The following is a 57,671-nucleotide window of genomic DNA, read 5'->3' as shown; positions in this document are numbered from 1 at the left end:
GATGCTGTGGAGGCGCGGATTGGACGAGCTAGCACTGCGGCAGCTGCTGATCGTGCCGCTGTCGCCGAAGCGCCGGCGCCGTCTTCCGGCGGACTGGTCACCGCATCCGATTTCGAATTCGCAAGTTGCGGCCGAACCGGGATGAGACCGCCGAGCATTTGGGAGCGGCGCGAAATGACCGACCGCGACCACGTTACCGCGGCCGTGGAGAAGTCGGGCTGAGTGCAGGCGGGAGGCGACTCACCTCCTCGGGCTAACCCACCCGGATGCGCGCTCAAGAAGTACGGCCTCCAGATCAAGCGTCTGTGAGCCGAGTGTCGCGGTCGCGACACGCTGTCTGGCCCAGGACATGCACAAGAGAGAAAATAGCCGAGATAAATCAGCTCGGCGTTTGGCACGAGCCTTGAAGGGAAGAAGCCGTCCCATCGCCTGCCTAAGGAACGGAGTTTATGGCCTACAAGATAATCGCCTCCCAGTGCACCGTCTGCGGCGCATGTGAGTTTGAATGCCCGAACAGAGCAATCAGCCTCAAGAACGACATATATGTAATCGATCCGAAGAAGTGCACCCAATGCGAGGAGCATTGCGACACGCCGCAATGCGCCGTTATCTGCCCGGTGCCCGGCACGTGCGTGCAGGCATAAGGAGCGGCCCATGAGCGGGTCCGCTGCGCGCAGCAAGATTGAAACACTAGCGGCCGCGTTTTTGATTAGCGGCCTGGTTGGCCGCGAGCTGCGTGTGACTTACGCGATCGTCCATGCGGTGAAGGGGGCGCGCCGCCGCCGTCGTCGGATATGGTCGGAGTCGACCTTGCGCGAGCGGCGGAGCGGGCAATGGTAGCAGCCGTAAAAGACACGGCCGACCGAGTGCGCTCGATCGACGTCGACCAATATCGATATGGTTTTGAGACGCTGATCGAGTCCGACAAGGCCCCCAAGGGTCTCTCGGAAGACACCGTCCGCTTCATTTCCGCGAAGAAGAACGAGCCGGCCTGGATGCTGGAATGGCGGCTGGAGGCCTATCGCCACTGGCTGACCATGACCGAGCCGACCTGGGCGCGCGTCAACTACCCGAAGATCGATTACCAGGACATTCACTACTACGCGGCGCCGAAGCCGAAGAAGACGCTGTCGTCGATCGACGAAATCGATCCGGAGATTCTCAAGACCTACGAGAAGCTCGGCATCCCGTTGCGGGAAGTCGCCATCCTCGAAGGCGTCGAGCCGCCGCCCGGTAGCGAGCCGTCGCCCAACCGCAAGATTGCGGTCGACGCCGTCTTCGATTCGGTTTCGGTGGCGACCACGTTCCAGAAGGAGCTGAAGGCAGCCGGCGTGATCTTCATGCCGATCTCGGAGGCGATCCGCGAACACCCCGAGCTGGTGAAGCAGTATCTCGGCACGGTGGTGCCGACCTCGGACAATTACTTCGCGACGCTGAACTCGGCGGTGTTTTCCGACGGCTCGTTCGTCTACGTGCCGCCGGGCGTGCGCTGCCCGATGGAGCTGTCGACCTATTTCCGCATCAACGAGCGCAACACCGGCCAGTTCGAGCGCACGCTGATCATCGCCGACAAGGGCTCCTACGTCAGCTATCTCGAAGGCTGCACCGCACCGCAGCGCGACGAGAACCAGCTTCACGCCGCCGTCGTTGAACTCGTCGCGCTCGATGATGCCGAGATCAAATATTCGACGGTGCAGAACTGGTATCCCGGCAATTCCGAAGGCGTCGGTGGCATCTACAATTTCGTCACCAAGCGTGGCGACTGCCGCGGCAATCATTCGAAGATTTCCTGGACCCAGGTCGAAACGGGATCGGCGATCACCTGGAAATATCCGAGCTGCATCCTGCGCGGCGACAATTCGCGCGGCGAGTTCTACTCGATCGCGATCTCGAACGGTCACCAGCAGGTGGACAGCGGCACCAAGATGATCCATCTCGGCAAGAACACGACCTCCAGGATCATCTCCAAAGGCATCGCGGCGGGCGTCTCGCAGAACACCTATCGCGGCCTCGTCACCGCGCACCGCAAGGCGACCGGCGCGCGTAACTTTACGGCCTGCGACTCGCTTCTGATCGGCGACAAGTGCGGCGCGCACACCGTGCCTTACGTCGAGGCGAAGAACTCGTCGGCGACGTTCGAGCACGAAGCGACGACGTCGAAGATTTCCGAGGACGTGCTGTTCTATTGCATCCAGCGCGGCCTCAGCCAGGAAGAAGCCGTCGGCCTCGTCGTCAACGGCTTCGTGAAGGATGTGTTGCAACAGCTGCCGATGGAGTTCGCGGTTGAGGCGCAGAAGCTGATCTCGATCTCGCTGGAAGGCAGCGTCGGATGATCGCATCTCCTGATATCAGCGAGATGCGCACTCGGTTGCCGATTTTGAACGAGATCGACGAAGCCAGTTTGTCGCGGCTCGACGGTTCAGAGTGGTTTCGCCCAAGCGTTGTGCGCCGCCTTCCGCCGCCGACAGGATGGGTGTTTATCTGATGACCTATCGGGCGAACTGCCGCGCGGGTGTCGGCGACGGACTTTGCAATTGACCGCAGCGGCGCAGCTCGATGCGGCCAAGCTTGCCGAGATCGCAAGTCTGGAGAACGCGTGCCCGGACGCCGCGATTGTCGCCTACGAGCGCCCCATCCGGCAGCGCCACTAAACGAATTTCGAGAAGGGAAAGCCATGTCATTACTCGAAGTGAAAGATCTGAAGGTCCGCGTCGAGGAGCGCGAAATTCTCCACGGGCTGACGCTGACGGTGAATCCGGGCGAGGTGCAGCGATCATGGGCCCGAACGGCTCCGGCAAATCGACGCTGAGCCACGTCATCGCGGGCAAGCCGGGCTATGAAGTCACCGACGGGCAAATCCTGTTCCGCGGCGAGGACCTCCTGGAAATGGAGCCGGACGCGAGCGCTGCCAAGGGCGTGTTCCTGGCGTTCCAGTATCCGGTCGAAATCCCCGGCGTCACCACCTGGAATTTCCTGCACACGGCATTGAACGCGCAGCGCAAGGCGCGCGGCCAGAGCCAGCTTTCGTCGCCGGAGTTTCTCAAAAAGGCCCGCGAGGTTGCCAAGTCGCTCAACATCCCGCAGGACATGCTTAAGCGCGGCGTCAATGTCGGCTTCTCCGGCGGTGAGAAAAAACGCAATGAGATCCTGCAGATGGCGCTGTTCGAGCCGGCCGTCTGCATCCTGGATGAGATGGATTCCGGCCTTGATATCGACGCGCTCCGGATCGCCGCCGACGGCGTCAATGCGCTGCGTTCGCCCGAGCGCGCTATGGTGATTATCACGCACTACCAGCGCCTTCTCAACTACATCGTGCCTGATTTCGTGCACGTGATGTCGAGGGGCAGAGTGGTGAAAAGCGGCGGCAAGGATCTGGCGCTGGAACTCGAGGCTTCCGGCTACACCCAGTTCGACGACGCGGCCTGACGCAAAGCGGATTTGTGATGAACCTGGTTTTGGCAAAGAACGAGACGGGACGCGCGCTGAGCGACAGCTTTGCCGTCGCGCGCGACCGGCTGCCCGGCGCCGGCAAGGTGGCGGAGGCGCGAAGCGCCGCCTTCGAGGCCTACGAACGCGCGGGCCTGCCGCATCGCCGGATCGAGGACTGGAAATACACCGACCTACGTGCCCTGATGCGCGAGGTGCTGCCGCTGGCCGCCACGCCGGATGCCGCTGTGCTGAAGCGGGCCGCCGCAGCCGTGAAGCTGCAGGCGATCAAAGGCGCTCGCCCGCTCGTCCTGGTGGACGGCGTGTTGGTGCCAAAACTTTCCGAAGTCGGAGGCCTCGAGAAAGGTCTTACCATCCGCTCTTTGGCCGACGTGCTGGAAACCGGCGACGCTGCGCTGCAGGCGCACCTCTTCACGCCCGATAACGCCAACCCGATGGTGGCGCTCAACAGCGCCATGATGACCGATGGCGTTGTGGTCGATATCGCCGACGGCGTCGTGCTGAAGCAACCGCTGCAAATCATCCATGTCGCCAGCGTGTCCGTGCCGGCGGCGATGCTTACGCGTTCCATGCTGCGTGTCGGCAAGGATGCCGGCGTGACGCTGGTTGAAAGCTACGTTGCGGCCGATGGGGCCAAGGCCTTCAGGCCCATGACTCCTTCGTTGTCGCGATCGGCGACAATTCGCGGCTCGATCATGTTCGATTAGTCGAAGACAGCCGGGACGCCTTCAACATTTCCTCCGCCGTGGTGACGCTGGGCGCGCATGCGCATTTCAACACCTTCGGCATGACTTCGGGCGCTGCTGTCAGCCGCTACCAGGCGACGATTGCGTTCGCCGGAGAACATTCCCGGGTCGAGACTAACGGCGTCAATCTGCTCAATGGCCGCCAGCACGCCGACACGACGCTATTCATGGATCACGCTGTGCCCCACTGCGCCGGCCGCGAGGTGTTCCGCGCTGTAGTCGATGACCGCGCCCATTCGGTGTTCCAGGACCGCATCATCGTGCGTCCCGACGCGCAGAAGACCGACGCCAAGATGATGACGCGGGCGCTGCTGCTCTCCGACGACGCCGAGGCTGACAACAAGCCGGAACTCGAAATCTTTGCCGACGACGTCACCTGCGGCCATGGCGCGACCACCGGCGCGCCGACGAGAGACTGCTGTTCTATCTGCGCGCCGGCGGCCTTTCCGAGAAAGAAGCCCAGGCCCTCTTGATCCAGGCGTTCGTCGGCGAGGCGATTGGGTCCGTCGTCAACGACGATCTGCGAGAACTCGCAATTGCAGCTACGCAGCGCTGGCTGGAGGCGCGACGATGAGCATGCATCCGGCAGTCGTCAACGGCGCCTACGATGTGAATCGCTTGCGCAAGGACGTTCCAGCGCTGGCGACGCAGGTCTATGGCAAGCCGCTGGTCTATCTCGACAATGCCGCCTCGGCGCAGAAGCCAAAGGCGGTGCTCGATCGCATGATGCAGGCTTACACGTCCGAATATGCCAACTGCATCGCGGCCTGCATTATCTGGCCAACGCCGCGACCGACGCCTATGAGGGCGCCCGCGCGAAGGTGGCGCAGTTCGTCAACGCGCGCCGCACCGAGGAGATCATCTTTACTCGTAGCGCCACCGAGGCGATCAATCTGGTCGCCCAGACTTTCGGCCGCGAGCGCATTATAGCGGGTGATGAGATCGTTCTCTCGATCATGGAGCACCACGCCAACATCGTGCCATGGCATTTTCTGAGGGAACGCTATGGCGCTGTCATCAAATGGGCGCCAGTGGACGGGGAGGGCAATTTCCTCCTCGAGGAGTTCGAGCGGCTTCTGACCGAGCGCACCAAAATGGTTGCGATCACGCAGATGTCCAACGTGCTCGGCACCGTCTTGCCGGTGAAGGAAATCGTGAGGATCGCGCATGCACGTGGCATCGCGGTGTTGGTAGACGGCTCGCAAGCCTGCGTTCATCTGGATGTTGATGTCCGCGATATTGATTGCGATTTTTACGTGATGACGAGCCACAAACTGTATGGGCCGACCGGCATCGGCGTGCTTTACGGTAAGTATGCGCATCTGGCGTCGATGCCGCCGTTCAATGGTGGTGGCGAGATGATCCGCGAGGTCTCGCGTGGCGGCGTCACCTACGGTGATCCGCCTCACCGATTCGAGGCTGGCACGCCTCCGATCGTCGAGGCGATCGGTCTGGGCGCGGCTGTGGACTATATCAATTCAATAGGAAAGGCACAGATCCACAAGCACGAGAGCGCACTGCTCGGTTATGCGCAGGAGAAGCTGCGGGGCATCAACTCCCTACGTATTATCGGAACGGCGGCTCAGAAGGGCGCGATCATCTCCTTCGAAATAAAAGTCGCGCATGCACACGATTTTGCCACCGTCATTGATCGTGCAGGCGTGGCGGTGCGCGCCGGTACCCATTGCGCGATGCCGCTGCACGAACGTTTTGGCGTGCCAGCGACCTGCCGCGCTTCGTTCGCTCTCTACAACACGCATGAAGATATCGATGTGCTGGCGGGCGCGCTTATCAAGGCGCAGGAGCTGTTCTCATGAGCGAAGGGGCTGGTCTCAGACGATGAGGCGCGTCGTGTATCGCAGGACTTCCGCCCGGGCGAGTGGGTCCGCTCCTTGACGCTGATTAAGAACGGCGCATGGACCCGCCCAAGGATGTTGCGAGCCGCTGGTCTTTGCGGGCGACACTGGAACCGTGCGGCAGATCTGTACTACGCCCTTGGGTTCATAGCGCGGGCCGTCTTCATCATCAGTCGCGCTCAGTGGATGATTCGTCTCGACGAGAGGGCGGATCTCTCGGTGAAATCGAGGTGGTAGGCCTAGAGCATGATCCGGAAAAGTGCAAACCGGTTTTCCGAAAGATCCTGCTCAAACAAAGACATGGGAGGATCATGATGCGAATTCCATCTAGTCGCATCATGATCGAGACGCCTGCCCGGCGTGCCGCCTAAATTGACCTGTATGCCACCGACCGAACCATTTCCGAACGCGCACCACCATTCACCGTGACGCGGCTTAATGCGCTGATCGAGCCCTCTCGTGCACCCGCGTGTGTGGTCTCCCGGCAACAATGGCGCGAGAGGGACAAAGATCTGGGGCAGATGCTGCAACGCTGTGCAGCAGGGGGCTCGACCTCAAATTGATCTGAGCACGGCAGCGCCCCAATTGGGCGCGGTGGCCTGCCGATCCTCGCTCGCCGTCTGCCTGTCGGGCAAAACCAAGAGCCGCGCGGCCTACACGTCCCCGTAGGCCGCCTCGACATTCTTCCTCCCGCGGGCATGCCTGCGAATGAACAGCGCGCCGATGATCGCTAGGTTCTTCAAGGGATCGACCAGCAGCGGGCGTTGCCGTGCGCCGGCTGATTCCGAAAGTCGTAGAGATAGCAGGTCGAGATCCCGACATAGAAACCAAGACAAACACAAAGAAGCGCGCACCAAAGTTCAACGCGATCATCAGCCCCGCGATGAGTTCGAGCCAATCGACCGCAACAGCCAGAAGTTGCGGCGTCGGCATTCCGGTCGCGCTCTCAAGCGGCGCGGTGTGGGGCGCGAACGCCTCGGGAATTGAAATTTGGGTCGCGATGAGATCGGCGGTCTGCTGTATGCCGGACAGCTTCGTCGCCCGCGTGTAGATGAACAGCAACGCGAACATAACACCGAAGGTAACGAACGCTGGCTGGTGGACCTGACTGCAGTGCGGACGCGGGAAGAGCGGAACGCTTATGGTCGTTCCGCTCTTCGCCATCAAATGGAATCCGTGTGCGCGGAAGGCGACCGCCTTCAATTAGCCGAGTTGCGGGCGGCCGGCGCGCTCCTGGGCCTCGACAGCGGCGACCGCCGTCATGTTGAGGACGCCGCGCGCGGTCACCCCGGGCGTTAGGATATGCGCTGGCCGCGCCGGACCGATCAGGATCGGCCCCACGGGAAGCGCATCCGCCAGGACCTTTACCGTCTGATAGGCGATGTTGGCAGCATCCAGCGTCGGCATGATCAGGATGTTGGCCTCGCCTTCCAACCTCGATTGGGGCAGCACCATCCGTCGTGCAGCTGCCGAAAGCGCGGTGTCGCCCTGCATCTCGCCGTCAGCCTCGAGCCCCGGGTGCTTCTCTTTCAGAAGCTGGGTGGCGTGGCGCATCTTGCGCGAGGAATCGGTGTCATAGCTGCCGAAGTCGGAATGCGACACGAACGCGACCTTCGGCTTGAAGTTGAAGCGCTGGACGTGGAGCGCCGCCAGCGACGCCATTTCCGCCAGTTCCTCCGCGCTTGGGCTGGGCCGCACCTGGGTATCGGCGATGAAATAGGAGCCCTTGCTGGTGATCATCAGCGCCAGCGCCGCATAATCGCTGACCCCCGGCAAGAAGCCCATGATCTCGCGCACATGCCGCAGGTGGCTCATGTACCGCCCCTCGACGCCGCACAGCATGGCGTCGGCTTCCCCGCGCACCACCGCGAGCGCCGCGATCACCGTATTGTTGGTGCGCACCACCGTGCGCGCCGCATCCGGCGTGACGCCGCGGCGCCCTGCAACGTCGATATAGGACTGCACGTAGGAGCGATAGCGCGGATCGTCCTCGGGATTGACAAGGTCAAAATCCTCGCCCGCCTTGATCGAGAGGCCAAACCGCTTGATGCGGGTTTCGACCACCGAGGGCCGCCCCACCAGGATCGGCCGCGCCAGCTTCTCCTCGAGCACCACTTGCGTGGCGCGCAGCACGCGCTCGTCCTCGCCCTCGGCGTAGATGACGCGCACCGGCTGCGTCTTGGCCTTGGCGAACATCGGCTTCATGACGAGGCCGGAGCGGAACGCAAACCGCTCGAGCAGCGCGCGATATTCGTCGAAATTCTTGATCGGCCGCGTCGCGACGCCGGAGTCCATCGCAGCCCTCGCCACCGCCGGCGCGATGCGCAGGATCAGGCGCGGGTCGAACGGGCTCGGGATCAGCGATCCCGGCCCAAAGCCCTGCGTCTCGCCGATGTCGAAACCGGAAGCCACCGCGTCCGACGGAGGATCGCGCGCAAGCTGCGCGATTGCATCGACCGCCGCGTGCTTCATCTCCTCGTTGATTTCGGTGGCGCCGACATCGAGCGCGCCGCGGAAGATGAAGGGAAAGCACAGGACGTTGTTGACTTGGTTCGCGAAGTCCGAACGTCCCGTGCAGATCATCGCGTCGGGACGGCCTTTGCGGGCGTCGTCCGGCATGATCTCCGGCACCGGGTTGGCGAGCGCCATCACCAGCGGCTTGTCGGCCATCTGCTTGACCATTTCCGGTCCCAGCACGTTTGGCGCTGATAACCCCAAGAAGATATCCGCACCGGGAATGACATCCGCAAGCACCCGCGCATCAGTGTTCTGCGCATAGACGGCCTTCCAGGGGTCCATCGAGGTATTGCGGCCTTCATGGACGACGCCATCGATGTCGCAAACCCAGATGTTCTTACGCTGCGCACCCATCGACACCAGCAGGTTGAGACAGGCGATCGCGGCCGCGCCGGCGCCGGAGCAGACGATCTTCACGTCGGGCAGCTTCTTGCCGTTGAGAAGCAGCGCGTTGACGATCGCAGCGCCCACGATGATGGCGGTGCCGTGCTGGTCGTCATGGAAGACTGGGATCTTCATGCGCTCCTTCAGCTGCGCCTCAATTGCGAAGCATTCCGGTCCGCGGATATCTTCGAGATTGATGCCCCCGAAAGTCGGCTCCAGCGCCGCCACGGTGTCGACCACCCGCTCGATGGTGTCGGCCTTGATCTCGATGTCGAACACGTCGATGCCGGCGAACTTCTTGAACAGCACCGCCTTGCCTTCCATCACGGGCTTGGACGCCAGCGGGCCGATATTGCCGAGGCCGAGCACGGCGCTGCCATTACTGACCACGGCGACCAAATTGGCACGTGCCGTCAGAGAGGCGACCTCAGCGGGGTCTTTGGCGATCTCGGTGCAGGCGGCGGCAACGCCAGGCGAATAGGCGAGCGCAAGATCGCGCTGGTTGACGAGCGGCTTGATCGCCTGGATTTCGAGCTTACCGGGTCGCGGCAGCCGGTGATAGGCCAGCGCCGCCGAAAGGAGATCTTCAGAATGGGATGACATGCTACTCTCGCGTTTCCTGACCCCAAGCTTCTAATTCTGTGCTCGTCTAACCGAGGTCAGTTGCCCGGTGGATGGAGCCGGATGTGAAGCACGCCAGGCAGCCTGGATGCAATATCGGATCGCACCCCCATCAACAGCCCCCATTGCGTCAAGGCGCATAAGCTAGGGCGGTCTGGGCGTCGACGCGCATGCAGAAGATCATAGAGTGGAAATCGCACGAGCGCTGTGGCTTGAGGTGCTCAGGCAGTCAAACAACGCCTGCGGGCCGGCCGCGACGAGCTCTCTGGCTGGTCAGCCCAATAGGATTGGGATCGGGATGCGAGGGAGGCCAGGCGCAATTTGCGCACCACCGTCCCAACGAGCTGAGCAGCGGTCGGGCTTCACGACGATGGTGATCCAGGCTGGCTGCCCAGCCTTGCAGCTGGGTCGCCTCGTCACGTGCCATTTCCGGCAGCGGGCCGGTGTCATCGCGCTCTTGTGGGGCAAATGCGGTGCAATATAACGCGCGCCCGCCCTTGTTTTTGTTTCGAACAGGATCAAACGAGCACGGTAGACACGCTCGATGTCGGGTTTGCAACAACAGTCCGGTTACCCGCGCGAAGGTGGCTATCTACTTTCAACTGCGCTGTTTTTTGCGCTCACGTCGCGGCTGGCACGGTCGTTGCAAAACTCTTGGCCGAGAGCCGCCGTCGCAACAGGAAACCTTTGAAGGATATCAGCATGAGTCTCGCCACGACCCAGAGCACCGCAGAAATCAAAGCCCGCAACAAAGAGCTGATTCAGGAGGTGCTGAAGGTCTATCCGGAGAAGACCGCAAAACGGCGCGCCAAGCACCTCAATGTTCACGAGATCGGCAAGTCGGACTGCGGAGTCAAGTCTAACATCAAATCCATCCCAGGTGTGATGACGATCCGCGGTTGCGCCTACGCGGGCTCCAAAGGTGTGGTCTGGGGACCGATCAAGGACATGATCCATATCAGCCACGGTCCGGTCGGCTGTGGACAGTACTCGTGGGGCTCGCGGCGTAACTATTACGTCGGCACGACAGGCATTGATAGTTTCGTGACCTTGCAGTTCACATCCGACTTCCAGGAAAAGGATATCGTGTTCGGCGGCGACAAGAAGCTCGTCAAAATCATTGACGAGATCCAGGAGCTGTTCCCGCTCAACAACGGCATCACCATCCAGTCGGAATGCCCGATCGGCCTGATCGGTGACGACATCGAGGCGGTCTCCAGGGCAAAATCGAAGGAATATGAGGGCAAGACCATCGTGCCGGTCCGCTGCGAGGGTTTCCGCGGCGTGTCACAGTCGCTCGGCCACCATATTGCCAACGACGCAGTGCGCGATTGGGTCTTCGACAAGGTCACGCCCGAGAGTAAGCCGACGTTCGAGCCGACGCCCTACGATGTCGCGATCATCGGCGACTACAATATCGGCGGCGACGCCTGGTCATCCCGAATTCTGCTTGAGGAAATGGGCCTGCGCGTGATCGCGCAGTGGTCCGGTGACGGGTCCCTGGCCGAGCTAGAGGCAACGCCAAGGGCGAAGCTTAACGTGCTGCATTGCTACCGCTCGATGAACTACATCTCGCGTCACATGGAGGAGAAATTTGGTATTCCCTGGTGCGAATACAACTTCTTCGGGCCCTCCAAGATCGTGGAGTCGCTGCGCAAGATAGCCGGTTATTTTGATGACAAGATCAAGGAGGGTGCCGAGCGGGTGATCGAAAAATATCAGCCGCTGGTGGACGCAGTGATCGCTAAATATCGCCCGCGCCTGGAGGGCAAGAGCGTGATGCTGTTCGTTGGCGGACTGCGTCCGCGCCATGTGATCGGCGCCTACGAGGACCTCGGCATGGAGGTCGTCGGCACCGGCTACGAGTTCGGCCACAATGACGACTACCAGCGCACTGCCCAGCATTACGTCAAGGACGGCACGTTGATCTACGACGACGTCACCGGCTACGAGTTCGAACGCTTCGTCGAGAAGATCCAGCCTGACCTGGTCGGCTCAGGCATCAAGGAAAAATATGTCTTCCAGAAGATGGGCGTGCCGTTCCGCCAAATGCACTCCTGGGACTATTCGGGTCCGTATCATGGCTATGATGGATTTGCGATCTTCGCGCGCGACATGGACATGGCCATCAACTCACCGATCTGGAAAAAGACCAAAGCGCCGTGGAAAAACGTCTCGAAGCCGAAGCTGATGGCTGCCGAATAACCCAGAGTGGCCCGGCTCTCTGCTGAGAGCGCGAAGCCAAAATTGATCACTATTTTCGAAAGGATCCTACCAATGGCGCAGAGTGCAGAACACGTGCTCGATCATTTCGAGCTGTTCCGCGGTCCGGAATACCAGCAGATGTTGGCCAACAAGAAGAAGATGTTCGAGAATCCCCGCGATCCCGCGGAGGTGGAACGCGTCAGGGAATGGTCAAAGACAGCCGAATATCGCGAAAAGAATTTTGCGCGGGAAGCGCTCACGGTAAATCCAGCCAAGGCGTGCCAGCCGCTAGGCGCGGTGTTCGCCTCAGTTGGTTTCGAGGGCACGCTGCCCTTCGTGCACGGCTCTCAAGGCTGCGTGGCCTATTACCGCAGCCATCTATCGCGGCACTTCAAGGAGCCAAGCTCCTGCGTCTCCTCGTCGATGACGGAGGACGCTGCGGTATTCGGCGGGCTGAACAACATGATCGATGGGCTCGCCAACAGCTATAATATGTATAAGCCCAAGATGATCGCGGTCTCCACCACCTGTATGGCGGAGGTGATCGGAGACGACCTCAACGCCTTCATCAAAACGTCCAAGGAAAAAGGCTCGGTGCCAGCTGATTTCGATGTACCGTTTGCGCACACGCCAGCCTTCGTGGGCAGCCACGTCACCGGGTACGACAATGCTCTCAAGGGCATTTTGGAGCATTTCTGGGACGGCAAGGCCGGGACAGCCTCGAAACCCGAGCGCGCGCCCAACAAGAAGATCAACCTCATCGGCGGCTTTGACGGCTACACGGTCGGCAACATCCGCGAGATCAAGCGCATTTTCGAATTGATGGGCATCCAGAACACCGTTCTTGCCGATAATTCCGATGTGTTCGATACACCGACCGACGGCGAGTTCCGAATGTATGACGGCGGCACGACTTTGGAAGACGCCGCCAACGCGGTTCACGCTAAGGCAACGATCTCGATGCAGCAGTGGTGCACGGAAAAGACGCTGCCGTTCATCGCCGATCATGGCCAGGAGGTCGTGGCCTTCAATTATCCGGTGGGCGTGTCCGCAACGGATGAGTTTCTCATGGCGCTGTCGCGCATCAGTGGCAAAGACATCCCGGAGGAACTGGCTCGAGAGCGCGGCCGCTTGGTCGACGCGATGGCCGACTCTAGCGCGCATATTCACGGCAAGAAATTCGCGATCTATGGCGATCCAGATCTCTGCTATGGGTTGGCTGCCTTCCTGCTCGAGCTTGGCGCCGAGCCGATCCATGTGCTGGCCACGAACGGCAACAAGGCCTGGGAGGAGAAAATGCAGGCGTTGTTTGGGAGCTCGCCGTTTGGGCAGAACTGCCATGCCTATCCGGGGCGAGACCTCTGGCATATGCGCTCGCTCTTGTTCACCGAGCCGGTCGACTTCCTGATTGGTAACACTTATGGCAAGTATCTGGAGCGCGACACCGGTACGCCGCTGATCCGGATCGGTTTTCCAATCTTCGATCGGCATCACCATCATCGCTCTCCGCTGTGGGGCTATCAGGGGGGCATGAACGTGTTGGTGAAGATTCTCGACAAGATCTTCGACGAGATCGACAAAAAGACCAACATTGCCGGCAAGACCGACTATAGCTTCGACATCATTCGTTGATGACGAACGGCGCACGCCATCGTCGGCAAACGTCGGCGATGGCCTAAGCGCAGGATGGACTGATCTTCGCGAACAAGCGCGGTTGAGAGGAGAGACGGATGAGTTCGCTATCGGCCACGATCCAGAAGATCTTCAACGAGCCGGGCTGCGCCAAGAACGCCAACAAATCGGATGCCGAGCGCAATAAGGGCTGTGCCAAGCAGCTGCAGCCGGGCGGTGCCGCAGGCGGCTGCGCCTTCGACGGTGCCAAAATTGCGCTGCAGCCTTTTACCGACGTCGCCCATCTCGTGCACGGTCCGATCGCCTGTGAGGGTAATTCCTGGGATAACCGCGGTGCGGCTTCGTCTGGCGCCAGCATCTGGCGTACCGGATTCACCACTGACATGAACGAAACCGATATAGTATTTGGGGGCGAGAAGCGTCTCTACAAAGCAATCAAAGAGATCATCAAAAAGTACAACCCGCCGGCCATTTTCGTCTATCAGACCTGCGTTCCCGCCATGATCGGCGACGACATCAATGCGGTTTGCAAGGCGGCTTCGCAAAAGCTCGGCAAACCGGTCATTCCCATAAATTCGCCGGGCTTCGTCGGCCCCAAGAACCTCGGCAACAAGCTCGCCGGCGAGGCCTTGCTCGAGCATGTCATCGGCACGGAAGAGCCGGACTACACCACGCCCTACGACATCAACCTGATTGGCGAATACAACCTCTGCGGCGAGCTTTGGCAGGTCAAGCCGCTGCTTGACGAGCTCGGGATCCGCATCCTCTCCTGCCTCTCGGGGGACGGCAAATACCGCGAAGTCGCCTCTTCGCACAGGGCCCGCGCTGCCATGATTGTATGTTCGAAGGCGATGATCAATGTCGCGCGCAAAATGGAGGGCCGTTACGGCATCCCGTTTTTCGAGGGCTCGTTCTATGGCATCCAGGATTCTAGCGATTCGCTGCGCCAGATTGCTCGTCTGTTGGTCGAGCGCGGGGCGCCTTGCGAACTGATCGAGCGCACCGAGGCGGTAATCGCGCGCGAGGAGGCACGCGCCTGGGCGACGATCGAACTGTACAAGCCCCGCTTTGCCGGAAAGAGGGCACTACTGATCACCGGTGGCGTCAAATCCTGGTCCGTCGTGGCGGCGCTGCAGGAGGCGGGGCTCGAGCTAGTCGGCACCAGCGTCAAAAAATCCACCAAGCAGGACAAAGAGCGCATCAAGGAGCTCATGGGGCAGGATGCCCTCATGATCGAGGACATGACGCCGCGCGAGATATACAAAATGCTGAAGGACGCGAAAGCAGATATCATGCTCTCCGGCGGCAAATCGCAATTTGTTGCGCTGAAAGCGGCGATGCCCTGGCTCGACATCAACCAGGAACGCTGCCACGCCTATATGGGCTACATCGGTATGGTGAAGCTGGTCGAGGAGATCGACAAGGCGCTGTTCAACCCGATGTGGGAGCAGCTGCGTCGACCAGCGCCGTGGGAGGAGGTGGCCAAGAATAGGCAGACCAACGGGATGGCGCAGATCGACGTCCAGGCTGTCGATGTCGCCGCCGATCCGGAGACGACCCGGCGCGCGAAAAAGGTCTGCTTCTGCAAGGAGGTCGATCTCGGCACCCTCGAGGATGCGATCCGCTCCCATGGCCTGACCAGCGCCGAGGCAGTCAGGCAGCACACCAGCGCGTTCGGTGGCTGCTGCAAGAGGCGTATCGAGGACATCCTGACGAAAATACCGGTGTCCTCGCCGCCTGCCATGCTGCAGGCCGCGGAATAGGACGGCGTCATGGCGATCGTCACCACGCCGAAGAAGGCCTGCGCGGTCAACCCGCTGAAGATGAGTCAGCCGATTGGCGGCGCATTCGCCTTCATGGGTTTGCGTGGAGCGATGCCGCTTCTGCACGGCTCGCAAGGGTGCACATCTTTCGGGCTCACGCTGTTCGTGCGGCATTTCAAGGAGGCGGTGCCGCTGCAGACGACTGCGATGAGCGAGGTGGCGACCGTGCTCGGCGGTTATGAAAATGTCGAGCAGGCTATCCTCAACATATACAATCGTGCCAAGCCGGAGATCATCGGGATCTGCTCGACCGGAGTGACCGAAACCAATGGCGATGACGTGGACGGCTACATCAAGCTGATCCGCGAGCAGCATCCGCAGCTCGCAAAATGTCCTTTAGTCTTTGTCTCGACGCCCGATTTCAAGGACGCGTTCCAGGATGGCTGGGAAAAGACAGTGGCATGCATGGTCGAGGTACTGGTGGGGGCGCCTCCGGTTGGGGTGGAGCGCGATCCCGCGCGGGTGAATGTCCTCCCCGGATGTCACCTGACGCCGGGTGACCTCGACGAACTTAGGACGATCCTTGAGGATTTCGGCCTGAAGCCATCCTTCCTGCCTGATCTCGCGGGATCTCTGGACGGGCATATCCCGGGCGAGTTTACGCCAACGACCATTGGTGGCATCGGGGTTGACGAAGTAGCGGGCATGGGCCGGTCCAGCTGGACCATTGCCATCGGTGAGCAGATGCGGCGGGCGGCAGAAGCCATACAGGCCAAGGCTGGGGTGCCGTTCCGCCTGTTCGAGCGGCTGTGCGGCCTCATCCCCAACGATGAATTCATCGCTTTCCTGAGCGACATCAGTGGCCGCCCTGTGCCAGCTAAATATCGGCGCCAGCGCGGCCAGCTCAGCGATGCGATGCTGGACGCGCATTTCCATGTCGGCGGCCGCAAGCTCGCGATCGGTGCCGAGCCTGACCTCCTGTTCGACCTGTCCAGCATGCTTCACGAGATGGGCGCGCAGGTGACGGCGGCCGTGACGACCACGCAGTCGCCGGTGCTGGAGCGGATCGGAACCAACGAGGTGCTGATCGGCGATCTCGAGGATCTGGAAGAGCTTGCTAGGACGAGGAATTGCGACCTGCTGATTACGCATTCGCATGGCCGCCAAGCGGCGGCGCGGCTGAAGATTCCGTTTTATCGCACGGGATTTCCGATGTTCGATCGAATCGGCGCGGGACACCAGCTATCCGTCGGCTATCGCGGCACGCGCGATGTGATCTTCAGTATCGCCAATCTCGTGATCGCCGACCGCGAGGAAAATCATCAGCCGGCGCCCGATAGCTGGCGGACCTCGAGACGGTCCTTAAAACCCGGCCGCCGCAGCTTCGTTGACGCAACAGAGGGTTCGATGGCATGAAGGTCGCATTCGCTACCCAAGACTTGAGGCGCGTCGATGCGCATTTTGGCTGGGCCAAGTACATCGCAATCTATGATGTTGGGCCGGTCGGGCACGTATTTCTGAAGGCAATTGAGTTCGACGGCGATCTCAAGGAAGACGGCAACGAGGACAAGCTCGCGCCCAAGATCGAGGCAATCAAGGATTGCGCCATCCTCTATGTCGGGGCCATCGGCGGCTCCGGTGCCGCGCGGGTAGTGGCGAACAATATACATCCGATCAAGGTGGACAAGCCCGAGAACATCCTGGTGCTGGTCGAGAAGCTTCGGCACGTGCTGAAGGGTACGCCGCCACCCTGGCTGCGCAAGGCGTTGGCAAAGGACCAGAAGCGCACGCTCGATTTCGAAGAATGAGGACGACATGACTGAAGCCGCGGATATCGTGCAGACCGATCGCGCGCTCGGTGCGCCATTCGTGAGGGAACTGATCAAGATCTGGCGCGCCCAGGATGTCCATGGCGCGTGGGACGGTAAGAGCGATCTCGATTTGCTCGAACCGTATATTCTGGACAAGGAGAAACGGCGCGCGCTGCCGATCGTCGGCGATCCGGATCCGGATACGGTCTCGCGGCTGGAGCTGTTCTTCAATGCAGTCGCGCTCTCGATCGAGAAGGCGACGGGTGTGATGATCCAGCCGATGCTGAAGATGCACCATGAAGGCTTTGGCCGCATGGTGCTGATCGGCGGCCGGCTGATCGTGATGAACAAGCAGCTGCGCGATGTGCATCGCTTTGGCTTCGACAATCTTGCACAGCTCGCCGCCGAGGGTGGCAAATACGTCGAAGGCGGCATCGAGATGACCCGGAAATTTCCCGACGTGGCTAACTATTGAGAGCAGCTCATGAGCGACCTTGAAATGCTTAAAGCGGAAATAAGAAAGCTATCGCTCAAGGCGACGAAGGCCAAGATGGATCTGCACGATTTGTCGGAGGAACTTCCCGTCAACTGGACCTCGATCATGGCGGTAGCGCAGAAAGCGCACGATGCCTTTGCCGAACTCGAGCGTAAGCGCGAGGATCTCAAGGCGCTGGAAAGGGCCTAAAGGGTATCCGATCATGTCATTTGCAACGCGCGATGGCCGCGACTGGACGCCGAACTACCTGATCTCAATCGATCCCAAGAAGTGCATCGGTTGTGGCCGCTGTTTCAAGATCTGCGGCCGCGACGTCATGACATTGAAGGGGATCAATGAGGAGGGCGATCTTGTCGACCTCGACGATGACGATGAGATCGAAAAGAAGATTATGGTGATGAATGACCAGGGCGCTTGTATCGGCTGCGGCGCCTGCGCCCGGGTTTGTCCGACCAACTGCCAGACCCACCAGCCCGCCGCAACGGAAGCCGCTTGACAGCGCCTCTGTCCGCCAGTCCCGCGGGCAAGTGCGACTTGAACGGAAAAGCCTCGCTGGGAAGGGACTCTTCCATGTGCTGCGCTCGGGATAGAGCCCCTCGGCGCCGATCCATTCCCGCCAGCTTGCGGGTGCCGAGCCGACCCCAAGTTAGAATCATGTTCTCGTCGCCCGCAGGTATCGAAATTCGTCATCCCGATCACTATGTGGATATCCCATCCACACAACTCGATGGTGATCTTATGATTGGTCTATTCGGTGAATTGCCATACGAATAGCTTAGATTGTCGCGAGCCCGAGGGAGGCTGTCTTCTTTTTCCTCTTTGACGTTCCGCCGGAATTTCCTCGCGTGAGGATCACCAGCATCGCCTTGAGGTGGACGGCGCCACTTTCGGCGATCGGCTCCGTCGTGAGGAACGCGTAGAGGTCATTGGTCGTGTGACCTTCCTTGACCTTCCGAACGGACGTCCAGTTGATCCAGATGCCGGCGAAGCGGGCGAGGGACGTGTCTCATCGAGTGCGAACCAGATATCACCTCCTTCGGCCTTGTTGAACTCGCTGAACGAGTTGAACGGCACCAAGCAGCGGTTTTCAGCTTCCAGCCATCTCGTCCGGTGCGTGCTCTTCACATTGCGGATGTTGGTAGTGCCACCATCCGGCTCTATCCGCAGCAGTTCCTTGGAATCGGCCGGCTTGTCCTGGCCTGAAGCTTTTCGGCTTGCTTCTTCGTGGCATCCATTAGCGCCTTTGACGACGATGGCGTTCGCCACCGCGCCGTAGCGAGCTCGCGGCCCTCGGCCCCGTTGCGCACAATCGCTGCATTGTATTCGGGAAAAACCCCCCGGCATCGGCGGCAGATTGCCAACGTATCGGTTCACGACGCTGCGTTATGATAGTGAGCGGTTGGTAGGATTGCCTCCGACTTGAAAATGGTAGGCCTCGACGTGCGCTCAGTACTGCACCCCGTGATCGGCCATACGACGCCGATGCACGTTCGTACAGCGATAGCTTGGAATTCGCTTTGGATGGAATGCCAATCACACGCTTATGTAGTACGATTCATCTCGGTCCTTGCATGTTACGACTACACTGGTGGTACCCCGTAGAAGAGGGTGAGTTCTCGCTAGCTCCTCTGCGAAGCGCTCGGCCGCACGGAAGGCTTGCACCTCGTTTTCGAATGCCAACCCGCAGGGGTCGTCGACATTTCGGCTTCCTGCGAGATTGAAATAAAAACGAAGCATTGCTCGCCGGCCTGGTTATACGTGAGAAAGAAAACAGATTTTCATAAACGAGATGCGGTGATCGCATGTCACCCATAACGAAGTGTGCGCTTCCGGTTACCTAGCTCGAGGCTACCACGGGGCGTCAGACGATGAGCCGAGTGGGCGCCAATCATAGGCGGCGCAATCTCGGCGAAATTGTAGCTCATGGGTTTATCCTTGGTTGTTTTCGCCTACCGCAAATGAAGAAAAGGCACAATGCCGCTTGAGAAAAACAAATCAGATAGTTGGTATGCTTCGGACAAAAGTGAAGCGTGCCGACTACAGCAACGACTTAAACGGCGCGTTCTGCACACAAGTTTAGCGATCAGGAAGGCCCTCAAGAGGTCCCGTAAAGGCCGAAGCTTCGTTCTCGCGCAGGGGTGACTCCTTCGCGGAACCAGAATCGGACGATGCTCACGACGACTCGGTCGGAGATGAATTCTCAATAGATATGACGGACGGTATGGATCGCCCTGAATCATCAGTGACGACAGACGGACAGCGCGAGCTGGAGTGCTGCAAGCAGGAGATTGCGCATCTTAAGCAGTTGGCTGTGCGGCTTTCGGAGATTGCTATGCGCAAGGTCGTACGGCGCACCGAAGGCCGAACATCGGAAACTTGTGAATTCTGAGCCTGCGGGCGGTGAAGCTTAACCGTATCCCTCCGCCAAAGGCCGCCTTGTTCGACGAACGCGATCGCTGCAGGTCCTAGGGGTAATCCTAGGAGAAGCGCTATGACGATTTCGCGTGCGGAGGTGATCACATCGGTCGAGCGGCGGCGCCGGTGGTCGCAGGATGAGAAGGAGCGGCTCGTTGCAGCATCGCTCGAGCCCGGAGCCAGCGTTTCCGAGGTGGCCCGCCTGGCCGGCCTTCATGTGAGCCAGCTGTTCAGGTGGCGCAAAGAGCTTTGCAAGCACGGTGAAACGAGTAGAGCGCCGTTCGTGCCGGTCGCGATTGGGCCGTCTGTGCCGCCGCCGGAGGTGGCCGAAGCGCCGTTGACGACGACGGCGGCGCGTCGACGGAAGAGCCAGGGCATCATCGAGATTGATCTTGGTAGCGGGCACCGGATCCGGGTCGATGGCGACGTTGATGGAGACGCACTGCGTCGCGTTCTCGATGCTTTGGTACGCCGATGATCCCGGTTCCGACGGGCGCGCGAGTGTGGCTCGCGACAGGCTACACGGACATGCGCCGAGGCTTTCCGTCGTTGGCACTCCAAGTGCAGGAGGTGCTGCGCAAGGACCCGCTCAGCGGTCATCTGTTCGTGTTCCGCGGTCGCCGAAGCGATCTTGTGAAGGTGATCTGGCACGATGGCCAGGGGGCATGCCTGTTTACCAAGAGACTCGAGAGAGGAAGGTTCATCTGGCCAACGGTTGCGGGCGAAGCAGTGACGATCTCACCGGCGCAGATGAACTACCTGTTGTCCGGAATCGATTGGCGCAACCCTCAAGATACGCTGCGACCAACGCGGGTCGGATAGCCGTTTTACGGTTTGAATCTGCAACGTGATCTGATTCAATGGCTTCATGACATCGAAGCCGGACGACCTTCCATCGGACCTCGTGAGTGCCCTGGCGGCGCTGCAGGCCGAGCGTGAGGCGCGGCTGCAAGCCGAGGCGGTAGCCGCCAGTGCGCGGGCGGAGCTGTCGGCCAACGAGGCGCTGATCGTGCATCTTGAGCTGCGGATCGAGAAGCTCAAGCGCGAACTGTACGGGCAGCGCTCCGAGCGCACGGCGCGGCTGATCGAGCAATTGGAATTGGAGCTCGAAGAACTTGTCACCACGGCGAGCGAGGACGAGCTTGCCGCTCAGGCCGCCGCGGCGAAAAGCCAGAGCGTGCGCGCCTTCACGCGTCGGCGGCCGGTGCGCAAGCCCTGGCCGGACGACATCGAACGCGAGCGCGTCGTCATCGAGGCCCCGACGAGCTGTGCATGCTGCGGCGGATCGCGCCTGGCGAAGCTGGGCGAGGATGTGACCGAGACGTTGGAGGAGATCCCGCGTCGGTTCAAGCTGATCGAGACGGTGCGGGAAAAGTTCACCTGCCGCGATTGCGAGAAGATCAGCCAGCCGCCGGCACCGTTCCATGCCACGCCGCGCGGCTTCATCGGTCCGCAACTGCTGGCGACGATCTTGTTCGACAAGTTCGGCATGCATATCCCACTCAATCGCCAGAGCGTGCGCTTTAAGGCTGAGAGGATCGATTTGCCGCTATCGACACTGGCCGACCAGGTCGGCCACGGAACCCTTGCCGTCATGCCGCTGTTCCAGCTGATCGAGCGTCATGTGCTCGCGGCTGATCGCCTTCATGGCGACGACACCACCATCCGCATCCTGGCCAAGAGCAAGTGCACGACCGGGCGAATCTGGACCTATGTACGGGATGACCGGCCCTACGGTGGGCCTGCGCCGCCGGCGGCGGCCTATTACGCCTCGAGCGACCGACGGGGCGAACATCCCCAGAAGCATCTGGCCGCCTTCGCCGGTATCCTGCAGGCGGATTGCTATAGCGGCTTCGATCCGTTGTTCGACCCACAAAGGAAAGCGATGCCGATCACGCCGGCATTTTGCCTGGCCCATGCGCGGCGGGGCTTCTTCGAGCTGGCCGACATCGAGAAAACCGCCCGGGACCCACAGAAAGGCAAACCGGTCTCCCCGATCGCGCTGGAGGCGGTCAGGCGTCTTGACGCCCTGTTCGAGATCGAGCGCGCCATCAACGGCCGCAGTGCCGACGAGCGGCGTGCCGTACGCCAGGAGCTGAGCAAGCCGCTGCTCGATGACATGCACGTCTGGCTGCTCCGCGAGCGGGAAACCCTATCGCGCTCCTCCGAGGTCCTGAAGCCCATGAACTACATGCTCAGGCGCTGGGACGACTTCGCCCGCTTCCTCGACGATGGCAGGATCTGCCTCAGCAATAACGCCGCTGAAAGAGCGTTGCGCGGCATCGCGTTGGGCAGGCGCAACTGGACCTTTGCCGGCAGCCTGCGCGGCGCCGACCGCGCCGCCATCATGCTGACCATGATCACGACCTGTCGCCTCAACGACGTCGATCCCAAGGCCTGGCTCGCCGATGTCCTCGCCCGTATCGCCGATCTTCCCGCTTCGCGTCTGCACGAACTGCTGCCCTGGGAATGGAAGCTTTTGCGGCAGGCCAGCGAGCCCACCGATCAGCAGGCCGCCTGACCTGCACGCAACGCAATCATAGTGCTCGCCGCGCTCCCGCGCATGCGTCAATCCGGCGGCCTTCGTCGTATGCGTACGCTTAACCTCGCGAGCGGCCGCTATGACCTCGAAGGCCGAAAATCGATCAGACATGATCAGGGCAGCGCGTCATTGGATTGTGGCGGTTTTTGTCCTCAGAGCTCCAGAACGGCCTTGCGAGCTTTCTCTAGACGATGCTTGAGCGCAGTAAGCCTGTTAGCAAACTCGGTCACCTCATGAATAGCGAGATCACCAAGAACAAATTCGTCGAGTGCTTCCTGTTGTGCGGCGACGCTCGCAGAATGCTTGTAAGTGAGTTTACGCTGTCAAAACTCGCGGCAAAACATCCCGACGCTAAGGGCGATACCAAAACGGCCGAAGCGATGCAGCGGCTTCTAGATGCCCGGATGTTGCGGATAGGGAAGCAAGGACAGTCTTTCGCGTGTTTAGTTAGTTATGACGTTCGGTGGCGGCGGCACTGATCGTAGTCGAGAAAAGGTCCCCCCAAGCCACGCCCCATTATGCCTATGCAAACCTCGGCCTTCGGTGCGACGACACGAGCCAGGTTCGACCGGATATGCCCGTCCCATCCGGCGATGGTTTTTGAACGCTTTGTCGATGTCAAGGTGTCAGCGCTCCGAACACTGCTTAAACATCTCCAAGCGCAAATCACGCCAATTTCCAGAATGCCAACTCATAAGATGCGGCTGCAAAACTTGCGTGACAATCAATTAAGCAATCGTTTTTCTTCCACAAGTCTACGTGGCCGTTAGCGTCTCCCACTCTCACTTTATAGATGAGCAAGCCATTCTCGCGCGGCACGTTGGTCAGGTCGATCGGACTTCCCGGATTTCGGTTCATGCCCCAGTAAGGTTCGCCAAAAAAGTTTCGCGCAAGACTCTCACCGGTCGGCACACGGACCGCGATCGAATTTCCCTCCTGGTCTTTGTGCCCTCCATCGCTCAAGGAGGCAGGAACCTTGTACCCACTTCGATTGAGCGCAACCGAGAACCGAATTGTGCAAGTATTCTTGTAGTTATCATTAGGATATAGACTAGGCCAGTTTCCGCCAAGGCTGTTGAATAAGACATCGCGGGCCTCCGTCGGCCAGTTGTTCCACAAATTATCGAAAATAGTCATCCTTGACTCCTCGATCGTCAGCCTCCCCAACAATCTAGTTCGTATACGAAGAAAAGACCGCCGTTTGTAAGCTCTACATGCACGCTGCGGATTTGCAGGTATCAAGACAACAACAATAGCACATCGGATACTCGTGACTCGCCGGCCGACGAGTACACTCTCAAGTACACTAACACAACCCTGACTTGTCCGAAGCTCGCAATCTGCTAAAGTTGGAACTTCTACAAGCCCTTGCAAATAGAGCTTCACAAGCCTCGATTAGAAGGAAATTTTTGACTTAGACCCGTAAATGGCCTGGCGCAGATGACGCTCCCTACTGATGGAGGGTATGCTTTTTTCATTTTATTAGCGACTGGACTCTTGTACTTTGTACAAATTTGCTCGAGCGAAGCAACTCCAACCTCGATCGATTCCAGTACCTACAACAACCCTACCGACTCGCTTGCCTCGGGAGACAATTCCGACGCATCCCGCCTTTGGGTACTTCCAGCGACAAGTGGTACCGTCTCGGACGTTAAACCACAGTTGTCGGTCACTCTTCCATTGTGTCGGTCGCTCGCGACGACGGCCAAGAACCTCGAACAAATCCGCGAGCAGCAAGAGACGGTCCGCGAACTTCATGGAAAACGGTGTGGTCTCAGAAGGAAATTGAATTCGGTGATTACAAGGAGGTTCACCTGCAAATTTCGACAGGACCAGACTCGGACACCGACATCATGGAGCTCACTGTACATCCGCTAAATAGTAGCGGTTGCAGATCTGCAGTTTAGCTCGTCAACGGGGCGCATCCATCGTCGAAAGGTCCCTGTATTTTTCCAGTTGTACCAGCCGCATCGAATCAGGCCGCCGAAGGCGGCTAGGCCGGCAGCATATAGAGCAGTTACGCTAAGTGCCGCTGGCTTCCCATCTTGTCGGAGCGTTGCGATGCAACGATCGCGACTCCCGCGCAGGCAAGTGCGGCGTACGTCGATGCCAGCGTCTAATAATTCAATCCGATACCATGCTGCGACCGTTGTAATGATCCAGGACAGCAATTGAGAGTGGAATCAAAAAAGGCGGCTTCCCGAATGAGCGGGCTGTCGATAGCGAGTGATGCCAAGGCGAGGTAGAGCGCTTCTGTCCAGCGGCGCGGTCCTCCTAAATGTCGAAATGCAGTCTTCCGCGATTAGTGACTAATAATCGGAACTGGCGGGGATACCGCGACGATCCGGGCCTGGGCCTCAACCATGCTCGTTAGGCCCGCAGCGGCGACATGGTCCGTCGGTTCGCCGTTGCCCGACGGAGAAAACAGCCAACCAAATTCCAGAGGGCTGATCCCCGGTTTCAGCACCCGCGGCGAATGGAGGACCGAGATGTCCGCCCAGAATTCGCTGGAGCCACCTTTTACCCCGTCGATCGAAACGAAGAAGCCGGGGGTCGCGTTTCCGGCTGCGACCAGGGGAAATTGATCCGGTTCAGCAAATTGCCCCGTCGACCCGGCCAGGGTTCCGTCGGAGTAGATGATCTGCAGGTCGTAGGTCCTGACCGATCCCGCGCCTTTGAATGCGAGCCTAAGCCCGACCGCGAACTTCGACGGCAGGTTGTTGAACTTAACCGGCAGACGAAACGGATTGGGCTCATTGCTGCGATTGCGCCAGAAGTTGAGCCGTATCTCGGTGAATTTTGCGGTCTGCGCCGGCGGGCCGACGAAGCGGAAGTGCAGTTGCGCCGTGCCGATGTTTTGCTCGAACCTGAAGCCGGTCGAGAGCAGGTCGAAATAGGCTTGCTTGTAGGTTTGCGGAACCTGGGGTCCCTCCGCGCACAGGATCGCTGCCGGGGTCTCGAATTCCACGATGCGGACCACTTCTTCCTGCGGCTTGAAGATCTTCCCATCGCTCAGCCGGAGATTACCCTCCATCGTGACCAATTGATATGCGGCGTCGGCATCGGCGGACGTGCGACAGAACACTTCCACGGGAGTGCCAAGTTCTTTCAGGAAACGCGACGAAATCAGGCCGACGTGTCGATGCACATGGATCGGGGCGGGATTGGCGAATGTCGAGGAGCACAGCCAGACCGCCTTGCTGTCCGCAGGCGATCCGGTCCGATGGAACGTAAGGAATTCGTGGTTGTCGTGATTGAGTCGCGCGGTCAGCTCGCGCACGTGAACGGGACCGGTCTTCCACTCGTTGTTGCCGAGTTCGGCAACATGAACGAAATCGAAATCGCGCCCGGTCTTGGTCCATCGGAGGAACGTCGATCCGCTCGCCATCGTCTGGAAGGCGCTTGCGGAAGTGGCTTCGAGCCACACGGAAGGCGGCCGTGCTTCCTCTTTGGTGCCGCCTCCGTCTTCCGTCACTTTCTTCTCTTGGGGCGACGACCATTCGAAGCCTGCGACCAGCAGGGGGGTATTGATCTCGCCGCGCTCGGTCTTTGCCGAACCCGTGCGGACGAAAATCGACAAGGCGTGGCGAGCGGGCGCTACCTGCTGATGCAGCGCGGAGAGCTTGCCGAACTGTTCCAGGGTAACCGTCGCGACAGCAACCCAGTCCCGCGTGGAGTTCGAAAAACCATCGATGCCCAGTTTGGAAGCGAATAGCTGGATATGCAGCCCGTCCGGGTCTGGCTTGAAAGCCAGTAGCGGCATCAGGTCCGTCGAGCCTTCGACCTCATACTGGAGCAGGGCGCTCTCTTTGTTGACCTTCGTATCCCGTTGATCGAAATCGATCCACCAGGCGTTCTCGGCCTCGAGCCGGTTCTTGTCGTTGCCTCCCGCTCCCGTCCATGCAGGATCGATGTAGCGGCGCATCGTGATGCCGGCGAAGAATTCCTCGAGCGGGGGCTTGCTGCCGAACAACACGTCCGGCTTGAGTACGAACATTGAATTGGGAAAGGCCGGCGCCGGCGCGTCCACATTGTCAAAGGTGAGGCCGATCGGCCCTTCGCCGCGCAGCATGAGGCTGAGCGCGGTTTCGCTGCCGAGCGCACGATAATCGAGCTGCGCATTGCGGCCCGCTTCCTTGTGCGCGTCTCGAATTTCGAGAGGCTCATTGGCCTTCTCAAAGCCGTAGCCGAAGCCAGTCTTGATCTCGGTGGCGATGCGATCGGCGAGGCCGCCGCGCGCATAGGGCGGCTCCTGCAGGATTGCCGCGACCGGTGGTGCCGGCCGGTCGATCCTTTCGCCTCCCGGTGCGGTCGTCAGGGGGATCAGCGCGCGCAGCTGCGGCCGCGTCAGCTGGATACGCGCGAGATCGGCCAGCATGGCCACACGCATCGTCCAGCCATGGGCCGGGGTGTCCAGCGGATGTTTCGGCTTATCGGTGCGCCAGGCATTGACCTGACGGCTGTTCCGCTCAAGCAGGGCCCCGGCATAGCGCGAACGCAGGGTAAAGCGGTGTCGGAAGTAGGTTGCCGATTCCGGATTCCAGTGATGATCCTGAAGCATGGTGCTGGCCGGCAGCGGTGCCAGCCGCTGCGTCACGGTCTGGGCATCGACATCCGAGCGATCGAAGAATGCCTCGAGTTCGAACTGCGCCAGCCTCCCGGCTGTGTCGAGGTTCAAGGGCAGTGCGGGCTGCGTTCTGGGCTCGGTGGGCGGCTTCTTGTCGATCGCGAAATCGTGCTCGCGGGGGTTGACGAGGTGATAGATTGGCCGTCCGCTCGGCCGCCAGCGCTGAGTGATCACATCGACCTCGCCGAGCAGGCGCCATTTTTCCCGCTGGTCGCCCGGCGCGGGCATGCCTGCCACGATTTCGAAGCGGCGGACGTGATCGATGCCCTTGGCGGAGATTACCGCAGCGGCAAGAGCGATCGCGCCTTCGCCGTCTCCGTCGTTGATCGGCATCGCGAGTTTCTCGATACCGTTGTACATCGTCTCAACCAGCAGCGCCGTTGCGGGGAAGATAACGTGGGTTGGCTTGACGAATGGGTCGGAGGAATCATAGACGTTGCGCGAAGCGTACTGTAGCAGGCCTCGATGGATGACCGACGGATAATGACCGTCGCTCTTGTCGAAACGCTTCGCCCTGACCATGGTGTCCATCGACAACCGAGCGACCATTCCGGCCGGCACTGACGCCGTCCGTTTCCTAGCCTTCGGCTGGTTGATCGGCGCGAGCGCCAGTGGTCCCGGTTGCACCGTGACCTCAAAGCGGAATTCGTCGTCGAGAGGCTTGAGCAGATTATCGAGGAACCACTTCGGGGACTTTTTCGTCTGTGCCTTGGCCTTAGCTGCATACGCATTTGCAACTTCTGCCAACCGGCCACCGAGTTCGTGAAGCTGCGCCCCAACGGGCGCGATCGTTGCCTGCGTAAGGTCATCGAGCGCGATCAATTCGAGTCGGATCTTTTCGACCGCCGGATCGGGCAAGCTCTCGAGGTTCCTGGCGAGGGCGGCATCGAACTTTCTCATGGCATAGGCGGTGGCCAGGCCGTTCATGAAGATGACGCCGGCGTTATTCTCCGGATCTTCTCCGCGCTCCTTGCCGAACGTTTCGAGAAACAGGCTGCCATTGGCGAACCACCGTTCGAAATCGAGATAGCTGACCCGAGGTGTCGTAACGGTGGTGGTCACCGGTCGCTCGAGGCCGCCCTTCCATGCGTCCTTGTCCGGCGCGAGGATCAGCAACGGCTGGCTGATATTGTCGCTCTTCTGCGAGCCGATATTGGCAAAGGACATCGACGCCGAATGATCGTCGTCGGTCCTGAGGGCGAGACGCAGCCAGCCGTTGAATTCATCGCCCGCCTTAAGGTCTCGCCTTTCCGGTTCGGCCCCGTCGAATTTGAACTCGAGCCACCGCTTGGGCAAATTTCCCGGGTCCTGCTCGAACACGATACGAATCGTGATGCTCGACAGGCCGGCAAATCCCGCGCCGATGACGAATGAGGCGCCCTTTGCGCCAGGCTCCTTGTCAGGTTCGTTCGCGGTCCCTTCGAAGACGTTTACGGTGAGCGACTTCGGCTGGCCGCTGATCTTGATATCGCTGATGTGCCATTCGGAGGTCTTGCTGGCGACCATCGATCCGCGGCCGTCGGAATCGCGCAGCAGGTCGCGTACGCCATCGATGCGCGCTTCGGCGTGCAGGCCCACGCGTGGGTAGGCGGCCGCAAGCGGCATTACCCCGTCGACCAATGCGCCGATACGTGCAGGCCGGCCCGCGGTCTTCTCGACGACCGACATCTGCGCAATCGCGGTGCGGCGCTGATAGTCGACATTCGCAATGACCTTCTGGTCCTCGTTGCCGGCGGTATCCTGCGGCGGCTTGATCTTCCAGTGGGGCGTCCACGGCGGCGTGCCCTCGTCCTGCAGCCGGCGCGGCAACGTGCCGGCGTTGCTGGTGATAAAGCTGAAGGTCTTGAACGCGCGGCCATAGGCAAGCCGCGGGACCCTGGGGTGGCGGTCCACCGCGTCGTGCGGATCCTGCACGTAGAACGGACGTCGCGGATCGCGCGCGACCATATCGTTGCCGACGATGCTCTCCTCGAAGGCCCGGTCGGCGAAGGGGAATCCGTGATACTCGAGGAACATCGGTCCGCGGCCATCATTGATGGCGGGGAGCATCGGGTGAATGGCCGCCGTGATATCAGGCGGGGGGTCCTGCGACTCGCCACCGGGCGGTGGCGGCGCCGGAAGCGTCCAGGTTAAATCGGCGAGATGCGTATGTGCCCAGGTATCGTCATCGGTGCCGAGATCGCCCCGCTGAATTACCAGGCCGATTCCGTTGAAATATCTGGAAAACGCGTCGATCTTGCCGCCGTCGATATTGCCCGCGACCTCAATCGCCAGCGGCTGCGGCGTGCTGTCGGGAATGAAACGGGCGTCGGGATCGTGGAACGATGCGGTCGGCGCGAGAAAGTCGTGGAGGCCATCCTCGAGATGTACATAGATCGACTCCAGCAGGGCGTCGATCTGGCCCTGCAATTCCCCTGCGGGAATTCCGTCGGGCGCGGTGGTCAACAGCAGCATGTCGGCGTCGGCGCGGACAACGGTTGCTGCATGTGCATCGAAACATCCGCCGGTCGGGGCCGCGGTCCCGGTAACCCGATTTGCGAAGAACGCGCTGCTGTTCAGATTCTTCACCAGCAACGACGTATTGCCGGCTTTTGGTTCGAGTGAGGCGAAGTCCAGCAAGCTGCGAACGAACGATGCGCTTGCGGATCTGCGGATGGCTTCGGCGCCGTTGAAGTTGCCGGCAAGCAACGTGCGATAGGCGGCCAACGCTTGTTCGAACGCGGCTTTGACCGCGGCCTCCACCGAAGGATCGAACGGCGGCGATGCTATCTGCTCAAGGTACTTCGTGGCAACCTTTGCTGACAAGGATGAGTCGGCCGTCTCGAACAATTTCAGAATCGCAGCTTCTGCACCGGCCTCGTCGACCAGCCGCTGCTCGTATTGCAGCAGCGCCGTCGACACCTTGTTTGCCAGACCACCTTTGGGGGTACTACCCTTGGTGGCGCCAGCCTTGGCGGCTTCAGCCCTTACCGTTTCCGCATAGGCGAGCACATGAGCGCGTTGCGGCTTGTCAGCCTTATCGCGTGCTTCTTCGTAACAGGCGAGCGCCAACGAGATGAATTCCAGCGCATCCTTTGGCTTTTCACTCTTTGGCGACTCGATGTCATAGATCTTGCGCAACGCCCGGACGACGTCCGGCCGGCTCGGCTTCGCGGCGGACGGGTTCGAAATCAGCGGACTGGTAAGAGAGAGGGCCTTCCTGATTGCAAGAGCGGCCTTGCCCGGATCGATAATCGAATCCGGGAGTGATTTCTCCAGGTGACCGAGCATCTCCGACACAAGCGGTGCGAGCACTTCGCCCTGGGTGCGCGAATCAAACCCGAATGTGTTGGCAGGCTGGGCGAGCGGCTTGAGCACGCCGATCACGACGTTGTCGAGCGCGGACAGCAGTCTTGCCACGACATACCAGACGATCGAGCAACAGGTCACGTCGACGGGCAGTCCGCCCTTCGTGACCTGGACGGTACTCACTCCAAAGCGGTTTTCAAACACGGGATCATTGTCCGGATTGCTGGCGCGCGAAGCAAGCGCGGCGTTCGCCGACAGCAGAGAGGCGGCACGCATCTCGAACCATGTCAGCAGCCGGTGGACCTGGGGCGCTTCGGGATCGATCTCGAAATAACCGTCCGGCGTCAGGCCGGGATAGATCGCCTTCAGATCCAGCGGCGACGCCTTGGCGACGATCGACGTGTAACAGGTGACCGCGCCGACGTCTCCCTTCGCGTTGTAGTCGAAAGTGCCGGCCGCCTCGTCGGCGAGCGGACCAGTCCCGAGCGCCTTGCCGGGCAACGTCTGCTGCTCCGGGTCATCCACGAAGAACGGCAATACGACGACACCGTCACCCGTGAGGGCGACGACCGGCAGCTGAACGATGTGGGTCAGCCTGAACTTGTGCGCAACCGGCGCATTCCACGCCTGCGCAGCCCGAAGGCGATGCGATGCACCGATGATATTGATGTCGACGGCGCTGTCGGGGTGCCATTCCGTCGTGGCCTTCGTCGCCCAGTAGTCGAGGTCGCGTTCGATGGACGTCGCCTTCCGCTCTCGCTCGAGCCAGGCGTAAATAGCGTCCGGATCCGCAGGCGCGACCGGCTCCGAAATCGGATCGATGATCTTCGAGTCATACTCGAGCTCGATCTTCGTCGGGTCGGGATCCTTGACCTTGTAGAGCTGGAAGCGAACGTTGCGAACGGCTTTCAGGAAATCCTTTAACGCGAGCGCTGCGTCCTTTGCCTCCTGCCCGGGGTCGGTGGCCGTGCCGTCGGTGCGGACCTCGAAACTCAGATTGACCGCGTATGAGGCCTTGGTTCCGTCGTCGTCGCTTGCGTGGAACGCGGTCGGTTCGCGGTCGACCAGGCAATGGATGTACTTTGAAATCGTCATTTTCAATGCCTCGCCGCTTCGAGCTTCTCGGCGGCCTTCTGCAATTTGCTCAGTTTCTCGTCGGTAACCTGCCCGCTGACGCTTGTGGAAACGGTGGTCTCCGATTTGCCGCCGCGCAGCTTGTATTTCGCCTGCGCGCGCCGTGATCTTGAAGAACTTGGATATCCGGATTTCGACCGTCAGGGTGCCATCGGCATCGATCTGGCCGTTGTCGCGGTAGGTCATGCGCAGCATCAGAACGATGCCGACCGTTACGATACCGGCGACGTTGACATGGCCGGCAATTACCAGGACCGCCGAGATCGAGAGGCCGCCGCCGGGCCTGCCGATCACCTTGCGGTAGGCGAGGGTGCCCGACAGCGTGATGAACACCTGGCCAGAGAACGGGCCGAATGCGAACGCGAGCGATGCCGAACCGCCCGCACCTGCTTCGACGCAGACCATCAGCTCATTGTCGAACGGCCGGTACTCCGCGTCGATCTGGATGTAGCCCGTTCCCCCGATGATGAAGATGGAGAAGATGAAGGGACGCTCGACCGACGACAGGTTGAAGCGGTTTGCGAGCATGAAGTCGGGGAACGCCAGCAGCTTGAAGTGGTTGGCGATACAGATGTTGGAGACGCCGCTGGTGCCGAAATTGAGCGCCATCGGCGGGATCGCGAAGTCGTGCTGCAGGCCGACCGGAATGCCGTTCTCCTTGATGACCGCCAGCCCGCCGATGTCGTCGGGGAACAGGGCCGCCAGGAAGTCCTGAATGAACTTGAAGGTCGGATTGAGCCGGATGTTCTTCGGATCGAACTCGACATCGAGGCCCTTCTCGCGGGTGAAGCTCAGCCCGAATTTCTCGAACTGCACCATCGATTGCCCGCCGACCACGAGATCGATCGTCGTGCCGACCCGGCCGAACCCGGTCTCGGATACCTTGTCCTGGTCCTTCGACGCTTCGAGGCGCACCTGACCGGTCAGGTGCATGTCGACGAAGTCCGCCTTGAACACGCCGACGGAGAACAGGCTGCGGCGGCCGCCCATCGGCGCATCGATGTCGACCTGCACCCAGGCGCGCGCCTGCTTCTTGTCAAAATCGTGGGTGACGCGCACCGCGTTGCTCACGCCCTCCGGGATCTTGTAATCCTTCAGGAGATTGCTGAGCTTCGCGCCGCCGAAATTGCGGAACACGTTGCCGATATCGAATGTGGAGAGATCCGCAGGGAACAGCTGGTCGCTGATCTTGTCGAACGGCAGCGACAGGCCGAGCGCTTTCAGTTCGTCACTGAGCCGGTTGAACAGCGCGTTGGCCTGGGTCGTCTTGATGACGTTGTCGATTTCATCAAAGTCGGACCGGATCCGGTCGATGTCAGCCTTCAGGGCGGCTAGTTCCGGCGCACCGGTCACCGCCGAATAGAGCTTGAGGACATTGTTCGGAGCTGCGAGCAGTCCGCCATCGTCGAGCTTGCTGAACTGATCAAAGACCCGGTCGCCATAGGCGCGGGCCGTCTCGTGCGCCCGCGAGAGGTCGTTTTGCAGGCTGCGTACCGAGCGATCAAACGATTGAGCCGCTGCGACCAGTTCCTTCGCATTGGCGGGAAAGGTTGTCAGGGCCTGCTGCAGGTTCTTGAACGTCGGGTCCTTTTCAAGAGCTTCGTAGGCGGCCTTCAGCTTCTCATCGAAATAGTCGGCGGCTTTCGTCCCTATCGCCTGGAAGTATTTCTCGACTTCCGCGACGCCCTCCGCGATCTGGGCGCATGCCGCGGAAACCTGCTCCATTCCCGTCAGCGCTTCGTTCTTCAGATTGCGCATGAGATCGCCGACCTTGTCGACGAAGAGGGCAAGTTGCGAGCGCATCGCGGCGACGGCCTCGGTGATGGCCTTGCCCACCTCGGGGACGTCCTTGATCGTCTCCGGCAGCGATACGAAGAGCTGATCCAGCGTCGCCCTGATGATCTTTTCCTTGACGAAACCCTCAAGCAGCGCGTCTGGTGCAAGCGCGTCCTGTACGGACTGGAGGAGGCTCCTTGCGTCATCGATTACCGGCAGGGCCGCAGCCGGGATGGCACTCAACTCGGCCTTGGTGTCGAGCAGCAGCGAATCCAGGAATGCTGCGGCCGGCGTAACGACGGCGTCGATCTGGGTGCCGATCTTGACGAGCCATTTTTCAGGCCAGGCGATGACCTTGGCGATCTCCTGGTTAATGATGTCGAGGAGGCCGCCGACTTCCTTCGCAAGTTCAGTCGCCGCCTCGTTCGTAAGCTCGATCGCAACCTGGTTCAGTTCACCGAGTTCAGCTGACAGCGACCTGCCGATTTCCTTGATCGCTGTGCCTACGGCAGCGATAAGATCCTGAACCTGGCTTGCTGCCTGGTCGGCGCGCTGGTCGAGGTTCTTGGCCTGCGTCCGGGCTTCACTGGCCGCCGCTTTCGCCTTCGCTATAGCGGTCTTCAGGTTAGTGATGGCCGTTTCTGCACGGGTCTTCAGGCCGGCGCTGACACCACTATTCTTGATCTTGGTCAAGACATCGTCGAGCTGGCCTGCTCCGGCGGTGTTGACGAAGCGTTCGAGGATCTTGTCGATCTTGCCGAGCAGCTGATCGACGTGCCTGTGCACCTCCGTGACCTCGCCGAGCGCGCCGGCCTGCAGAACCGCCAGCTGTCCAAGCGCCTTGGCGATATGTCCGCCGATGGCCTGGCTGACCTCGTTGAGCTCGACACCCAGCCTTTGACGTGCCTCCTCTATTGCCGCGACAATGTCGTCACCGACACTGCTGACGGCGGCCGTCACGCCGGCGCGGAACGAGCGCCGTCGCTCTTCGAACCACGGCTTGGTCTGGTCATAGCCGTGCACGAACTGCGCGATCCGCTGCCGTGCGCGGGCCACGACCGCTTCGATTTCCGCCTCGATGTCAGCCACGATGGCGCTTGATTTCTCGACACCTTCCTGCAGCCGTGCAAGGTCCTTGCTGGCTTCGGCGAAGAGCGGGCGGATGTAGTCTACCGCCTTGTCTGTGAGCTGATTGATGACTTCAGTCTTGGACTTTGTCTTGTAGGGATCGAGCTCCTTCAGGATTTCTTCAAGCTGCGCGCTCCAATCGTGCAGGGCCGTGCGAACCAGCAGTTCCTTGCGCTGGATCGTTTCGACGGCGTCCGATTTCAGCTTTTCGCACAGCGCCGGAGCGGCCTTGAGGTCCGACACGAAGCTCTTGAATTTGTTCACGTCACCTGGGATGAACTTCTTCAGGTCGTTCTTGAGGCTTCCTGTCCAGGCTGCATCCAGCTTCTTGCGTGCATCGTTCAGGGCGGTGAGGTTGCCGGCTCCAAGCGCGGCATTGAGGGCCGAGATGCTGTCGGAGAAGGCTTTGGCGCCGTCAGAGCCGGCATTCTGTCCGTCGGCGCCCCAGTACCTCAGGGCGGCCAGTGCCTCGCTTTCCGGCTTGTCTGTCAATCCGTCGACGATCTTGAGCACCTTCGAAGTGGGGGGGCGGATTCCTCGAGTTTCTTGGGTCTCGCGTGCGTGGCGCGCATGAAGGAGACGCTGTCGAGGCCGGCATAGACCGGCTTGCCGGCGCGTCCCGCATTCACCGCAACCTTCTGCGCAGCCGGTGCCAGCCGCCAGGTGAAACGGCGCAGACCGGGAAGGATTCGGCTGACCGGCGGACGTCGCTTTTCGTGTTCGCTGGGCTCCGGCTGTTTCGACGATTTCTTGTCGACTTCCTCGGCAATATCGTGCGCTGCCGGCATGTTGGGGAAGTCGAGATTGTGCAGCGGTTTCCAGGTGTCGGTATCGGGCGAGGCGTTCGGGCTCACATCGGCGTAGAAATACAGGTAGTCCGGATCGAGACACTCCTGTGCGACGACGGGCTTCTCTGCGTCGCCCTCGGCGGTAGAAACGAAGGCGACGTCGGGCATCGGGTAGACTTGCGGCCGCTCGCGCGCGCTTTGCCGGTTCCAGAGCGAAATCTCCCAGCCGAAATTGTCGATGTCGTGCGCCCATGCGCTGTCAACATTGATGATCTTCGAGTTGAAGCGCACGCGTTCGAGGAAGCCGGCGCTGCGCTGTTCGGCGATGGTGAAGTCAGGATAATTGCGCTCCGGCTGCAGCAGCTCGATATATTCGCGGACCTTGCGCAGGATCGGCCGGCGGGATCGCGTATGGTGCCGATCCCCCTCCAGGTTGGGCGCAAACTGCGCCGAGGGGTTGACCGTGCGCTCGTAGACCACGACGTGCTTAGCCCGATGCCAGAACGCGCAGATGCGGCCGAGCACCTCGACCTGCTGACGCTGCACGTAGCCGTTGTAGGTCTCGCTGATGATCGTGACCCTGCCGTCGAGGAATTGGGCTTTCTGCCTTGCGTCGCCTCCCGTGGGCGAAAGCGCGATCGCCTCGATCGTCCCGCCGGCAGACTGAGGCACCTGCAGCAGGCTCTTGAACAGGTTCAGCTGTTCGACCGGCCACAGCGCACCGCCGCTCAGGCCTTGCGGATGGTGACGTGGGTTGTTCTCGAGTTCGGCCGGCACCTTGTCGGCGTCGATGCCTCCGACGCGCGGCAAAGACTTGTAGTCGTCAGCAGTTTCCCCGACGCCATTGTTCGGAGTCTGATCGATCAGGGGCGGGCGGTGCAGCGCCGTGTAACGCAGGGCAAATTGCACGCCGTCGGCAAAGCGCGCCGGGGTGAAGTCGACAGCCGAGTCCAGATCGCGCGCCCAGATCTCCAGACGCTCGGGCCGCCGAGCGATGGCGCTTCGCAGCGCATTCCAGCGGCTGGAAACCCGTGCTTCCGCACCGGGCTGCGCCGGGCCGGTCGGCTTGCCCGTCAGGGCCTCGATCTCGGCGACACGCGCGCCGCGGGCGATCGACCGTTCCTTGCCAACATCGATTCCGACCGGCAAGCCATAGAGGAATTCAGCGCGCAAATATCCGAGGGCCGCGCCAAGTCCGTATTCGCCGCGCTGGCGAAAGATCTCGTAGCTCGTCGCCTCCGGCATGAAATAGCCGCGCTCGACGTCGCTCGGCTGGATCCACATCTCCGCGGACGGCGTGAGGCGAAACTCGACGGCACGACGCTGCAGATCGCTCTTCGGGCCCGCCATGCGATAGTTGTGTGCGTCGAGCTTATTCTTGCCGTTGTCGTCCTGGTCCGGGACGAACGGGGTAGGCGGATTCTCGTTGTTCGGATCCGGTACGGGCAAGTCGTGCAGTTCGAGCCGACGCGGCTTGTCGGCGCTTTCACCGACCACCTGCGGCGGGAAGACGTAGTGATAGAGATCCGAGGTTCGCCGGTACTGCCAGATCCGGTCGTCGTCCGAATAGAACGCAACATTCGCCGTATCGATCTTGCCGCGCGCGTAGAGCGGCTGATGGGTGTAGCGGAAAATCGAGAACGGCTCCGACGAGAGCACGACGTAGGAGCGCGTTCCGGTCTGCTGCGAGTTTTCGATGATCGACGCAACAAGCTTGCGATCATGGGTTGGCGACAGGGTCTCGGTCGCCTTGAGCCAGAACACGTTCTCGCTGTCGGAACCTACGGCCGCCGCATCGAGCGGGATCAGCAACGGTCCCGGACGCCCGCTGCGGTCGGTCCGGGCGGTGTCGACGCCGATCGGCTCGATGGTCGATGCCGGGATCGCGAGGCTGATTTCTGCTGCAATGCGGCCTTCGGGATAGACCAGCAACGGGCTGCCGTCGCCGAGGCCGAGACGAGCGCCTCGTCCGCCGATCCTGAGATGGCCGGGCTCTTCCGTTTTCGGATAGTTGATCGATCCACGGAATTGCAGCGACGAAAGCCGTCCGTACCAGCTCTCCTGTCCGTCCTGCAGCCTGGGCCGCGTCACCACCTTAAACGACGCAAAGAACGGCTCGCCGTCTTCCACGCTGTCGTTGGCTTGCGGCGGCCAATCCTTGTCGTGGTTGAGGCTCAATTCAAGCTGGGGCGGGGGCGCCGTTGGCTTCGGCTGAAAGAAAGTCAGGCCGGCGGCAGACAGCTTCAGCTCGAAATTTTTCAGCTCGCTTTCGTTGATCCCCTGGATCAGGTGCCGCGGGTTGGCGATGCTCAGCCGCATGGATGGCCGTCGCCAGCCACCTTGTCCCGCACCCGGTGCAGGGCGCCCCCAGGAAACCATTCCGTCCTTGAAGGAGGCGGGTAGCGGGGAGCCGTAAAGACAAAAACGGATGCTCGGATTTCCCGCAGGACCGGACAGGTCCGGCAGGAACGAATGTGGCCGTCCTGCCTCGCCGCGTTCGAGCGAGTCCCTGACCGTGCCCAACGAATGGTTGGCGTGCGCGAGCAGCCCGCTCTTGAATTCGGTGTCTGCGTTGATGGCTGCCGCGTTGACGTTGTGCGCCGAGATCGGCTCGAGCCAGTGCAGGCGAATGTTGACGGCGGGTGACCAGTCGGCATCGGGGTCGGTCGTCCAGATATCGCGGCGTGAAATCTCCCAGGCGAGTTCGCAATCGACGGAAAGATGCCTTGCGCCGATCCTTATCCAGCCCTCGACTTTGCTTGCGTCTTCCTCGCTGGCGGTTTCGTTGGCGCCATAATGGATGCCATCCGCAAAACGGCCGCCGAGTTCACGTGCGAGACGCAGGCGCAGTCCCTTGCTGTCGCCCCGCAAGTCCCCGGATTGCGGCCCAGTCGCTCCGGTCCTGATCACCGAGGCACGATAGCTGAGTGAGCTGGAATGCCCCCGGTCCGCGCCGGTTCCATTCGGCGCGGAAGAAAAGCGCAGGCTTGAATCGGCAAGGCCGATATTGGCCGACTGCAGCCAGTCGTCCTCGTCATAGTCCAGCGCGAAGCCGTAGGGCCAAAGGATATCCTGGCGCAGGGCCTGGCTGTTGAGCGGCCAGTAGCTCAACGTGGTGGGCCGATCGAGGCCATAGACAGCGAAATCGCCGCCGGTCTGGCCATATTCGGCAAAGCCGAATGAGCCAAGGCGCATCTTTTCCTTTTTGGGCTTCTTTTGACCCAGAAAGGGAAAACAGGATTTTTCGGGCGCGTCGAATTTCGGCAAGCCGTCATTGGCTTTCCAGCCAGCGAACAGCCGGTCGATCTCGAACCACTTGTCCGCGGCCTTCGGCTTGAGATCGAACACCGCCGAGAACGGGAACGCGCCTGCATTCTTGCGGCTGGCCGCCGAATGGCTTGTCCGGCGCACGGGCAGCGGCAGGTGCAGACCGAGATGGAGCAGGGGCCGGTTCTTGCCGTAAATGCCGAGTGAGGAGAAAACCGGGTTGTCGGCGTAGGTGAAGCGACGCATGAGCGGCCACTGCACCTCAAGGTCCGACGGACCTGCCGTCTTGTCCTGCTCAGGCCGCTGGTACTGCTCGAAGAGGAATGCGCCGCGAAAGATGACAAAGGCCTCGTCGGCGCCGGCTGCTGCGGGGCCGCCGCCATCGAGCCAGATCGCACAGTCATTGCGCGTGTTGGAGGTGAACCAATCCACCACACCTTGAGTGGAGAGGACGAAGAGATCGTCCTTCACCGTTCCTAGGTCGGGGGGAGGCGGATCAGTTTCCCGGTCGGTGGGAAACCATCGCAGGAGCGCCGTATGTTCGGCGGCACCTTGCTGCCTGGGGGCGGCATAAACCTCTATGATGCCGGATTGGCGCGACTTCTCGTCGTCGTTGAGAAGCTTCGCGGTCGGCGGCCAACAGAATTTGCCGTAAAGCCTGAATATCAAGAACATCGAGTAACACCCCGGCTCAAATTGTTCACGGAATGAAACGCCTACAGCCGCCAGCAGCACCGTTGTGGTGCGATCATTTCAAAATGCTATGAAGTAAAGCTACTATGCGATGAGGAAGATTCGTCGATTCCGATCGGAACTGTCATGACGACCGGCTACTCAGGCCCTCTTAACTGAAACATGCACATGATTGGTGTCCTCATAGAACACCCAGTCGCAGCCCGCATTCACCGCAAGCCGGGCGAGACGTCCGAGTTTGGCACCGTCGGGCGGTTGCGTCGTGATGTCGGCTGCTCGGCCCTCGTAATGCAGGGCGGCGGGCGAGTGCTCATTGTCCTCGTCCCAGGCCTCCGCCACGCGAAGCTTCACGCCGGGCCATTCTGCGCTGACTAGCGAAGCCAGCGCATCGAGCTTGGATTGCATCCGGGCGCTCATCATTCGATCGGCGCCCGTGCCTTCCTCATCCTTGAAAACAATGCTCGCGTTCTGATTGGAGACAAGTGTCGCAAACTCCGGATCAGTTCGCTTGATCTTCTTGGTGATCGCACCGCACGTCGCCGTTTCCGACGCGTTGGGGACTTTCTGCCCTTGCGAGAGGTCATCAGTGGCCTCAGGTGACGGAGCTAATTCCATCAACGACCGATCGTTCTTCGACGACCCTGGCGTAATACCGAAATAGGCATAGGCCGCCGATACGGCGAGGCCAAGCCATGTTGTACCAAGATCGCTCAGAGTCTGATTGGCCTTGGGATAGATCATTACTCCGAGCACTAGCGCCGTAAGACCCGTCGCCATCCAGCCCAAGAGATAGAGGATCGCAATTGTCGTGGTGGCCGTAGTCGCTTCTGTAGCACCAGGAACGACCGAAGGGGCTTTTCCGGGCTCGGTCACGCTAAGCCGTGCGATGACCAGCGCTGAAACGAGGCCGCCGACCGTCGTAACGACGTAGGTCAGCCCCTCGCCAAAAGGAACCGCCGGGCACGAGATTTTCCCGCCGCATGCATCCCAGACAAGATAGGCCATATAAAACGTCGATGCAGAGAAGAGCAGAAGCAAGACGACCGCGATGAAGCCGCCAAAGAAAATTCCTACTGTAGAATTCATTTGTAGCCCCCAAATAACTAGTTGAATTTGCCTCCAAAAATTATGAGCTACTATAAATTGTAGTAATAATAATCGTATCCGTGTGGAAAACGCAAGCGGCCATGCCGCTATCGTATAAGTACGCGAAGGGGAGGGGCGGCTGATCAGTTAACGCTGCTGCACGATGACAAGCTACCGCCCGCGCTGCCAAAAAAATTTGAAAAGGACTCTGAAATCCGACGCCTCGCCTGCAAAGGGCGGCGCATCATCCAGACCGAGGCGGTTGCCTGCGGTCCCGTGAAGGTCACTCTCCACAGAGTCGAACGCTCGGTAAGCAGGAGCAGTTTAATCTCCCCTGAAGTAGCGATCTGCATCGGTCTCGTCGTTGTTGAGGCTGCAGCACAGCCCATTACCCGCGCCCTGCACGTCGCGTTTGCGCCAGCACGCCAACGCTCGATCATGCGGGGTCGATTGACCGCCGGGAGGGGTGAAATCTTGAGTCCAAGTAATTCGCGGCTTCAAGGGCTCCTGACCGGCTTTGGGACTCCCGAGAGTGTAACGGAGTCGGGCCGCCCCTTATCTTCGGTTGCGCAATTCAGCTGCCCAATTTGACCTCAGCAAGCCGCCCGGCCAGCGTTCGGGCGGTGGCCGGTCTGACCGTTCAACTGGTTGAACCAGACTTTCGATTTCGAGGTGACCGGTAGAGCGCGACCGGACAAGTGACGAGCGATAGACGCAGAAAAAATTCTTCGAATTGGCGTGCGGGGCTATGAACGCGATATTGCGAAATCCAGGCGGCTGGATCCAAGACGTATGGCAGACCATTGTTCCGACAGCCCTGCTGCGCTGACAGCCCCTATTTTTCCTGCTTGGCCGACCGGACTGTTCAAGCGGTCGAATTCACGATCGTGGTATTGCGACGCGTGAGTTCGACCTCCAGCGGTCTGCTACGTGAGGAGGTACGGAAGAGCACCGCCTGTTGTTTGGGGAGAGCTCCTTCCTAGCGGCCTCCAAGAATCCGCTTGACCGATGCATCGAGCAAGATCAACGACGAACTCGCCGTAGTGTCTGGAGGAGCTGCATCATTGTGGCCTGCGTGCTTTGTATTCCTCAGTCAAAGCAGAGAAGCTAATGCAAAAGCATCCCGTGCAGATGCACAAAGGCTTATGAATACCGATCGATTATCTTCGAGATTTTGATTCAGCTAGACGCAATCTGAATCGCGCTGGAACGCGGTGATCGCTATCAGAAACGCGAGATTTCTTGCTCCCCAAAGGCCTCGGACACGTTTTCCTTCCAGCGCACCGATCCGAACGGGCGTTCCAACATGCGTCGGACCCGTACGGGCTCAGGGCCAATGTGCAAAGCAATTGCCTGCTGTTCAATCGCGCGCTCCGACGGAGTCGAGCGGTTGCGCTGGCGCAAATAATCGAGCCATGTCGGGCAGTGATAGCGCTCGGTCCATAGTTCGGGATCGGCGATGTCGCGCGCTATCGACCAGCCATAAGCGCCATTGCGCTGCCGGAACAGCTGTACGTCCTGCATCACGTTGTGAAAGGACCGCGCATTCCCCTGCGTTACGCGATATTCGATCTCGACAACCAACGGGCCGCTGCGTCCGGTCAGCGCCAGCCGCACCTCAGGATCCTCAAGCACCTCGGCCTCTTCGCCCCACGCGCCGACGCGCGGGATGCGCCACCAAAGGCCAAGGAGCGGCGAGACCAACATCAGGGCGGCCGAGACTAGGAGCGCAGTTTGGACCCCAGCGGCATCGGTGAGATGGCCCCAACCCCAACTGCCGACAGCAATCCCGCCGGAACTCGCCGCCTGATAGGCCGCGAGCGAGCGCCCCGCCACCCAGCGTGGCGCCGATAGCTGCACGCCAATATTGAACAGCGCCCACGCCATCATCCACACGGCGCCCGCAAGAAAAAGCGCGGCCGTCGTCAGTACCGGCTCTCTGCTCAGCGCCACCGCGGCAATCGCACAGCCCATGGACAGCGCACAGGCGCGGATCGCCGCCTCGCCACTCATGCGCTTCCGTACCTCAGTGAGATTGAGAGCGCCGATCACCGCGCCCAGGCCAAAGGCGCTCAGCATGATGCCATAGGTCTGGGCATCGCCATGGAGGAGATCGCGCGCCACTAGCGGCATCAGTGCGATGATCGCGCCGCCGATCGCGCCTGTTACCATGGAGCGGGTCAGAACGATCTTGATCGATGGCGAATTGGCGATGTAGCGCACGCCCGTAACGATGGCACGGTTAAACCTTTCAGGCGGCAGACGCGACGGTTTGGAGAAAGGTTTCCACAGGAACAGCGCTAGCATTAGTGGCAGATAAAGCAGCGCGTTTAGTGCGAAAGCAGCTACTGCGCCAGCGGTCACAACGACAATGCCACCGATTGCCGGACCTACACTGCGTGCGATATTGTAGCTGATGCTGTTCAGCGCGACGGCCGCGGGAAGCGTTTCCGACGGTACCTGTTCGCTGACCGAGGATTGCCAGGCCGGATCCATCAGCGCCACACCGCTGCCCACCACGAAGCACAGCGCCAATAACAGGTTCGGCGTGACTAGGCCGAGCCAGGCGAGGGCCGTCAGCGCGGCCGCGCCCGCGAACGCGATACCAAGCGAAAACAGCATCACGATGCGCCGGTCATGCATGTCGGCAATGGCACCGGCCGGCATCGAGATCAGCATGACCGGCAGCATCAAGGCGGTTTGGACCAGTGCGACCTTGTCGGCCGACGATGTCATCTGCGTCATCGCCCAAGCCGCGCCAACGCCCCTAATCAAGGCGCCAAGATTAGAGAAAAGACTCGCCAGCCATATGCGGCGGAACGTGACATGGTGGAACGGCGCAGTGATGCTACTGGCGCTGAAGGTCGGCGACTGGGGCAACTCGGTCATTTGGCTCCTGCCTCGCCTCCGATAATGTGAACCTGGGCCAGATCAGTGATGGTCCGGGCAACCTCGATGCGCCCAGGCAACCTCGGTCGGCCTTGTCGATTTGGTCGACCCAGCAGCGGCATTGCTCGGTGAACGCGATCATGGTTCCGGTCTGGGCAGGGTTCGCGGTCAAGCACGGCATGTCCCGCTCGGTGGCGGTCTTGACTTCGAGATCGATGCTGATCGAGTAGCGGATGGACATGGCATTACATCACGGCGACGTGAGGCGAGATCGCTGTTTCGCAGCCAAATCTCAGATGAACCTCTTGAACGGCCGAGTTCCGGTATTTTGATCTCGTCAGGGTAAATGGGCCACGCGAATGAATGGCGATACGATATTCGCGATTCTCAATTTGCCTTCGAACACCGATCTAAAGGACTTCTCCTCAGCTCTGTCGGCCGGAGCATAGAATAAAGTGACCAAGCGCGGGTTTTGCGCGTTGTATGCGAGTGGGCGATGAAAAAATGCGTAAACGTACCTCGCGCCTTGGATCGCGGCATCAGCCTATACTTTGGTTTTCGGATGAAGCATCATTGCAAAGGGAAAAGACGGCATCACCTGATCTACTCTCAATCAAACGCTCCGTTAGCTACACCGCTCAGGTGCGAAGTTTTGTGAAATGGTTCACAAAAGAAAAGCGTCGTGAACTGCTCAGGTAGCCCCCAGTCGCCTGTTTTCTTTTTGACGCAAGCGTTCACAAGAGACGCGGCATGGGCTTCGTGCAGACTGCAAACACATTCAAAGATGTGGATGGAGGCGAACGCGAGACAATGCACGACAGCTTGTCGGCGATCGTGATGCTTTGGAGGGCCCCGGCCGCGGGCCTCAACGCTGCACCATTCTGAGAGCTGCGATTGATCGCGCACAAATGCGGCTCTAGCCGCTATCGAGGAGCCAGGCTGCCCCGAGCAAGAAAATTGCGTTTCTACCACTAGGCCATCTGCGATGTGGCGCTGCGCTGCAGGAGACCAGCTCAGACAAGCAGAGAGCGAGCCAAGCGAATTGCCCAGTGCGCCTGGCGCGCAACCCGAAAGACCGTGACGTCAAAAGGTCTGCGATATGGTCAGCGCGGTGAAAGACCTCGGCGTGGAGACCTACGTCCGCTCGGCATGCTGACTCCCTGGGCAGGCCGCGCGGCTCGCCGAAGCTGGGCTCGACTCCTACAATAATCAGAATGTCGACACTTCGCCCGAGTTCTACGACAAGATCATCACCACCGCACCCTGCGGGATCGCATCGATACGCTGGCGCACGTGCGCAATGCCGGCATCGAAATCTGTTGTAAGGCATCGTTGGCCTGGGTGAACGCGTTGATGACCGAATGGGCATGCTGGTTCTGCTCGCCAATCTGCCGAGCTATCCGGAGAGCGTTCCGATCACCTTTGGAGTCAGGTCAAGGGCGTGCCGGTCAATGATACCGCGGAGAGGCTGAATCCGATCGCCCTGGTGCGGTTGATCGCGGTCGCCCTGCATTCTAATGGTGAGAAGCCCTAGTGCGGCCCTCCGCCGGAGTTGTCGCCGGCAATATTTTTCTCGCACGGTAACAAACGATCCGTTGGTTGTGAATATTGGAAAGCGGGTTCTCCGACTGCGATGAAAAATAGCTTGTCTTAGACTCGCGCAGCCGCTCTTTCTCTGAGACTATTGATGTCAATCAGTAGTGCTTTAGAGAATGAAACGCTGATGATCTGGAATGACGTCTTCGACGAAGCCAACAACTCCGGTCTGCGCACACCTCCGCGTCGTAGGATTTGCGCGTCGTGTTGTTGACCTAATCCATTTCGCGTCAGCGTGCTGACACCGCAGATAGCGAACGCTTCTACAAGCCGTACCCTGCCGTTGGATTTTGAATAGATGCGCGCCCGCTTGTCTGAGCGGTGTGATGCAAGTTGCTGCCCGCTTCAATCAATCGTCCCTTCGTCCCAACTCCAGCTTGGTGGGGAAAACAGGATGACCGCGATAAAGATCCTATCAAATTCGCCTATCGGATGCCGAATGTGTCCGGGCGGCCCCGTCGTTTCGTCGATGAGCAAGGCACCAACTGGAGATCGACTACACGTCAAAGCGCGCGTAAATCGCCGAGAAGGCCGGCTTCGACTACGCCTTGACCCAAATCCGTTTCACCGCTGGCTATGGCGCCGACAAGCAGCACGAATCGGTCAGCTTCTCGCACGCGTACTCGCAGCAACTGAAAAGCTCAAAATCATCACTGCCATCCCGCCGGCGCATGGAACTCAGGGCGGCCGTACTCATTCGGACGCGGTTCAATGTGGGGCGACACTCAGGTCCAAAGAAGAAAGAGTGCTCCGTACGACCATGACAATCTTGCCGGCAGGTTATCTTTCGATTTTTTTTGGCGATTATTTCAGCTGCCATCGACACGAAAACGTTATCACCTCACCAATGGTGTGAACTAAAGCGTCATTTGAGCTTCAAGATCGCAGCATATCGCTTTGGGTCGGATGCTGCGGCAGCCTCGCTGCCCCGATGCTACTACGTGGTACGTTGAGCTTGAGGAGGATGTGACATGGTGACCACACGTGAAGTGTCTGTCGAAGACGCCACAACGGTGACCCAAATGGTTGCTGCCCTACTTGCCGAACTTGGGGCTGGCCAAGCGCAGGCCGGATTAGATACCCAGCTGGTTGCCGACCTTCTCGCCATGAAAGAGCGCGTCTGTGGGTTTCTCGCCTTCACCAAGGAACGTCCTGTCGGTATCATCATGGTGTCGGAAAGCGCTGCGCTTTTTGCGCGCGGAACCTACGGCATTATCACCGAACTCTACGTGGTGCCGGATCAGCGATCGTCTGGGGTCGCGATGCACCTTATTGAGGCTGCCGTGGGCCTGGGGACGGTAAAAGGCTGGGGCCAACTTGAAGTGGGAGCGCCGAGGCAGCTGATGTGGAGCCGCAGCCCCAACTCAGCATTGTACTTGAAGGCCGGTTTTGCAGAGATCGGCCCACGCCTCAAGTTGCCGTTGCACGGCCTAGCTACTTTCCGGCGCAAAAATCGCTCGGCTTGGGGCGTGCCCAGAGTCGTGTAGCGGAGCGAAAACTGCAAGGTCGCACGGATTGGCCGTTGACGGGAGGCGGCGGCACTGATTCATTCTTATGAATGATTCGTGATCGAGCCCTTCAAACGCGCGAGAAGCTTGTCGGCAAGCTGCCGGTTAGCGGCGAGCTACTGCGCGGTTCGCTGCTGGAGCGCACTGTTCGTCACAAGAGCGGCTGCCCGAAGTGCGCGCGCGGCGAAGGGCATCAGGTGCACGTGCTGACGGTGAGCTATGGGGGCGGCCGCGTGCGCCAGTTCAGCGTGCGCCGTGAACGCGTTGCCGAAGTGCGCCGTTGGCTGGACAACTATCAGAAGCTGAAAGAAGCGATCGAAGCGATCTGCGAGCTCAATCACGACCTGCTGGGCCCTGATGCGGCGATGCCGCGGGGTGGGAGGAAGAAGCGTGATTGAGATGCGCAGAGCGCAACTGAGCTTCGGCGACGGCTTGATCGCGGGAGAAGTGAGCGATCTTCGCGAAGGTTGGATGACGCATGCCGACCGGGTTCTCGCGGATGAACAGATTGTAGGCGCGGTCTACGAGGCGCTGGCGAGACGGCATCCCAAGAGCCGCAGTCGTGGCCGGCTGGGCGCGCCGGCCGAAGTGGTGTTGCGATTGTTGATCCTCAAGCACGTTCGCAACTGGAGCTATCAGGTGCTGGAGCGCGAAGTGCGCGCCAATCTGGTATATCGCGACTTCTCCCGGGTGGGCGGCGGCAAGACGCCGGACGCGAAGACGATGGGGCGTTGGGGATTGGCTGTGGATCCGGAGACAATCAAGCAGATCCACGACCGGATTGTGCAAGTCGCGCAGGAACAAGGGGTGACGCAGGGACGCAGAATGCGCGTGGATACGACGGTGGTGGAGACCAACATCCACTACCCGACCGACAGCACGTTGCTGGGCGACGGGGTCAGAGTGTTGATCCGCACCATGAAGAAGGTCGCCAAGATCGTGGGCACGGCCGGAACCAAACTGCGCGACCGAACGCGAAGCGTAAAACTGCGCCTGCTCGATATCTCGCGAACCGCCCGTGCCAAAGGACCGCTCAATCACGAGAAGCTCAGGCAAGGCTACCGGCGGCTGTTGAACTCGACGAGCCGTGTGGTGGGGCAAGCGAAGCGCTTCTCCCATGAAATCTCCGCAGGCGTGAAGCGGGCCAGGGGCATCTTGAAACGGCTGGCGCTGCAAGGCTTGCGGCAGGAGCTGGAAACGATGATACCGCTGGTGCGGCAGGTGATGCGGCAGACCCGGGAACGCATCTTCCGCGGCAACACGCGGGCAGAGGACAAGCTGTTCAGCGTGTTCGAGCCCTCGACCGAGATCATTCGCAAGGGCAAGGCCGGCAAGCCCAACGAGTTCGGCAAGATGGTCAAGCTGCAGGAGGCCGAAAACCAGATCGTGATCGACTACGAAGTCTATGATCGGCGGCCGAGCGATTCGGACCTGTTGGTTCCGGCCATCGAAATCCACCAAGCCAAGCTCGGCCGCACTCCACGTCTGGTCGCGGCAGACGCCGGGTTCTACTCCGCCAGGAATGAAGCCGCGGCGAAGGCGAGCGGCGTCAAACGCGTCTGCATCCCCAATCGCTCCACCAAGAGCGTCTCGCGCAAGCGCGAGCAGAAGAAGCGGTGGTTCCGCAACGGCCAGAAATGGCGGACCGGATGCGAGGGGCGCATCAGCGTGGCCAAACGGCGGCACGGGCTCGATCGCTGCCGCTACAAAGGCAGCACCGGAATGAAGCGCTGGGTCGGGCTCGGCGTTGTCGCCGACAACCTCATGAGCATCGGCCGCGTGATGGAAGAACGGTCACTAAAAACGTAGTCCACTTCCAGAGCAATCTTGGCATCTCATCGCCCCGCCCCCCGGCGGGGCTTCTCGTTGTCTGCGTGGTTGACCGCGCGCTTCACAACAGCGATTTTTGCGCCGGAAAGTAGCTAGCCCACGTGCGCAAGGCGATCCTGCGGGCGATCCGCGGTTAGATCCTCGGCGGCAACGCGCCCGATACCGCCGTGTCTCGGATTCATCTGCTGCAGGGTTTGCATGAGCGTCGATTTGCCGGCGCCCGATTGACCCGCGATGAAGTTTGTGACGCCAGGTGAGAGCAGCGGCGCAGCAGCGCGCGCATACCAACCCCTCGACCTGAGTGAACCGATCCACTTGCTCAGTTCGAAAGGGGACATGAACCCTGCGCCGCGCAGCGCGCCGGCCAACGTTCGCCAGTGTCCGAGGGCGGCCGGACGGGACGGCTTACGAGCGGGCCGTTTCTCGAAGGTCGCGGTAGCTCTAAAGATTTCGGCGGAAGCGAACGCCGATGGCGAGCCTCTTGATCACCTTTTCCTCGCGGCTCTCCTCTCTGTAGCACTGCCCCACAGCGGCCATCAGTTCTTTTCGAGTCGCCATGCTTAGTTACCTCATTATCGCCCCCCGCAGTCCCATCCCACTGGAGAGCAAATTACGTGATCGTCCTTGTCTAGCGGATCACAAATGTCGCGTTGACGCTTGTGGCGCAGAATGATTCAACCCGATGCAGAGCAGACAGGAGAGAAAGATGTCGACTATATCTACACGGCGCGCCGAAGTCACAGATGCCGCAACCGTTGCTCGCTTCGTTCATTCTCTCCTCGACGAGCTCTCAGGCGGGAAGGCCCCCGGGATCGAAATCGTCACGCAAAACGCAGAGACAGTCCTAGCGGATATTAGCGTCGTCGCGGTGATCGCATGCGGAGACAACGAGCCGGTTGGCGTCATGGTTCTAAACGAATGCACTGCGATCTACGCGGGCGGCAAGTTCGGAGTAATCTCGGAGCTTTATGTTCGCCCCGACATGAGATCGCAGGGCATTGCGCCTCATCTGATCGCTGTCGCTCTGGCGGAAGGACGAGCGCGGGGATGGAAGCGGCTGGAGGTCGGAGCACCGCGACAGCCGAAATGGAAGCGCACCCTCGACTTCTATCTGCGCAACCGCTTCGAGGAAGTCGGCCCCCGGCTTCGTCGCATGATATGAGCCCGTGGTGTCCGCTTAGCATAGTCTTCGAAAGGTCCCCTAGTCCTAGGCTCACATGTCTTCCGCCATGCATGTGCGCTCAGCGTGCTGCGGGCATCGGTCCTGGTAAGTGATCGGAGACGCCTTGGGCCATCGTTCAACGTAGGGCAACGATTCCTAACCTGAAACTGGCGACGCAGCACCTGCGTGCAATCGCCCTCGAGATCCGGGACAGGAGATGCGCTCATGAATATTTGGCCGAATACGGACGGCAGAACCATCGCGGCGACGAACATGGAGCGCATTTGCTGCCAGACGCCTTCAGCCTGTAACGCAGTTGGATAGGCGAGTTCAAGCAGTGCCAAAGATCGTGGACTTCCTGCCCATTGACGTGTTCATGCCACTTGAGGTCGACTAGTCCAGAGCCACACTGAGGGCCTTTTTCGTGATGTGCTATTGAGGCCGGTGCCATGTAGAACGTGCGTCATTTCCCAAGTGCAGCATACGATTCCTGGTAGTCTCACGAAATGATCTACATCAACGATTTGCTCTTTTGGGGGGACGCGCAGCGCGCCAGGAATATCCGGGCGTCAGCTCCGGAGCGAATTTCGGATTCAACTCGGCCATTTCCGATCTCGAGGGACATTCGCGTCGATTTCGTCTCGGCCATGGCCGGTCTAGCGACAGAAGACATTCAGATAAGCGCACGAAGTCGATCGGTATGAGCCAGCTGCGGATATCAACCCGCGCGACGGGCAAAGACTAGCGTAGCTCCCAGTGCGCACATGATGGCACCCGACACCTGTCGCATCTTGGTAAGGATTAACGGTCGAAGGCCGGCTCTCGCTCTCGCAGCCAAATGGGTCGCAACCAAATCGACACTGGTGTTGAGTGCAACCGAGATGAGCCCGAGGATGATGAACTGCGCGGCGACGTTCGCGGATGGGTCGACAAACTGGGGAATGAAGGCGAGAAAGAATGCGGCTGTCTTCGGGTTTAATGCCTCGACGATGATGCCGTCGCGCAAGGCCCGACGCACCCCGGTCGTCTGCACCTCGATCGGCTCGACAATGCGCGCTTCGCGCCAGGTCTTGAGCCCGAGCCAGATGAGATACAGGGCGCCTGCGATCTTCAAAAATGTGAATGCCTCGGCGCTCGCCATGACGAGCGCAGATATGCCGACGGCGCCGCCGAACACGTGCACAAGGCCGCCGAGACCTAGGCCAACACTCGATGCCAACCCTTCCGTTCTGCCCCCGACAATCGTTCGCGCCACGATATAGAAGAGTCCTGGCCCCGGCGTGATCGCCACAAGCAGCGACGCTGCCAAGAACAGGAAGAACGTCTGGAAGTCCGGCATCGCCCACCCCTCTAATCGCGTCAACCAGTTGTCTAGCGCCGGTCTTCGCACACGATGACTACGCTAACCTCAGGCCGGAATCGGAATGAGGGAAGCCACTTCCCGATCCTGCGGCTTTTCGCAAGCCGCAAGGCCGGCGGCGACGCCGATGCGGTCAGCCTCGGGCCGGTTCTGGCTGATCTTGCGCTTGCCCTCGAACCTGGTGACCGGAATGCGCACTCCGATGATCCCTCCCAACTGGGAGGCAATGAAGTCGGTGGGGGCATCGCTGACGGCCCAGGGCTTCGCGCGCGACGTCTCATGGGTGTTCGTTAGCCGCGTGACCACCTCGAGCAGACGTTCGGGTTCGTGGAAGAACTCAACCGGCCCGTACGCGTGGACGGCGATGTAATTCCATGTCGGCACCACCTTCCCGGTTTCTTGCTTGGTGGCGTACCATGAAGGTGTCACGTAGGCTTCCGGACCCATGAAGATGGCCAGAGCTTCGCCGGTCGGAGCCGAACGCCATTGTGGATTGGCCTTCGCCAAGTGCCCGTACAGCACTCCGTGCTCTCCTTCGGTCTCATCGAGGAAGAGCGGCAAGGGCGTCGCTATCGGCCCGTCCGCGGTGGCCGTGACCAGGTTGGCGAGGCCGGCGGACCAAATGGTCGCTCGGATGCTTTCGACCTCGTCATCTTTAAAGGCGGGGGGCACATACATGGCGGTTCTCCTCTTTCGGTCCTGGGATAGACCCAGCCTGGTGCGGTTAGAACTGCCAGTTATCACTGATTTTGATGGTCCAGTTGGAGGGGCATGGCGACTAGGACAATCGCCGCGAACGAAGCTGATCGACCGCCTGAGCCAGAAGCTGACAGCCGCGCTCAATCTGGCGCGCCTCCAGTGCGGCGTAACCCATGACAAGCCCGATAACGTCCGGCCGCTGCCGGCGGCTAGGATGGGGGTGAAAGAGTGGGGCGACCGGATAGATGCCGACGCCTTTGACGCGAGCAGCCTCGATCAACGCTGCTTCGGACGTTTGGGGCAGATCGCGAAACCAGACCACCACATGCAAGCCGGCGGCCGCGCCGTCGATTTGGACTCGATCGCCAAATCTGCGGCGCAAAGCGTCGAGCAGGACTTGCCGTCGCTCGCCGTTGCGCCGTCGGACTCGCCTGACGTGCCTGTCGTATGCACCGGTCTCGAACATCGTCGCGAGCGCTTCCTGCTCGATCAGCGGCGTGTGCCTGTCCATGATCTGCTTGGCCGCGGCGAACAGGGACTGAAGTTGAGAGGGCACCACCAGATAGCCGATCCTCAGCGTAGGCGAGAGCGTCTTGGAGACTGTCCCTAGATAGATGACGTCCTGGCTAGCTGCGGGCGCATGCAGCGGGGGGACCGGCTTAGTGTCGTATCGGTACTCACTGTCGTAGTCGTCCTCGATTACATAGGCGTCGAACTTTCTTGCCCAGGCGAGCAACTGGTGCCGACGCGCGATCGGCATGACGCCGCCCAGCGGAAATTGATGCGAGGGCGTCACGTACGCGAGCCGCGCTTCGGTCTTCGCAAGCTGCTCCGTGTCCATTCCGTCGACGTCGACTGGAATCGGCACGGCGGCAGCCCCGTTCGCCGCAAAGACGTGCCTTGCCATCAGGTAGCCAGGGTCTTCCATGACGAACCGATCGTCGGAGTTGAGCAGCAGTCGCGCACACAAATCGAGCCCTTGCTGCGAACCGTTCACGATGATGATTTGATCAACGTCGCATCGCACGGTCCTCGAACGCCAGAGATAGGCCTGCAGCGCCATCCGCAGCCGCCGGGAGCCGCAAGGATCGTTGTAGGCCAATCTCGGTGGCCGCCGTGTCATTGCAGCGACCACGGCTCTTTTCCACGCGAGCACGGGGAAATCCGATGGTGAGAGGTCACCATATCGAAAATTTGCGAGGAGGTTGCGAGATTGCTCCTCCGAGCGCGGCGCGACCTGTCTCAAACGCTCACCGTACCCCGACAGTCGCACCTTCCGTGACAACGGCCGCGACGTAGTGCGCACGCGTCCCCTCTCGATAGCAGCTTGTGCAACGCGCGGTCGTGCGCCATGGCGGATCTCGATGAAGCCTTCCGCCGCGAGTTGCTCATAGGCGATCGTCACCGTACCGCGAGATACGCCGAGTTCCGCGGAGAGGGCGCGGGACGACGGCAGCAGCCCATCGGCGCCGTACACGCGCCCCAGGATCTGATCCCTAAGCGCTTCGTAGATCTGACGCGCTCCCATTCGCGGGGTGCGGTGCCCAGGGGGCGCCTTGATCTGTGCCATCGAAAGTTCGCATAACTAGGCTTGCTTGATAAGCCACTCTCTAGCTATTCGCCTTTAATGCCAAGCTGTTCTGAGGAGTTAGTGGCGCAGGCAAGCCGGGGGGCGCTATTCCGGGGGGGTGCCTCAGAATCCAATCCAGCGTCTTCGTTTCGGCGACCATTTCGTGCGTACTAGTCAACGGCGGCCGGTGCGGTTGCAAGCGCCATACGGCGCAAATGCAGTTCGCCCCCGGTAGCAAATCGTAATCTTTCTGCTATTGCACTTTCAATGAACTCAGGCGCTGCATAGCGGCGATTTTCACCGAATTATGGATTGCCTCGGGAAAGCCCTTTGGCAGGTCGCTTTCAATTTTGCCGAGCGCAGCTTGAGCGGTGAAGGCGACACGTTCGATTGATTCTTGAACAAGCGTTTTCGGTACGCCCGCGGCTTCGCCTATCTGCAAGAAATGTCGGGCCGTCTACTTGGGCAATCCTGTAGTGAATGTTTGTCCCTACCGACATCGCGAGCTTCATCTGCTTGCGCTGAATTTGACCGGCGTCCAGACGCGGCTGTGCCGTGAGCACGTCGTAAAGCGTGTCAGATGATAGCGCCGCCGGCGTGATGAAGATGCTGAAATTCTTCGCATAGTCATCGCTCGCGACGATCAGCCAAGAGAAGATTTGCGCTCTGAGCAGCGCCGCCTGATCATCCGCTCCTGGCCACGACCAGCCTGCTAATCGGACAGCAGCGACCGGCTGTGGGCTATCCTGGCCGCTGCGATACGCCCACATGTACGATTTGGTCCGCGCGTCCCGTCCGTCTCCCTAACCTGAGTAGCGCCTGGCCGTCAGCTTGGGATCAGCTTTTCTGACTATCATTCGGAGCACCCCTGAGCAGCTTGGTGTTGCGATGGGACTTACGCTGAAGGAAAGCGAACGGCCATGTATAATCGGATCAGTGGCTTACCCACACCTCCGACCCAAGCTGTCGAACCGAGTCAGTCGGTGGACAGTGACAGCTTTATGGAAACAGTTGCGGATCTCGCGCTGCGGCGGAGCCCGCTGCCTGGAGACTTGCCCGACATGGGGTGCTGTGTCAGCAAGCCCAATGTCTCGGATCCAAATAACCCGAGTACATCCGGTCCAGTGAGGCCGAATGACCCACTGTTCGACTACCGGGCGGCCGAATTGGCGGACGCGAATGTAGACGGCATATGCGTTGGGCTGACTGCGGAATGGCTCGGCAATCTCCAGTACAGCCCGAGATCCCGAATGACTACGCTAACGCCCGGATCGGACGGGCACGACTCAGCGGCTGTGTGGCAGCAGCGCTATCTAGATATCAGGAAGGACCTGCGAAACGAAGGAGCAGAACCTCCTCAGGCCAACAGTGACGCAAAGTACGCCATGTTGCAGGAAGCAGGTTTGCAACCATCCCACAAAGAGAAGGTTTACAGCTTCGACGACCCTGCGAGTATCTCGAGCATGTTGGGCAAACTCACTGCTGACGGATCGAGGTATTTGCTTAGTTTGAAGTTCGTCGAAGGTGGGGGACACACAGTTGCGACGTCGACCTTCGATGGAAGGACCACGCTCTTCGATCCAAACTATGGAGAGTTCAGTGTTACATCAGACCAGGTGGATACCTTGCTCCAACGCCTCGCGGACCGATATATCGACCCCAACGGGCTGTATTTGGAATCAATTGCCACACGAAAAATGTCTTGAGCCGGGCCTTCAGGCCACGGCCCACGGCCGATTGGTGCCCGCGCGGCCGAATGGGCCGATCGTGCTGATACCGACTTTTCCCGATGATGCCCCGTTGCGGCCGCCGTGGGTTTTCGAGTTCCGGATGGGGGCTCCGAAAGATGCCGGGCTCGACCTGCCAAGCGGCTCGTTCATGCGCATTCCGATGATCTCGCCCGGGTGTATCCCATTTGATCTCGCCCACGTTTGAACGAACCCGTTGGACGGGAGTGGGGCAACCCTTCTGAACTGAGGTGTCCTATCTGAGAGGATGTTGGTCTTCGCACCACCCTCTCAAGACAGAAGACCCAGTGGCCACAGCCCTCTTCGGCACCGAATGATCGAGGACATGATGGTCCGCAATCTGTGACCGTGGACTCGACAATCCTACATCTGCGCGATTGCAAACTTTAGCCGACATTTCGGCTGCGCCCCGGACCGCTAGTTTCGGGCAGGTCCGGGCCTACCGAACCGCATCTCATCAGCCAAAAACGTTTATGGTCCCACATCAATCAGGTTGCCAGCGCGCCGCGCCTTTCTACGGCACACGGGCGGGGCGCTGGAAAGCGCTTCACCACTTGTTTGGTGCGGTCATTGCACGCGACAACAGGGAGCAGGTTCGTGCTGTAGAATCCCTCTTCCTGTGGGCCTGGAAAGGTGACGAAGGAGAGTTATGGAAACAGATTGAAGGGCTTGAGCGCCGCAACGGCGCTGAGCGACCATCTCCTGGCGTTGTTTACCGAGTGGAGGGCTTCCGCCTGACGTCGCGCTGCTGTTTGAGCGTTTTGAAAGGCTGGGCTCGTTCATCTTGAACGATACCGGAAAGCGGATGTTCAGCAGAGAGATCGAGGCGCTTTACAAAGAGGCGGGTCAACGACATCCTCTTTCACAACGAATCCTAGTCTGCCGCGTCCGTCCGGACCGAGCTCTACTCCCCGCGTTCCCGGCGCCGCCGTTGCCGTCTCTGCCATCCGGTAACGATCACTGGCGCAGGTCTGCAGAAAGAGCCGAAAGCTGTTATGCTCAGGCATGCGCTACGGTGAAACCACGCTTCAGATGCTCCAGCGGCATGTGCGGACGGGGAGACGACCCTCGCTCGGCAGCGCAGGCTGATTGAACGTATGACCGACGCCGGACAATCTACCGAGGAGGCCGAGAGGCTCCTGGCCAGCTTTATCTGAAAGATGAGCACGTCGCCGGAAGCGTTTCGTGACGCAGTCTGAACGGCCAGCCTCCGGCTGACGTCGTTTCCGTTGCTTTGGGCCCTGCGGCCCCCATGCTTCCGCGCTGCTGCGGGCGGAAAACGGCGGCCGCAGGTGTTTTCCATCAGCGACATCTGCTCGCCCATCGGGATGGATCGATGGATGCCGACTACATCGCCAGAACCGGCGACGCCAGCTACCGCGAACGCCAGCGACTGGTCATCCGCGAGAGCGCGTTACGCGACGGCGTCACACTCGTTGAGCGACTGGCGGCGGGTCTTGCGCCAGATGCAGCGCGGTTGATGAAGCCCTGACCTGCCAGCTTAACTTTTAATGAACGCAGGCGCTGCATAGCGGCGGCTTTCACCGAAATATGAATTGCCTCGGGAAACCCCTTTGGCAGCTCGCTTTCGATTTTGGCGAGCGCAGCTTGAGCGGCAGCGGCTACCCCTTCGATTGACTCCTGCACGAGCTTTTTCGGTAGGCCCGCCACTCGGCCGGTCTGTACGAAATGCCGACCCTGCACCTTGGCGATCCGGTAATGGTTGTTCGTCCCTACCGACATTGCGAGCTTCATCTGCTTGCGTTGGACTTGGCCCGTGTCGAGGCTGGGCTGTGCCGTGAGCACGTCATAGAGCGGTGTCAGATGATAGCGGCCGCCCGGTGTTATGAAGACGCTGAAGTTCTTCGCGTGGCCGTCGGTTGCGCCGATCATCCAAAAGAAAATCTGTGCCTTCAACAGGATCGCCTGATCCTCGGAGGGGTTATCGCTGCCTTTGAGCAGACCAAGAAGCTTCCCCATGCCGGGGCCGCCATCGCTCTGGTACTTGCGCGTCGGCGGTACCGACAGGGCCTGACAGCAATCCTCTTGCGGAAGGCGGAGCAGACGGCGAAGCGCTCGATCACGAGCGCCGTTGTCTTGCCGAAAGTGGCAATCTCGGCTTGGTTCACCGGCAGGCCGAAGGCGGCGGCAAGTTTCAGGCAGTAGTATTCATTCTCGACGCTGTTCGAGAGGTTGATGCCGCTGGGCAGCTCCCCGATTTGCGTCTTGAAAATGTGGGTGGTCGGCGTTGTGCCGCGCGGCTTCAGCCATTTGCCGCCGTTCCGCAGCAGGGCCGTCTTCTCCTGCGTGCCTGCCAGCGAAATCCGGAAATCATCGTCGCGCCTGAGCCCGAGCGGAGCCTGGGTAAGCCCCTTGAGAAGCTTTTCGATCGCTTCGTCGTCGACGGCGTCGCCGACGATAGTGTGACCATCGCCATGGCGATCATCATCGTCGGCGACGAACTGCAGGGCGCCCACGCAGTCCCTGCCGATCGCAGCGAGCAGGCTGTAGGCATCGGTCCCGGCGGCGCCGACCTTTTGCGCCACCCGGCGGCGCAGGGCGTCCGAGTCGGGGAGGAGGTTGTCGAAGACAGCCGTAACGGCTTCGCCTCGGAAGGCATCCTCGCGCAGCGGCAGCGACAGCGAGACGGGAAGGGCATGTTCCCACCCGAGCCAATCATCCTCGTACCGGAATTGAATAGCACCGCTTGCCGCCTTGGTGAGGTGGCCAACAAGTCGGTTGTTGAGGAGCACACGCAGCGGTGCATGGCGAGGACGGCGGCCCATCAGAAGATTTCCTCGATGTCCGCCGGGCCAGCCTTGCGACGGGCCACAATGCGAAATTCAAGGTCGAGACCGGCCAGCACAGCGAGGATAGTCTCGAGCCTTGCCGCCGGGTTGCCGGTCTCGATCAGGGAAATGGTCTCCTGCCGCACTCCCGCCTGGTCGGCGAGCTGCGTCTGGCTGAGGTCGCGCTTTTTGCGGGCGCGGCGTACCAGATTGCCTATCTGCTGCGGTGTTCTTGCGAGATCGGTCATGGCTCACTCTCCGGCCCCGTTATTCGCTAAACCCGATAAAAGAGCAATAT

33 protein-coding genes and 8 pseudogenes are annotated in these 57,671 nt (G+C 60.4%); 25 read left to right on the top strand and 16 right to left on the bottom strand.

The features are described 5' to 3' along the window. The first annotated feature begins 449 nt into the window (after positions 1–449). The 7 genes and pseudogenes from LMTR21_RS25980 (at position 450) to LMTR21_RS25960 (ending at position 6,010) form a co-directional block, all read left to right on the top strand. Complete coding sequence (locus LMTR21_RS25980; RefSeq protein ID WP_084030990.1) at positions 450–644, top strand: 4Fe-4S binding protein; 195 nt, start codon at positions 450–452, stop codon at positions 642–644. 189 nt (positions 645–833) lie between these two features. Then, complete coding sequence (gene sufB, locus LMTR21_RS25975; RefSeq protein ID WP_065756387.1) at positions 834–2,333, top strand: Fe-S cluster assembly protein SufB; 1,500 nt, start codon at positions 834–836, stop codon at positions 2,331–2,333. Then, positions 2,330–2,485 carry a hypothetical protein gene (locus tag LMTR21_RS40305; RefSeq protein WP_187399194.1) on the top strand — a complete coding sequence of 52 codons (156 nt, stop codon included), beginning with the start codon at positions 2,330–2,332 and terminating at the stop codon, positions 2,483–2,485. Before sufB ends, LMTR21_RS40305 begins: the two co-directional genes overlap by 4 nt. Positions 2,486–2,528: 43 nt before the next feature. Then, the gene (locus tag LMTR21_RS41515; protein ID WP_283813512.1) at positions 2,529–2,651 is read left to right on the top strand and encodes a hypothetical protein; all 123 of its coding nucleotides are present in this window, start codon (positions 2,529–2,531) and stop codon (positions 2,649–2,651) included. A gap of 23 nt (positions 2,652–2,674) precedes the next feature. Beyond that, positions 2,675–3,426 (top strand): annotated as a pseudogene (sufC, locus tag LMTR21_RS25970) (Fe-S cluster assembly ATPase SufC). Positions 3,427–3,443: 17 nt separating this feature from the next. Continuing rightward, positions 3,444–4,767, top strand: a pseudogene (gene sufD, locus LMTR21_RS25965) (Fe-S cluster assembly protein SufD). After that, positions 4,764–6,010: pseudogene (locus tag LMTR21_RS25960) on the top strand (cysteine desulfurase). Before sufD ends, LMTR21_RS25960 begins: the two co-directional pseudogenes overlap by 4 nt. A 474-nt stretch (positions 6,011–6,484) precedes the next feature. Here LMTR21_RS25960 and LMTR21_RS25955 read toward each other — a convergent pair. Continuing rightward, the gene (locus LMTR21_RS25955) at positions 6,485–7,120 is read right to left on the bottom strand and encodes a DoxX family protein (RefSeq protein WP_246175787.1); all 636 of its coding nucleotides are present in this window, start codon (positions 7,118–7,120) and stop codon (positions 6,485–6,487) included. A gap of 132 nt (positions 7,121–7,252) precedes the next feature. Further along, on the bottom strand, positions 7,253–9,553 hold the full coding sequence (locus tag LMTR21_RS25950; RefSeq protein WP_065756385.1) for an NADP-dependent malic enzyme: 2,301 nt from the start codon (positions 9,551–9,553) through the stop codon (positions 7,253–7,255). 720 nt (positions 9,554–10,273) lie between these two features. Between LMTR21_RS25950 and nifD the strand changes: the two genes are divergently transcribed. The 8 genes from nifD to fdxB all read left to right on the top strand — a co-directional run bounded on the left by nifD (position 10,274) and on the right by fdxB (position 17,974). Continuing rightward, complete coding sequence (gene nifD / locus LMTR21_RS25945) at positions 10,274–11,776, top strand: nitrogenase molybdenum-iron protein alpha chain (RefSeq protein ID WP_065756386.1); 1,503 nt, start codon at positions 10,274–10,276, stop codon at positions 11,774–11,776. 72 nt (positions 11,777–11,848) lie between these two features. Next, entirely contained in the window at positions 11,849–13,408 is a 1,560-nt protein-coding gene (gene nifK, locus LMTR21_RS25940) for a nitrogenase molybdenum-iron protein subunit beta (protein WP_065756384.1), read from the top strand. A gap of 98 nt (positions 13,409–13,506) precedes the next feature. Next, the gene (gene nifE / locus LMTR21_RS25935; RefSeq protein WP_065756383.1) at positions 13,507–15,171 is read left to right on the top strand and encodes a nitrogenase iron-molybdenum cofactor biosynthesis protein NifE; all 1,665 of its coding nucleotides are present in this window, start codon (positions 13,507–13,509) and stop codon (positions 15,169–15,171) included. A 9-nt stretch (positions 15,172–15,180) separates the two neighbouring features. Further along, complete coding sequence (gene nifN / locus LMTR21_RS25930; RefSeq protein WP_065756382.1) at positions 15,181–16,587, top strand: nitrogenase iron-molybdenum cofactor biosynthesis protein NifN; 1,407 nt, start codon at positions 15,181–15,183, stop codon at positions 16,585–16,587. Beyond that, positions 16,584–16,979 carry a nitrogen fixation protein NifX gene (gene nifX / locus LMTR21_RS25925; protein WP_065756381.1) on the top strand — a complete coding sequence of 132 codons (396 nt, stop codon included), beginning with the start codon at positions 16,584–16,586 and terminating at the stop codon, positions 16,977–16,979. The genes nifN and nifX overlap by 4 nt, the downstream gene beginning before the upstream one ends. Before the next feature lie 7 nt (positions 16,980–16,986). Continuing rightward, positions 16,987–17,457 carry a NifX-associated nitrogen fixation protein gene (locus tag LMTR21_RS25920; protein WP_065756380.1) on the top strand — a complete coding sequence of 157 codons (471 nt, stop codon included), beginning with the start codon at positions 16,987–16,989 and terminating at the stop codon, positions 17,455–17,457. 9 nt (positions 17,458–17,466) lie between these two features. Beyond that, positions 17,467–17,667 (top strand): CCE_0567 family metalloprotein, encoded by a 201-nt coding sequence (locus LMTR21_RS25915; RefSeq protein WP_065756379.1) that lies wholly within the window; start codon positions 17,467–17,469, stop codon positions 17,665–17,667. 13 nt (positions 17,668–17,680) lie between these two features. Then, positions 17,681–17,974 (top strand): ferredoxin III, nif-specific, encoded by a 294-nt coding sequence (gene fdxB / locus LMTR21_RS25910; protein ID WP_057861973.1) that lies wholly within the window; start codon positions 17,681–17,683, stop codon positions 17,972–17,974. A 348-nt stretch (positions 17,975–18,322) separates the two neighbouring features. Here the strand turns inward: fdxB and LMTR21_RS41155 are convergent. Beyond that, a pseudogene (locus LMTR21_RS41155) lies at positions 18,323–18,852 on the bottom strand (SOS response-associated peptidase family protein); the annotation flags it as partial. Positions 18,853–19,011: 159 nt separating this feature from the next. After that, positions 19,012–19,215, bottom strand: coding sequence for a DUF6894 family protein (locus LMTR21_RS41965; protein ID WP_430642473.1), 204 nt, complete (start codon positions 19,213–19,215; stop codon positions 19,012–19,014). 754 nt (positions 19,216–19,969) lie between these two features. Between LMTR21_RS41965 and tnpA the strand changes: the two genes are divergently transcribed. The 3 genes from tnpA to tnpC are packed head-to-tail and all read left to right on the top strand — an operon-like array spanning position 19,970 to position 22,414. Beyond that, positions 19,970–20,371, top strand: a complete 402-nt coding sequence (gene tnpA, locus LMTR21_RS25900) for an IS66-like element accessory protein TnpA (RefSeq protein ID WP_148636000.1) — start codon at positions 19,970–19,972, stop codon at positions 20,369–20,371. Then, positions 20,368–20,715 carry an IS66 family insertion sequence element accessory protein TnpB gene (gene tnpB / locus LMTR21_RS25895; protein WP_065756978.1) on the top strand — a complete coding sequence of 116 codons (348 nt, stop codon included), beginning with the start codon at positions 20,368–20,370 and terminating at the stop codon, positions 20,713–20,715. Before tnpA ends, tnpB begins: the two co-directional genes overlap by 4 nt. Positions 20,716–20,761: 46 nt before the next feature. Then, a complete protein-coding gene (tnpC, locus tag LMTR21_RS25890) occupies positions 20,762–22,414 on the top strand; it encodes an IS66 family transposase (protein ID WP_065756977.1) in 1,653 nt (550 codons plus the stop codon). Between the two features lie 687 nt (positions 22,415–23,101). Here tnpC and LMTR21_RS25885 read toward each other — a convergent pair. The 5 genes from LMTR21_RS25885 to LMTR21_RS25865 all read right to left on the bottom strand — a co-directional run bounded on the left by LMTR21_RS25885 (position 23,102) and on the right by LMTR21_RS25865 (position 43,111). Beyond that, a complete protein-coding gene (locus LMTR21_RS25885; protein ID WP_141688620.1) occupies positions 23,102–23,572 on the bottom strand; it encodes a T6SS effector amidase Tae4 family protein in 471 nt (156 codons plus the stop codon). A gap of 1,165 nt (positions 23,573–24,737) precedes the next feature. Further along, positions 24,738–34,880 (bottom strand): hypothetical protein, encoded by a 10,143-nt coding sequence (locus tag LMTR21_RS25880; protein WP_141688619.1) that lies wholly within the window; start codon positions 34,878–34,880, stop codon positions 24,738–24,740. After that, on the bottom strand, positions 34,877–39,118 hold the full coding sequence (locus LMTR21_RS25875; RefSeq protein WP_065756079.1) for a hypothetical protein: 4,242 nt from the start codon (positions 39,116–39,118) through the stop codon (positions 34,877–34,879). Before LMTR21_RS25875 ends, LMTR21_RS25880 begins: the two co-directional genes overlap by 4 nt. Positions 39,119–39,277: 159 nt before the next feature. Beyond that, positions 39,278–40,222 (bottom strand): hypothetical protein, encoded by a 945-nt coding sequence (locus LMTR21_RS25870; protein WP_065756078.1) that lies wholly within the window; start codon positions 40,220–40,222, stop codon positions 39,278–39,280. A gap of 1,224 nt (positions 40,223–41,446) precedes the next feature. Then, positions 41,447–43,111: an MFS transporter gene (locus tag LMTR21_RS25865; protein ID WP_065756077.1), complete on the bottom strand. Its 1,665-nt coding sequence runs from the start codon at positions 43,109–43,111 to the stop codon at positions 41,447–41,449. A 1,061-nt stretch (positions 43,112–44,172) separates the two neighbouring features. On the opposite strand from LMTR21_RS25865, the pseudogene LMTR21_RS41150 reads away from it, so the two are divergent. From LMTR21_RS41150 to LMTR21_RS25835, 6 genes and pseudogenes are all read left to right on the top strand, one after another. Then, positions 44,173–44,685: pseudogene (locus LMTR21_RS41150) on the top strand (biotin synthase BioB); the annotation flags it as partial. A 454-nt stretch (positions 44,686–45,139) separates the two neighbouring features. Then, positions 45,140–45,374 (top strand): annotated as a pseudogene (locus LMTR21_RS41145) (dimethylsulfone monooxygenase SfnG); the annotation flags it as partial. A gap of 304 nt (positions 45,375–45,678) precedes the next feature. Continuing rightward, positions 45,679–46,194 carry a GNAT family N-acetyltransferase gene (locus LMTR21_RS25855; protein WP_065756075.1) on the top strand — a complete coding sequence of 172 codons (516 nt, stop codon included), beginning with the start codon at positions 45,679–45,681 and terminating at the stop codon, positions 46,192–46,194. Positions 46,195–46,265: 71 nt separating this feature from the next. Then, positions 46,266–46,613, top strand: coding sequence for a DUF6788 family protein (locus LMTR21_RS25850; RefSeq protein ID WP_065756982.1), 348 nt, complete (start codon positions 46,266–46,268; stop codon positions 46,611–46,613). A 1-nt stretch (position 46,614) separates the two neighbouring features. Beyond that, positions 46,615–48,024 (top strand): ISNCY family transposase, encoded by a 1,410-nt coding sequence (locus LMTR21_RS25845; RefSeq protein ID WP_065756981.1) that lies wholly within the window; start codon positions 46,615–46,617, stop codon positions 48,022–48,024. Between the two features lie 727 nt (positions 48,025–48,751). Next, positions 48,752–49,207, top strand: coding sequence for a GNAT family N-acetyltransferase (locus tag LMTR21_RS25835; RefSeq protein WP_065755505.1), 456 nt, complete (start codon positions 48,752–48,754; stop codon positions 49,205–49,207). A 718-nt stretch (positions 49,208–49,925) separates the two neighbouring features. On the opposite strand, the gene LMTR21_RS25830 is transcribed toward LMTR21_RS25835, so the two are convergent. The 5 genes and pseudogenes from LMTR21_RS25830 to LMTR21_RS41960 form a co-directional block, all read right to left on the bottom strand. Then, the gene (locus LMTR21_RS25830; RefSeq protein WP_065755499.1) at positions 49,926–50,546 is read right to left on the bottom strand and encodes a LysE family translocator; all 621 of its coding nucleotides are present in this window, start codon (positions 50,544–50,546) and stop codon (positions 49,926–49,928) included. 69 nt (positions 50,547–50,615) lie between these two features. Beyond that, a complete protein-coding gene (locus LMTR21_RS25825; RefSeq protein ID WP_065755498.1) occupies positions 50,616–51,245 on the bottom strand; it encodes an FMN-binding negative transcriptional regulator in 630 nt (209 codons plus the stop codon). A gap of 100 nt (positions 51,246–51,345) precedes the next feature. Beyond that, positions 51,346–52,836, bottom strand: a complete 1,491-nt coding sequence (gene pdxR, locus LMTR21_RS25820) for a MocR-like pyridoxine biosynthesis transcription factor PdxR (RefSeq protein ID WP_065755497.1) — start codon at positions 52,834–52,836, stop codon at positions 51,346–51,348. Between the two features lie 253 nt (positions 52,837–53,089). Further along, a complete protein-coding gene (locus tag LMTR21_RS41140) occupies positions 53,090–53,278 on the bottom strand; it encodes a hypothetical protein (RefSeq protein WP_246174221.1) in 189 nt (62 codons plus the stop codon). 16 nt (positions 53,279–53,294) lie between these two features. After that, positions 53,295–53,606: pseudogene (locus tag LMTR21_RS41960) on the bottom strand (HipA domain-containing protein); the annotation flags it as partial. A 213-nt stretch (positions 53,607–53,819) separates the two neighbouring features. Here LMTR21_RS41960 and LMTR21_RS25810 point away from each other — a divergent pair. Further along, on the top strand, positions 53,820–54,542 hold the full coding sequence (locus tag LMTR21_RS25810) for a YopT-type cysteine protease domain-containing protein (RefSeq protein WP_246174216.1): 723 nt from the start codon (positions 53,820–53,822) through the stop codon (positions 54,540–54,542). Between the two features lie 1,416 nt (positions 54,543–55,958). On the opposite strand, the pseudogene LMTR21_RS25805 reads toward LMTR21_RS25810, so the two are convergent. Continuing rightward, a pseudogene (locus LMTR21_RS25805) lies at positions 55,959–57,370 on the bottom strand (type II toxin-antitoxin system HipA family toxin). Beyond that, positions 57,370–57,621, bottom strand: coding sequence for a helix-turn-helix transcriptional regulator (locus LMTR21_RS25800; RefSeq protein WP_065755493.1), 252 nt, complete (start codon positions 57,619–57,621; stop codon positions 57,370–57,372). Before LMTR21_RS25800 ends, LMTR21_RS25805 begins: the two are co-directional and overlap by 1 nt. Positions 57,622–57,671: the final 50 nt, after the last annotated feature.

This window comes from Bradyrhizobium paxllaeri (assembly GCF_001693515.2).
Lineage (GTDB): Bacteria > Pseudomonadota > Alphaproteobacteria > Rhizobiales > Xanthobacteraceae > Bradyrhizobium > Bradyrhizobium paxllaeri.
Note: the sequence above shows the minus strand (reverse complement) of the source record. Positions and strands in the feature narration are given on the sequence as shown.

Coding starts and splice junctions, on each gene's coding strand:
- tnpB (WP_065756978.1), top strand. CDS start 20,368: ATGATCCCGGTTCCGACGGGCGCGCGAGTGTGGCTCGCGACAGGCTAC.
- pdxR (WP_065755497.1), bottom strand. CDS start 52,836: ATGGCACAGATCAAGGCGCCCCCTGGGCACCGCACCCCGCGAATGGGA.
- LMTR21_RS25855 (WP_065756075.1), top strand. CDS start 45,679: ATGGTGACCACACGTGAAGTGTCTGTCGAAGACGCCACAACGGTGACC.
- LMTR21_RS41965 (WP_430642473.1), bottom strand. CDS start 19,215: ATGCTTCGTTTTTATTTCAATCTCGCAGGAAGCCGAAATGTCGACGAC.
- sufB (WP_065756387.1), top strand. CDS start 834: ATGGTAGCAGCCGTAAAAGACACGGCCGACCGAGTGCGCTCGATCGAC.
- LMTR21_RS25830 (WP_065755499.1), bottom strand. CDS start 50,546: ATGCCGGACTTCCAGACGTTCTTCCTGTTCTTGGCAGCGTCGCTGCTT.
- LMTR21_RS25835 (WP_065755505.1), top strand. CDS start 48,752: ATGTCGACTATATCTACACGGCGCGCCGAAGTCACAGATGCCGCAACC.
- fdxB (WP_057861973.1), top strand. CDS start 17,681: ATGTCATTTGCAACGCGCGATGGCCGCGACTGGACGCCGAACTACCTG.
- nifK (WP_065756384.1), top strand. CDS start 11,849: ATGGCGCAGAGTGCAGAACACGTGCTCGATCATTTCGAGCTGTTCCGC.
- nifE (WP_065756383.1), top strand. CDS start 13,507: ATGAGTTCGCTATCGGCCACGATCCAGAAGATCTTCAACGAGCCGGGC.
- LMTR21_RS25885 (WP_141688620.1), bottom strand. CDS start 23,572: ATGACTATTTTCGATAATTTGTGGAACAACTGGCCGACGGAGGCCCGC.
- LMTR21_RS25955 (WP_246175787.1), bottom strand. CDS start 7,120: ATGTTCGCGTTGCTGTTCATCTACACGCGGGCGACGAAGCTGTCCGGC.
- LMTR21_RS25950 (WP_065756385.1), bottom strand. CDS start 9,553: ATGTCATCCCATTCTGAAGATCTCCTTTCGGCGGCGCTGGCCTATCAC.
- LMTR21_RS25825 (WP_065755498.1), bottom strand. CDS start 51,245: ATGTATGTGCCCCCCGCCTTTAAAGATGACGAGGTCGAAAGCATCCGA.
- LMTR21_RS25980 (WP_084030990.1), top strand. CDS start 450: ATGGCCTACAAGATAATCGCCTCCCAGTGCACCGTCTGCGGCGCATGT.
- nifX (WP_065756381.1), top strand. CDS start 16,584: ATGAAGGTCGCATTCGCTACCCAAGACTTGAGGCGCGTCGATGCGCAT.
- LMTR21_RS25850 (WP_065756982.1), top strand. CDS start 46,266: ATGATTCGTGATCGAGCCCTTCAAACGCGCGAGAAGCTTGTCGGCAAG.
- LMTR21_RS25920 (WP_065756380.1), top strand. CDS start 16,987: ATGACTGAAGCCGCGGATATCGTGCAGACCGATCGCGCGCTCGGTGCG.
- LMTR21_RS25870 (WP_065756078.1), bottom strand. CDS start 40,222: ATGAATTCTACAGTAGGAATTTTCTTTGGCGGCTTCATCGCGGTCGTC.
- nifN (WP_065756382.1), top strand. CDS start 15,181: ATGGCGATCGTCACCACGCCGAAGAAGGCCTGCGCGGTCAACCCGCTG.
- tnpC (WP_065756977.1), top strand. CDS start 20,762: ATGACATCGAAGCCGGACGACCTTCCATCGGACCTCGTGAGTGCCCTG.
- LMTR21_RS25875 (WP_065756079.1), bottom strand. CDS start 39,118: ATGTTCTTGATATTCAGGCTTTACGGCAAATTCTGTTGGCCGCCGACC.
- LMTR21_RS40305 (WP_187399194.1), top strand. CDS start 2,330: ATGATCGCATCTCCTGATATCAGCGAGATGCGCACTCGGTTGCCGATT.
- LMTR21_RS25915 (WP_065756379.1), top strand. CDS start 17,467: ATGAGCGACCTTGAAATGCTTAAAGCGGAAATAAGAAAGCTATCGCTC.
- tnpA (WP_148636000.1), top strand. CDS start 19,970: ATGACGATTTCGCGTGCGGAGGTGATCACATCGGTCGAGCGGCGGCGC.
- LMTR21_RS25845 (WP_065756981.1), top strand. CDS start 46,615: ATGCGCAGAGCGCAACTGAGCTTCGGCGACGGCTTGATCGCGGGAGAA.
- LMTR21_RS25865 (WP_065756077.1), bottom strand. CDS start 43,111: ATGACCGAGTTGCCCCAGTCGCCGACCTTCAGCGCCAGTAGCATCACT.
- LMTR21_RS25800 (WP_065755493.1), bottom strand. CDS start 57,621: ATGACCGATCTCGCAAGAACACCGCAGCAGATAGGCAATCTGGTACGC.
- nifD (WP_065756386.1), top strand. CDS start 10,274: ATGAGTCTCGCCACGACCCAGAGCACCGCAGAAATCAAAGCCCGCAAC.